This is a genomic window from Arthrobacter paludis, assembly GCF_056782315.1.
In genome coordinates this window covers 57672-114880 of sequence record NZ_JBXAEW010000013.1, presented here as the reverse complement: position 1 = coordinate 114880, position 57209 = coordinate 57672, and the positions used below count along the sequence as shown (strand labels likewise).

51 protein-coding genes and 1 tRNA gene (2 of these 52 cut by a window edge) are annotated in these 57209 nt (G+C 73.0%); 45 read left to right on the top strand and 7 right to left on the bottom strand.

Going from position 1 to position 57209, the window contains the following annotated elements; all coding sequences use genetic code 11:
- The 5 genes from tig to AC1Q5D_RS12530 all read left to right on the top strand — a co-directional run.
- Positions 1–460, top strand: the end of a protein-coding gene (tig, locus tag AC1Q5D_RS12550) for a trigger factor (RefSeq protein WP_481738796.1). Its footprint begins 896 nt before the window's first position; only the last 460 of its 1356 coding nucleotides appear in the window; its start codon lies off the left edge, out of view; it ends in the stop codon at positions 458–460.
- A 329-nt stretch (positions 461–789) separates the two neighbouring features.
- Complete coding sequence (locus AC1Q5D_RS12545; protein WP_481738817.1) at positions 790–1377, top strand: ATP-dependent Clp protease proteolytic subunit; 588 nt, start codon at positions 790–792, stop codon at positions 1375–1377.
- Between the two features lie 47 nt (positions 1378–1424).
- Positions 1425–2084, top strand: coding sequence for an ATP-dependent Clp protease proteolytic subunit (locus tag AC1Q5D_RS12540; protein WP_481738795.1), 660 nt, complete (start codon positions 1425–1427; stop codon positions 2082–2084).
- A 133-nt stretch (positions 2085–2217) separates the two neighbouring features.
- Positions 2218–3513, top strand: a complete 1296-nt coding sequence (gene clpX / locus AC1Q5D_RS12535; protein WP_481738794.1) for an ATP-dependent Clp protease ATP-binding subunit ClpX — start codon at positions 2218–2220, stop codon at positions 3511–3513.
- Positions 3514–3557: 44 nt separating this feature from the next.
- Positions 3558–4172 carry a mycothiol-dependent nitroreductase Rv2466c family protein gene (locus AC1Q5D_RS12530; RefSeq protein ID WP_481738793.1) on the top strand — a complete coding sequence of 205 codons (615 nt, stop codon included), beginning with the start codon at positions 3558–3560 and terminating at the stop codon, positions 4170–4172.
- A gap of 439 nt (positions 4173–4611) precedes the next feature.
- Here the strand turns inward: AC1Q5D_RS12530 and valS are convergent, their stop codons facing one another.
- Positions 4612–7242: a valine--tRNA ligase gene (gene valS / locus AC1Q5D_RS12525; RefSeq protein WP_481738792.1), complete on the bottom strand. Its 2631-nt coding sequence runs from the start codon at positions 7240–7242 to the stop codon at positions 4612–4614.
- Between the two features lie 92 nt (positions 7243–7334).
- On the opposite strand from valS, the gene AC1Q5D_RS12520 reads away from it, so the two are divergent.
- From AC1Q5D_RS12520 to ndk, 16 genes are all read left to right on the top strand, one after another.
- The gene (locus tag AC1Q5D_RS12520) at positions 7335–7691 is read left to right on the top strand and encodes a DUF488 domain-containing protein (protein ID WP_481738791.1); all 357 of its coding nucleotides are present in this window, start codon (positions 7335–7337) and stop codon (positions 7689–7691) included.
- A gap of 43 nt (positions 7692–7734) precedes the next feature.
- Positions 7735–8508 (top strand): SDR family oxidoreductase, encoded by a 774-nt coding sequence (locus AC1Q5D_RS12515; protein WP_481738790.1) that lies wholly within the window; start codon positions 7735–7737, stop codon positions 8506–8508.
- Positions 8508–9221 (top strand): sirohydrochlorin chelatase, encoded by a 714-nt coding sequence (locus AC1Q5D_RS12510; RefSeq protein ID WP_481738789.1) that lies wholly within the window; start codon positions 8508–8510, stop codon positions 9219–9221. The genes AC1Q5D_RS12515 and AC1Q5D_RS12510 overlap by 1 nt, the downstream gene beginning before the upstream one ends.
- 92 nt (positions 9222–9313) lie before the next feature.
- Entirely contained in the window at positions 9314–11032 is a 1719-nt protein-coding gene (locus AC1Q5D_RS12505) for a nitrite/sulfite reductase (protein WP_481738788.1), read from the top strand.
- Positions 11029–11760, top strand: coding sequence for a phosphoadenylyl-sulfate reductase (locus tag AC1Q5D_RS12500; protein ID WP_481738787.1), 732 nt, complete (start codon positions 11029–11031; stop codon positions 11758–11760). Before AC1Q5D_RS12505 ends, AC1Q5D_RS12500 begins: the two co-directional genes overlap by 4 nt.
- Positions 11761–11791: 31 nt before the next feature.
- On the top strand, positions 11792–12727 hold the full coding sequence (gene cysD, locus AC1Q5D_RS12495) for a sulfate adenylyltransferase subunit CysD (RefSeq protein ID WP_481738786.1): 936 nt from the start codon (positions 11792–11794) through the stop codon (positions 12725–12727).
- The gene (locus AC1Q5D_RS12490; protein WP_481738785.1) at positions 12727–14085 is read left to right on the top strand and encodes a sulfate adenylyltransferase subunit 1; all 1359 of its coding nucleotides are present in this window, start codon (positions 12727–12729) and stop codon (positions 14083–14085) included. Before cysD ends, AC1Q5D_RS12490 begins: the two co-directional genes overlap by 1 nt.
- Positions 14082–15263, top strand: coding sequence for an ABC transporter substrate-binding protein (locus AC1Q5D_RS12485; RefSeq protein WP_481738784.1), 1182 nt, complete (start codon positions 14082–14084; stop codon positions 15261–15263). The genes AC1Q5D_RS12490 and AC1Q5D_RS12485 overlap by 4 nt, the downstream gene beginning before the upstream one ends.
- On the top strand, positions 15260–16003 hold the full coding sequence (locus AC1Q5D_RS12480) for an ABC transporter ATP-binding protein (protein ID WP_481738783.1): 744 nt from the start codon (positions 15260–15262) through the stop codon (positions 16001–16003). The genes AC1Q5D_RS12485 and AC1Q5D_RS12480 overlap by 4 nt, the downstream gene beginning before the upstream one ends.
- Positions 15993–16937 carry an ABC transporter permease gene (locus AC1Q5D_RS12475; protein ID WP_481738782.1) on the top strand — a complete coding sequence of 315 codons (945 nt, stop codon included), beginning with the start codon at positions 15993–15995 and terminating at the stop codon, positions 16935–16937. Before AC1Q5D_RS12480 ends, AC1Q5D_RS12475 begins: the two co-directional genes overlap by 11 nt.
- Positions 16934–18193, top strand: coding sequence for a uroporphyrinogen-III C-methyltransferase (gene cobA / locus AC1Q5D_RS12470; protein WP_481738781.1), 1260 nt, complete (start codon positions 16934–16936; stop codon positions 18191–18193). The genes AC1Q5D_RS12475 and cobA overlap by 4 nt, the downstream gene beginning before the upstream one ends.
- Positions 18194–18213: 20 nt before the next feature.
- Positions 18214–19668, top strand: coding sequence for an FAD-dependent oxidoreductase (locus AC1Q5D_RS12465; protein ID WP_481738780.1), 1455 nt, complete (start codon positions 18214–18216; stop codon positions 19666–19668).
- Between the two features lie 317 nt (positions 19669–19985).
- Complete coding sequence (ileS, locus tag AC1Q5D_RS12460; protein ID WP_481738779.1) at positions 19986–23279, top strand: isoleucine--tRNA ligase; 3294 nt, start codon at positions 19986–19988, stop codon at positions 23277–23279.
- Positions 23276–24634, top strand: a complete 1359-nt coding sequence (locus AC1Q5D_RS12455; RefSeq protein ID WP_481738778.1) for a bifunctional folylpolyglutamate synthase/dihydrofolate synthase — start codon at positions 23276–23278, stop codon at positions 24632–24634. The genes ileS and AC1Q5D_RS12455 overlap by 4 nt, the downstream gene beginning before the upstream one ends.
- A 6-nt stretch (positions 24635–24640) precedes the next feature.
- Complete coding sequence (locus tag AC1Q5D_RS12450) at positions 24641–25120, top strand: DUF4233 domain-containing protein (RefSeq protein WP_481738777.1); 480 nt, start codon at positions 24641–24643, stop codon at positions 25118–25120.
- A gap of 38 nt (positions 25121–25158) precedes the next feature.
- Positions 25159–25578: a nucleoside-diphosphate kinase gene (gene ndk / locus AC1Q5D_RS12445; RefSeq protein WP_481738776.1), complete on the top strand. Its 420-nt coding sequence runs from the start codon at positions 25159–25161 to the stop codon at positions 25576–25578.
- Between the two features lie 105 nt (positions 25579–25683).
- On the opposite strand, the gene AC1Q5D_RS12440 is transcribed toward ndk, so the two are convergent.
- The gene (locus tag AC1Q5D_RS12440) at positions 25684–26313 is read right to left on the bottom strand and encodes a vitamin K epoxide reductase family protein (RefSeq protein WP_481738775.1); all 630 of its coding nucleotides are present in this window, start codon (positions 26311–26313) and stop codon (positions 25684–25686) included.
- Between the two features lie 402 nt (positions 26314–26715).
- Here AC1Q5D_RS12440 and AC1Q5D_RS12435 point away from each other — a divergent pair, with 402 nt between their 5' ends.
- The 17 genes from AC1Q5D_RS12435 to AC1Q5D_RS12355 all read left to right on the top strand — a co-directional run bounded on the left by AC1Q5D_RS12435 (position 26716) and on the right by AC1Q5D_RS12355 (position 45087).
- Positions 26716–30084, top strand: coding sequence for an Rne/Rng family ribonuclease (locus tag AC1Q5D_RS12435; RefSeq protein WP_481738774.1), 3369 nt, complete (start codon positions 26716–26718; stop codon positions 30082–30084).
- Positions 30085–30278: 194 nt separating this feature from the next.
- Positions 30279–30587, top strand: coding sequence for a 50S ribosomal protein L21 (rplU, locus tag AC1Q5D_RS12430; protein ID WP_481738773.1), 309 nt, complete (start codon positions 30279–30281; stop codon positions 30585–30587).
- A gap of 43 nt (positions 30588–30630) precedes the next feature.
- Positions 30631–30885, top strand: coding sequence for a 50S ribosomal protein L27 (gene rpmA / locus AC1Q5D_RS12425; protein WP_481738772.1), 255 nt, complete (start codon positions 30631–30633; stop codon positions 30883–30885).
- A 120-nt stretch (positions 30886–31005) separates the two neighbouring features.
- Positions 31006–32568: a GTPase ObgE gene (obgE, locus tag AC1Q5D_RS12420; RefSeq protein ID WP_481738771.1), complete on the top strand. Its 1563-nt coding sequence runs from the start codon at positions 31006–31008 to the stop codon at positions 32566–32568.
- A 2-nt stretch (positions 32569–32570) separates the two neighbouring features.
- Entirely contained in the window at positions 32571–33749 is a 1179-nt protein-coding gene (proB, locus tag AC1Q5D_RS12415) for a glutamate 5-kinase (protein ID WP_481738770.1), read from the top strand.
- 9 nt (positions 33750–33758) lie between these two features.
- On the top strand, positions 33759–35084 hold the full coding sequence (locus tag AC1Q5D_RS12410) for a glutamate-5-semialdehyde dehydrogenase (protein WP_481738769.1): 1326 nt from the start codon (positions 33759–33761) through the stop codon (positions 35082–35084).
- 95 nt (positions 35085–35179) lie between these two features.
- The gene (locus AC1Q5D_RS12405) at positions 35180–35398 is read left to right on the top strand and encodes a hypothetical protein (RefSeq protein WP_481738768.1); all 219 of its coding nucleotides are present in this window, start codon (positions 35180–35182) and stop codon (positions 35396–35398) included.
- A 1-nt stretch (position 35399) separates the two neighbouring features.
- Positions 35400–36023: a nicotinate-nucleotide adenylyltransferase gene (gene nadD / locus AC1Q5D_RS12400; protein ID WP_481738816.1), complete on the top strand. Its 624-nt coding sequence runs from the start codon at positions 35400–35402 to the stop codon at positions 36021–36023.
- 14 nt (positions 36024–36037) lie between these two features.
- Entirely contained in the window at positions 36038–37111 is a 1074-nt protein-coding gene (locus AC1Q5D_RS12395; protein WP_481738767.1) for a hypothetical protein, read from the top strand.
- A 35-nt stretch (positions 37112–37146) separates the two neighbouring features.
- Positions 37147–37548 carry a ribosome silencing factor gene (rsfS, locus tag AC1Q5D_RS12390; protein ID WP_481738766.1) on the top strand — a complete coding sequence of 134 codons (402 nt, stop codon included), beginning with the start codon at positions 37147–37149 and terminating at the stop codon, positions 37546–37548.
- A 92-nt stretch (positions 37549–37640) separates the two neighbouring features.
- Positions 37641–37713: transfer RNA gene (locus tag AC1Q5D_RS12385), tRNA-Ala, on the top strand.
- Between the two features lie 482 nt (positions 37714–38195).
- Complete coding sequence (gene nrdH, locus AC1Q5D_RS12380) at positions 38196–38438, top strand: glutaredoxin-like protein NrdH (RefSeq protein ID WP_481738765.1); 243 nt, start codon at positions 38196–38198, stop codon at positions 38436–38438.
- 38 nt (positions 38439–38476) lie between these two features.
- On the top strand, positions 38477–38956 hold the full coding sequence (gene nrdI, locus AC1Q5D_RS12375; protein WP_481738764.1) for a class Ib ribonucleoside-diphosphate reductase assembly flavoprotein NrdI: 480 nt from the start codon (positions 38477–38479) through the stop codon (positions 38954–38956).
- Positions 38953–41094 carry a class 1b ribonucleoside-diphosphate reductase subunit alpha gene (gene nrdE / locus AC1Q5D_RS12370; RefSeq protein WP_481738763.1) on the top strand — a complete coding sequence of 714 codons (2142 nt, stop codon included), beginning with the start codon at positions 38953–38955 and terminating at the stop codon, positions 41092–41094. The genes nrdI and nrdE overlap by 4 nt, the downstream gene beginning before the upstream one ends.
- A 93-nt stretch (positions 41095–41187) precedes the next feature.
- Positions 41188–42162, top strand: coding sequence for a class 1b ribonucleoside-diphosphate reductase subunit beta (nrdF, locus tag AC1Q5D_RS12365; RefSeq protein ID WP_481738762.1), 975 nt, complete (start codon positions 41188–41190; stop codon positions 42160–42162).
- A 225-nt stretch (positions 42163–42387) separates the two neighbouring features.
- On the top strand, positions 42388–42591 hold the full coding sequence (locus AC1Q5D_RS12360; protein ID WP_481738761.1) for a cold-shock protein: 204 nt from the start codon (positions 42388–42390) through the stop codon (positions 42589–42591).
- A gap of 282 nt (positions 42592–42873) precedes the next feature.
- The gene (locus AC1Q5D_RS12355; protein WP_481738760.1) at positions 42874–45087 is read left to right on the top strand and encodes an SH3 domain-containing protein; all 2214 of its coding nucleotides are present in this window, start codon (positions 42874–42876) and stop codon (positions 45085–45087) included.
- On the opposite strand, the gene AC1Q5D_RS12350 is transcribed toward AC1Q5D_RS12355, so the two are convergent.
- Complete coding sequence (locus AC1Q5D_RS12350; RefSeq protein ID WP_481738759.1) at positions 45065–45979, bottom strand: ribonuclease Z; 915 nt, start codon at positions 45977–45979, stop codon at positions 45065–45067. The genes AC1Q5D_RS12355 and AC1Q5D_RS12350 overlap by 23 nt on opposite strands.
- Positions 45980–46103: 124 nt before the next feature.
- Here AC1Q5D_RS12350 and AC1Q5D_RS12345 point away from each other — a divergent pair, with 124 nt between their 5' ends.
- A complete protein-coding gene (locus tag AC1Q5D_RS12345) occupies positions 46104–46934 on the top strand; it encodes a thioesterase family protein (RefSeq protein ID WP_481738758.1) in 831 nt (276 codons plus the stop codon).
- A 44-nt stretch (positions 46935–46978) separates the two neighbouring features.
- The gene (locus tag AC1Q5D_RS12340) at positions 46979–47716 is read left to right on the top strand and encodes a lipoyl protein ligase domain-containing protein (protein WP_481738757.1); all 738 of its coding nucleotides are present in this window, start codon (positions 46979–46981) and stop codon (positions 47714–47716) included.
- 139 nt (positions 47717–47855) lie between these two features.
- Here the strand turns inward: AC1Q5D_RS12340 and AC1Q5D_RS12335 are convergent, their stop codons facing one another.
- The 3 genes from AC1Q5D_RS12335 to AC1Q5D_RS12325 all read right to left on the bottom strand — a co-directional run bounded on the left by AC1Q5D_RS12335 (position 47856) and on the right by AC1Q5D_RS12325 (position 49948).
- Positions 47856–48485: an MBL fold metallo-hydrolase gene (locus tag AC1Q5D_RS12335; protein WP_481738756.1), complete on the bottom strand. Its 630-nt coding sequence runs from the start codon at positions 48483–48485 to the stop codon at positions 47856–47858.
- A 1-nt stretch (position 48486) separates the two neighbouring features.
- The gene (locus AC1Q5D_RS12330; protein WP_481738755.1) at positions 48487–49572 is read right to left on the bottom strand and encodes an S-(hydroxymethyl)mycothiol dehydrogenase; all 1086 of its coding nucleotides are present in this window, start codon (positions 49570–49572) and stop codon (positions 48487–48489) included.
- Between the two features lie 103 nt (positions 49573–49675).
- Entirely contained in the window at positions 49676–49948 is a 273-nt protein-coding gene (locus AC1Q5D_RS12325) for a glutaredoxin domain-containing protein (RefSeq protein ID WP_481738754.1), read from the bottom strand.
- Positions 49949–49983: 35 nt separating this feature from the next.
- Here AC1Q5D_RS12325 and AC1Q5D_RS12320 point away from each other — a divergent pair, with 35 nt between their 5' ends.
- On the top strand, positions 49984–50763 hold the full coding sequence (locus AC1Q5D_RS12320) for an SOS response-associated peptidase (RefSeq protein WP_481738753.1): 780 nt from the start codon (positions 49984–49986) through the stop codon (positions 50761–50763).
- Between the two features lie 25 nt (positions 50764–50788).
- On the opposite strand, the gene AC1Q5D_RS12315 is transcribed toward AC1Q5D_RS12320, so the two are convergent.
- Positions 50789–51220: a VOC family protein gene (locus tag AC1Q5D_RS12315; RefSeq protein WP_481738752.1), complete on the bottom strand. Its 432-nt coding sequence runs from the start codon at positions 51218–51220 to the stop codon at positions 50789–50791.
- 171 nt (positions 51221–51391) lie between these two features.
- On the opposite strand from AC1Q5D_RS12315, the gene AC1Q5D_RS12310 reads away from it, so the two are divergent.
- The 4 genes from AC1Q5D_RS12310 to thrS form a co-directional block, all read left to right on the top strand.
- Entirely contained in the window at positions 51392–51703 is a 312-nt protein-coding gene (locus AC1Q5D_RS12310) for a DUF6504 family protein (RefSeq protein WP_481738751.1), read from the top strand.
- The gene (locus AC1Q5D_RS12305; protein ID WP_481738750.1) at positions 51700–55272 is read left to right on the top strand and encodes a DNA polymerase III subunit alpha; all 3573 of its coding nucleotides are present in this window, start codon (positions 51700–51702) and stop codon (positions 55270–55272) included. The genes AC1Q5D_RS12310 and AC1Q5D_RS12305 overlap by 4 nt, the downstream gene beginning before the upstream one ends.
- The gene (locus AC1Q5D_RS12300) at positions 55269–55826 is read left to right on the top strand and encodes a methyltransferase family protein (protein ID WP_481738749.1); all 558 of its coding nucleotides are present in this window, start codon (positions 55269–55271) and stop codon (positions 55824–55826) included. The genes AC1Q5D_RS12305 and AC1Q5D_RS12300 overlap by 4 nt, the downstream gene beginning before the upstream one ends.
- A 110-nt stretch (positions 55827–55936) precedes the next feature.
- Positions 55937–57209: the 5' portion of a threonine--tRNA ligase gene (gene thrS, locus AC1Q5D_RS12295; protein WP_481738748.1), read on the top strand. It continues 731 nt past the right edge of the window; only the first 1273 of its 2004 coding nucleotides appear in the window; it begins with the start codon at positions 55937–55939; its stop codon lies beyond the right edge, outside the window.

Sequence of the window (57209 nt, the reverse complement as noted above, 5' to 3'; positions counted from 1 at the left end):
CGTGCCGGAGTCGGTCCTGACGGAGCAGGTCGAGCAGCACTTCAGCCAGAGCGCCGAGGAGGGCCACGACACCGACGAGCACCGCGCCGAGGTCAAGGAGAACACGGAGCGGGCGTTCCGCAACGAGGTCATCCTGGACAAGATCGCCGAGAAGGAGGAGATCGGCGTCGAGCAGTCGGAGCTGATCGACTACATCGTGCAGACGGCCGGCCAGTACGGCATGGACCCGAACCAGTTCGCCCAGATGCTCGACGGCGCCGGCCAGGTCCCGATGATCCTCGGCGAGGTGCGCCGCCGCAAGGCCCTCGCGAAGGTCCTCGAGCTGGCCACCGTGAAGGACACCAACGGCCAGGCCGTGGACCTGAGCTCCTTCGTGCGCCCGGCCGGCGAGCAGGAGTCGGCCTCGTCCGCCTCCAGCGCGTCCTCGGCCTCCAGCGCCTCCGCCGCCTCCGCGGAGTAGCAGCGCACCGACCGCACCCAGCGGGGCCGCCCTCGGCGGCCCCGCTGGGCGTTTAATCGGGCCCCTCGCGTGGCCGGGGGCCGTCCCGGTTCCGCCGCCCGGGGCAGCAGCGGGCGCAGCGTCCGGGCCGCGCCGGGCGCCGCCGTCGTACCGCGGCCGGGCCGCGCAGGACGCGGCATGCGCCGTCAGCGAACAGCGGCCGGTGCGGGGCGTGGCACCCGCGGCCACCCAGTAATGTCGTGGACAGCAAGAGCGCAGGCGCGCACGGAGTGCGCGCACGGCACCAGGGAGAGGTATCGAGCATGTCCAAGGAATCCCGCACCCCGACCATGGCCACCGTGGACGCGGCCAGCCGCGAGGACTACATCTACAACCGCCTGCTCAAGGAGCGGATCATCTGGCTGGGCACCGAGGTCAGCGACGAGAGCGCCAACGCCATCGCGTCGCAGATGCTCCTGCTCTCCGCCGAGGACCCCGATAAGGACATCTACCTGTACATCAACTCGCCGGGCGGATCCATCACGGCCGGGATGGCCATCTACGACACGATGAACTTCATCCCGAACGACGTCGTGACCGTGGCGACCGGCCTGGCCGCGTCGATGGGCCAGTTCCTGCTGTCCTCGGGCACGAAGGGCAAGCGCTATGCGACGCCCAACGCCCGCATCCTGATGCACCAGCCCTCTGGCGGCATCGGCGGCACGGCCTCGGACATCAAGATCCAGGCCGAGCTGATCCTGCACATGAAGAAGGTCATGTCCGAGCTCACGGCAGAGCAGACCGGACAGAGCCTCGAGACGATCCTGCGCGACAACGACCGCGACAAGTGGTTCACCGCCGAGGAGGGCCTGGAGTACGGCTTCTTCGACAAGATCGCCCAGAACTCCACCACCGTCTCCGGCGGCGGCGGCGTCTAAGCGGGCGCCGCGACAGCATCCACCACACTTCCCAGGAGAGTAGAGACATGAACCCCATTGGTTACGGTGCCGCCGGCGAGATGCCCTCCGCCCGCTACATCCTCCCGCAGTTCGAGGAGCGCACCCCCTACGGCTTCAAGCGCCAGGACCCCTACGCGAAGCTCTTCGAGGACCGCATCGTCTTCCTCGGCTCCCAGGTCGACGACGCCAGCGCCGACGACGTGATGGCGCAGCTGCTGGTCCTCGAGTCCATGGACCCCGAGCGGGACATCACGCTGTACATCAACTCGCCCGGCGGCTCGTTCACGGCGATGACGGCCATCTACGACACGATGCTGTTCGTCCGCCCCCAGATCCAGACGGTCTGCCTGGGCCAGGCGGCCAGCGCCGCCGCCGTCCTGCTCGCGGCGGGCACGCCCGGCAAGCGACTGGCCCTGCCCAACGCGCGCGTCCTCATCCACCAGCCCGCCATGGGCGGTGGCGAGCGCGGCACGGCCACCGACCTGCAGATCCAGGCCGAGGAGGTCATGCGCATGCGCGCCTGGATGGAGACCACGCTGGCCGAGCACTCCAACCGCACCGCCGAGCAGGTGGGCAACGACGTGGAGCGCGACCTGTACATGACCGCCGATCAGGCCCTCGAGTACGGCCTGATCGACGAGGTCCTGACGCCGCGTAAAATGAAGCAGCCGGCACTCGGCGGCTAGCGCGTCCGGGGCGGCCCGGCACGCGAGCGGGCCGCCCTGCGGCGAACCGTCGGCCACCTGGCCTACAGTGGAATGACTCAAGAAATCCGCGCCCCCGGGGCGCGGGCCGCCGACCACGTGAGGGGTCCCCGCCATGGCACGCATGGGTGAAAGCTCCGACCTGCTGAAGTGCTCCTTCTGCGGAAAGAGCCAGAAGCAGGTGCGCAAGCTCATCGCCGGCCCCGGAGTCTACATCTGCACCGAGTGCATCGAGCTCTGCAACGAGATCATCGAGGAGGAGCTGGCCGAGGTCGAGGAGGGCCACGACTTCGAGCTGCCGCGCCCCCGGGAGATCTTCGACTCCCTGCAGGAGTACGTGATCGGGCAGGAGGGCGCCAAGCGGTCCCTCGCGGTCGCCGTGTACAACCACTACAAGCGGATCCAGTCCGGCACCGGGCCGAAGCCGGCCGGCAACCTGGGCGGCGAGGCCGGGGTGCTCGAGGACGTCGAGGTCGCCAAGTCCAACATCCTGCTGATCGGCCCGACCGGCTGCGGCAAGACGTACCTGGCCCAGACGCTGGCCCGGCGCCTCAACGTCCCGTTCGCGGTCGCCGACGCGACGGCGCTGACGGAGGCAGGGTACGTCGGCGAGGACGTCGAGAACATCCTGCTCAAGCTCATCCAGGCCGCCGACTACGACGTCAAGAAGGCCGAGCAGGGCATCATCTACATCGACGAGATCGACAAGATCTCCCGCAAGAGCGAAAACCCCTCCATCACTCGGGACGTCTCGGGCGAGGGCGTGCAGCAGGCGCTCCTGAAGATCCTCGAGGGCACGGTCGCCTCCGTGCCGCCGCAGGGCGGGCGCAAGCACCCCCACCAGGAGTTCCTGCAAATCGACACGACGAACGTGCTGTTCATCGTTGCGGGGGCGTTCGCCGGACTCGAGGAGATCATCGGCTCCCGCGCCGGGCGCAAGGGCATCGGCTTCGGGGCGCCGCTGACGGCGCTCAAGAGCGAGAACGCCTCGTACGGCGACGTCCGGCCCGAGGACCTGCTCAAGTTCGGCCTCATCCCCGAGTTCATCGGCCGCCTTCCCGTCATCACCACCGTCGAGAGCCTGGACCGCGAGGCTCTGGTCCAGATCCTCACGGAGCCGAAGAACGCGCTGGTCAAGCAGTACCAGAAGATGTTCAAGATCGACGGCGTCGACCTCGTGTTCGAGCGCGACGCGCTCGAGGCGATCGCCGACATGGCCTTGGAGCGAGGCACCGGAGCGCGCGGCCTGCGCGCCATCCTGGAGGAGACGCTGGGCGAGGTCATGTTCGACCTGCCCGACCGCGAGGACATCGCGGAGGCCGTCATCACCCGGGAGGTCGTGATGGAGGGCGCGAAGCCGACCCTCGTCCCGCACGAGACCGCCGAAAAGCGCCGCCACAAGTCCGCCTAGGACCGCATCCGCGGCCGGGCGCCCACCACAAGAGAGAGGCCCACGTGCCGGAAAACACCCGCGTCGACTTCTGGTTCGACCCCATCTGCCCCTTCGCCTGGGCCACGTCCCGGTGGATCCTCGAGGTCGAGAAGGTGCGCCCGATCGAGGTGCGCTGGCACGTGATGAGCCTCGCGGTCCTCAACGAGGGGCGGGACCTGCCGGAGGACTACCGGCGCAGCATGGACAACGCCTGGGGCCCCGTCCGCGTGCTGATCAAGGCGGCACGCGAGCACGGACAGGAGGTGCTCGCGCCGCTGTACACGGCCATGGGGGAGCAGTTCCACCACGAGGGCCTCGACGACCGGGAGCAGGTGGTCCGCACCGCGCTGGAGCGGACGGGCCTGCCGGCCGGGCTCGCCGACGCCTACGGCGCGGACGCCGAGGACGACGAGCTGCGCGCCAGCCACGAGGAGGGCATCTCGAAGGTGGGCCAGGACGTCGGGACCCCCGTGCTGGCCCTGGACGGGACCGCGTTCTTCGGCCCCGTCATCACGCGGGTGCCCACGGGCGAGGAAGCCGGGCGGGTGTTCGACGGCGCCGTCGCCCTGGCCTCCTACCCGTACTTCTTCGAACTGAAGCGCTCGCGCACCGAGTCGCCGACGTTCGACCAGCAGTAGCCGGTATCGCAGCGGCGTCAAGTGCCGCACACCACAAGGCCCCCGCCCCGATCCTGTGCATGTCACACCGAATCGCGGCGGGGGCCTTGTGCTCCAGGACGCCCAGGCGTAGAACTATGGGTACGCATCCCCCATAAGGATGCGGGAACGGAACCCCAACTCCACAGAGACGCAACGGGAACACGCTTCCCGGAACGGCCACCAGTAGCGGGATGGCAAGACCTGTAGGACACGGAGACCGTTCGGTGAGGTCATTCGAACCGCTACGACCAAACCAGATGAGTCGAAGCCCCTCCGACGCGGACAACGCCGAAGGGGCTTCCCCTCGTTAAGGACCGCGGCTCGTTGAGGACCGCGGCGCCGCGGGGCCGGGCCCGGCCGGACGCTCTGGGCCGGCGGACGGCCCGGGCCGGCGGACGGAGCCGCCGGCCCGAAGCGGCTACTTGGCCGGCTCGTCCACGGCGGCGAGTTCGACCGCCGTGACCGAGAGTTCGCCCTCGCCCTCGCCCTCGACCAGGGTCAGGTCCCGCGCATTGCCGGCGGCCAACAGGTCGCCGAGTCCGGCCCGGACCTGCTCCAGCTGCACGGCCGGAGCCGTCACCGTTCCGCCGAGCACCTCGGTGCGCTGCTTGACCTTGGCCTCCGACTTGGCCTTGCGGATGCCGCCGAGGGCCGCGCCGACGGTCGGCAGGACCCCGGGATCGGCGCCCTCGACAGCCCCGGCCAGGTGCGCCGCCGTCGGCCACGGGGCGCGGTGGACGGAGCCGGAGCGCCACCAGCCCCAGACCTCCTCCGTCGCGAACGGCAGGAACGGCGCGAACAGCCGCAGCACCGCGTCCAGGGTCGTCGCCAGCGTGGCCAGGACGGACGCCCGCTCGGCGTCGCCGCGGGCCCCGTAGGCGCGGTCCTTGACCAGTTCCACGTAGTCGTCGGTGAAGGACCAGAAGAACGACTCGGTCAGGTCCAGGGCCCGGGCGTAGTCGTAGGCCTCGAAGGCGCGCGTCGAGTCCTCCACGACCTGCGCCAGGCGGGCCAGCAGCGAGCGGTCCAGGCCGTTGGACACGACCGACGGGTCCCCCTCGAGGACGTCCGACGCCGTGGCGCCGAGGTTCAGGACGAACTTCGAGGCGTTGAGGATCTTGATCGCCAGGCGGCGGCCGATCTTCATCTGCGCCACCTCGTAGGCCGTGTCCGCGCCGAGCTTCGCGCTGGCCGCCCAGTACCGCACCGCGTCGGCGCCGAACTGCTCCAGCACGTCCGTGGGCACGACGACGTTGCCCTTCGACTTGGACATCTTCTTCCGGTCCGGGTCCAGGATCCAGCCGGAGATCGCGGCGTGCTTCCACGGGACGCACCCGTGCAGGGCGTCGCCGCGGACCACGGTGGAGAAGAGCCACGTGCGGATGATGTCGTGGCCCTGGGGCCGCAGGTCGAACGGGAAGACCTTCGCGAAGAAGTCCTCGTCGCGGCTCCAGCGGCCCACGATCTGGGGGGTGAGCGACGACGTGGCCCATGTGTCGAACACGTCCGGGTCGCCCATGAAGCCGCCCGGCTGGTTGCGCTGGGACTCGTCGTAGCCGGGCGCGGTGTCCGCCGCCGGGTCGACCGGCAGCATGTCGCCGGTGGGCAGGACGGGGCGGTCGTAGTCGGGCTCGCCGGCGTCGTCCAGCGGGTACCAGACCGGGATCGGCACGCCGAAGAAGCGCTGGCGGGAGACCAGCCAGTCCCCGTTGAGCCCCTCGACCCAGTTGGTGTAGCGCGAGCGCATGAACGCGGGGTGGAAGTCGATCTCCCCGCCGCGGGTGATCAGCCGCTGGCGGCGGTCGGCGTCGCGGCCCCCGTTGCGGATGTACCACTGGCGGGAGGTGACGACCTCGAGCGGCTTGTCGCCCTTCTCGAAGAAGTTCACCGGACGCGTGGTCTGCTTCGGCTCGCCGTCAAGGAGGCCGCCCTCGGTGAGCAGCTCGACGACGGCCTCCTTGGCGGAGAAGACCGTCTTGCCCGCGAGCCGCGAGTAGGCCTCCGCGCCGGACGGGTCCGTGATCCACTCCGGGGTCTCGGCCGACAGGCGGCCGTCACGGCCGACGATGGCGCGGGTGGGCAGGGAAAGCTCGCGCCACCACGTCACGTCGGTCAGGTCGCCGAAGGTGCACACCATGGCGATGCCCGAGCCCTTGTCCGGCTGGGCCAGCGGGTGGGCGTGGACGGTCACGTCGACGCCGAACAGCGGGGAGCGGACGGTCTTGCCGAACAGGTGGGCGTAGCGCTCGTCCTCCGGGTGGGCGACGAGGGCCGCGCACGCGGGCAGCAGCTCCGGGCGGGTGGTCTCGATGTGCACCTGCTCGCCGTCCGCCGCGGTGAACGCGTAGCGGTAGTAGGCGCCCGGCATCTCGCGGTCCTCGAGCTCGGCCTGGGCGACCGCGGTGCGGAACGTCACGTCCCACAGCGTCGGGGCCTCCGCCATATAGGCGTCGCCCGCGTCGAGGTGCTTCAGGAACGCGCGCTGGGACACGCTGCGCGAGGTGTCGTCGATCGTGCGGTAGGTCAGGTCCCAGTCGACGGACAGCCCCAGCGTCGTGAACAGGTGCTCGAAGACCTTCTCGTCCTCGACGGCGAGCCGTTCGCACAGTTCGATGAAGTTCCTGCGGGACACGGCGTCCCAGTCGCGCTGGTTCTTCGCGGGCTGCGCCGGCGGCTGGTACTCGGGATCGTACGGGACGGCGGGGTCGCAGCGGACGCCGAAGTAGTTCTGCACGCGCCGCTCGGTCGGCAGCCCGTTGTCGTCCCAGCCCATCGGGTAGAACACGTTCTTGCCGAGCATGCGCCGCTGGCGCGCCAGCACGTCCGTCTGCGTGTAGGAGAACATGTGGCCCACGTGCAGGGAGCCCGAGGCGGTCGGCGGCGGCGTGTCGATCGAGTAGACGTCGGCGCGGGTCGTGTCCGGGTTGAACCGGTAGGTTCCCTCCTCGCGCCATCGGGCGGAGAGCTTGGCCTCCAGGCCCTCGAGGGCGGGCTTGTCGGGGACGGTCGCGGAAGCGGGCGTGTCTGTGCCCTGCAAGTGGTCAGCCATGGGTTCCATTCTTCCACGCGGCCCGCCCCGCGCCCGAAACGGGCCTCCCGCCGGGCTTGCCCGCGCCGGGGCCGCGGGACCTACCATGCGGGATGGGCGAGATCAGACTCCTGCGCGCCTACGACGCGCCCGACGGGGGATTCCGGATCCTGGTCGACCGGCTGTGGCCGCGCGGCCTGGCCAAGGCGGACGCCGAGATCGACGACTGGGCGCGGGACGCCGCGCCGAGCACGGAACTCCGCCGCTGGTTCGGGCACGAGGCCGGCAGGTTCGCGGAGTTCCGGGACCGCTACCTGCACGAGCTCGAGGACGGGCCGGCCGCGGACGGCGCCGTCCGGCTCGCCGGCCTGGCCGCGGAGCACCCGGACACGGTCCTCGTCTACGCGGCGCGCGACCGGGAACGGAACCACGCCGTCGTCCTGCGCGAGCACCTGCTCGGCCGCGCGTAACGTGCCGGGCGCCGGGGCGCGGCGCGCCGGTAGCGTGGTGGCCATGACCACCACCAACGCCCTGCCCGAGCCCGCCCGCGCCGCCGTCGTCACCGGGGCCTCGTCCGGGATCGGCGAGGCCACCGTCCGCCTCCTGCGCCAGCGCGGCTGGCGCGTGATCGCCGTCGCCCGCCGCGCCGAGCGCCTCGACGCGCTCGCGGCGGAGACGGGCGCCGTCCCGGTCGCCGCCGACATCGCGGAGGACGACGGCGTCGCCCGCGTGCTGGCGGCCGCCGAGCAGGCGGGCGGCGTCGACTCCCTCGTGAACATCGCCGGCGGGGCCCGCGGCACCGAGCGGCTCGCCGACGCCCGGGCGGAGGACTGGGACTGGATGTACCGCACCAACGTCCTGGGCACCATGAAGCTGACCCGGGCCTTCCTGCCGATGCTGCGCGCCGGCGGCCGCGGGACCGTGCTGAACCTCACGTCGACGGCCGCCCTGGCCAGCTACGAGGGCGGGGGCGGCTACAACGCGGCCAAGTCCGCCCAGCGCGCCATGACCGCGGCCCTGCGGCTGGAGGAGGCCGAGCACAACGTGCGCGTCGTGGAGGTCCTGCCCGGCCTGGTGCGGACCGAGGAGTTCTCGCTGCGCCGGCTCGGCGGGGACCGCGAGAAGGCGGAGGCGGTCTACGCCGGCGTGGCCGAGCCGCTGGAGGCCGGCGACGTCGCCGACGTGGTCGCGTACGCCCTGTCGGCGCCGCACCACGTCAACCTGGACGAGATCGTGGTGCGGCCGGTCAAGCAGGCCGCGAACCACAAGCTCATCCGGGACGCCTGATGCGCATCCCGCGCCACGTCGTGGCCTGCGCCCACGGCACGGACGACGCCGAGGGCCGCTCCCTCATCGACGGGCTGCGCGCGGACGTGGCCGCGGTCCTGGCCGCCCGCGGCGCCCGGACCACCGTCCACGAGGCCTACGTGGACGTCCAGCGGCCGGCCCTGGACGAGGTCCTGGCGGCGCTGCCGCCGGGGGAGCCGGCCGTCGTCGCCCCGCTCCTGCTGTCCACGGGCCACCACACGGAGACCGACATCGCCGCGGCCGTGGCCGGCCGGCCCGCGACCGCCGCGGCCGCCCCCATCGGGCCCGACCCGCGCCTCGCCGGCGTCCTCGCCGAGCGGCTGGGCGCCGCCGGGCTGCGGACCGGGGACCGCGTGGTCCTGGCCGCCGCCGGGACCCGCCACCCGCGCGGGGTGGACGAGGTCCGGGCCATGGCGGACCTCCTCGCCCGGCGGACCGGCCATCCCGTCCAGCCCGGCTTCGGCGCCGCGGCCAGCCCCCGCGTCGCGGAGGCCGTGGCGGCCGCCCGCGCCCAGCCCGGCGCGGCCCGCGTCCTCGTCGCCCCGTACCTGCTGGCCCCCGGGTTCTTCCATGCCCGCCTCGCGGCCGCCGGGGCCGACGCCGTGGCGGCGCCCCTGCTGCCGTCCCGACACATTGCGGAATGTGTCGCCGATCGACTCGCCGAGGCCGCGGAGATGACGCCGGGGGACTGATTGCGTCGCCGCATTGAGGGGTGTTGAGCCCGGTTCCGCGGCGATGAAGCGCCGCATTGGACCGCCCCCCGGCCGTCCATACGCTGGCTCGCATGACACCAGCAACGGACACGACGACGGACCGCCGGCCGGCCCGGACGCGGCCTGCGGGCAAGCCCCACGGCCAGTGGAAGGTGGACGGCCGCGAGCCCCTGAACGCCAACGAGGAACTCAAGCGCGCGGACAACGGGCTCAACGTCCGCGAGCGGATCGAGCGCGTCTACGCCCGGGAGGGATTCGACTCCATCCCGGCCGACGATCTGCACGGGCGCTTCCGGTGGTGGGGCCTCTACACCCAGCGCAAGCCGGGGATCGACGGCGGCCGGACGGCCACGCTGGAGCCGCACGAGCTCGAGGACCGCTACTTCATGCTGCGCGTCCGCATCGACGGCGGCGCCCTGACCACCGCGCAACTGCGCGCCATCGCCGCGGTCTCGACCGAATTCGCCCGCGACACGGCCGACATCACGGACCGCCAGAACATCCAGCTCCACTGGGTCGACGTCCGGGACGTCCCCGAGATCTGGCGGCGGCTCGAGGCCGTCGGCCTGCACACGACCGAGGCGTGCGGCGACGTGCCGCGCGTCATCCTGGGCTCGCCCGTCGCCGGCATCGCCGCCGACGAGGTCATCGATCCCACCCCGGTGATCCGCGAGATCGCCGACCGCTTCATCGGCGACCCGGAGCTGGCCAACCTCCCGCGGAAGTTCAAGACCGCCATCACCGGACACCCCGCCCAGGACGTCGTGCACGAGATCAACGACGTGTCCCTCGTCGGGGTGGTCCACCCCGAGCTGGGGCCGGGCTACGACCTCTGGGTCGGCGGCGGCCTCTCCACCACGGCGCGGCTGGCCGAGCGGCTCGGCGCGTTCGTGCCCGAGGAGCACGCCGCCGACGTCTGGCACGGCGTCGTCCGCGTCTTCCGCGACTACGGGTACCGGCGGCTGCGGAACAAGGCCCGCCTGAAGTTCCTCCTCAACGACTGGGGCGCCGAGCGCTTCCGCGAGGTGCTCGAGCAGGAGTACCTCGGCTTCGCCCTGCCGGACGGCCCGCCCCCGCCACGGGCCACGGCGCCCGGCGACCACGTCGGCGTCCACGCCCAGAAGGACGGCCGGTTCTACCTCGGGGCCACGCCCGTCGTGGGCCGCGTCTCCGGGACCCTGCTGGCCCGGTTGGCCGACCTCCTGGAGGCCCACGGCTCCCACCGGCTGCGCACCACCCCGCACCAGAAGCTGCTCGTCCTGGACGTCGAGCCGGAGCGCGTCGAGGCGGTCTCCGCCGGTCTCGAGGAGCTGGGCCTGAGCACCAACCCGTCCGTCTTCCGGCGCTCGACCATCGCCTGCACCGGGCTCGAGTACTGCAAGCTGGCCATCGTCGACACGAAGGACACGGCCACGGCCGCCGTCGCCGCGCTCGAGGAGCGGCTGGCCGACATCGCCGACAGGCTCCCGGCACAGCTGGGCCTGCACGTCAACGGCTGCCCCAACTCGTGCGCGCGGATCCAGACCGCGGACATCGGGCTCAAGGGGCAGCTGCTGCCCGACGGCGACGGCGGGCAGAGCCCGGGCTTCCAGGTCCACCTCGGCGGTGGACTGGCCTCCAGCGAGCGCGGCGAGGCCGGCCTCGGACGGACCGTCCGCGGGCTCAAGGTCACCGCCGACGGGCTCGTCGACTACGTCGAGCGGATCGTGCGCCGCTACGACGCCGGCCACGCGCCGGGGGAGACCTTCGCCGAGTGGAGCCACCGGGCCGATGCCGAGGACCTCACGTGAGCGCGCCCGCCCGCCCCGGCACGCCGGACGACCGCACCGCCGACCGCCTGCGCGCGCTCGCCGAGTCCGGCGCGGACGAGCTCGGGTGGGACGCGCCCGCCGCCGACGTCGTCGCCTGGGGCGCCCGGAACTTCCCGGTGCGCACCGCCGCCGTCGCCTGCTCCATGGCCGACGCGGTCCTGCCGCACCTCGTCGCCGCGCAACTGCCCGGGGTCGACGTGCTGTTCCTGGACACCGGCTACCACTTCCCGGAGACCCGCGCGACCCGCGACGAGGTCGCCCGTGCGCTGGAGGTGCGCGTCGTGGACGTGTTGCCCCGCCGCAGCGTCGCGGAGCAGGACGCCGACCACGGCCCCGACCTGTTCGCCCGCGACCCGGGGCTCTGCTGCCGGCTGCGCAAGGTCGAGCCCCTCGGCGAGGCGCTCGCCGGCTACCAGGCGTGGTTCACGGGAGTGCGCCGGGACGAGGCCCCCACCCGCGCCGGGACCCCGCTGGTCGCGTGGGACGAGGCGCACGGGCTCGTCAAGGTGAACCCCCTGGCCGCGTGGGGGTTCACCGACCTCACCGACTATGCGGCCCGCCACGGCGTGCCCGTGAACCTGCTGTTGCACCACGGCTACCCGTCGATCGGCTGCGCCCCATGCACCCGGCCCGTGGCCGAGGGCGAGGACCCGCGCGCCGGCCGCTGGGCGGGGCTGGCCAAGACCGAATGCGGCATCCACACCTAGGCCCGCGCGCCCCGAGGACAAGAGGACACCCATGACCCAGACCACCACCCCCCGCGCACCAGCGCCCGGCCACCGGCTTCCCGGCGTGCTGGACGCGCTGGAGGCCGAATCCATCCACATCATCCGCGAGGTCGTCGCCGAGTTCGAGCGGCCCGCCATGCTGTTCTCCGGCGGCAAGGACTCCGTCGTCATGCTCCACCTCGCGGCCAAGGCCTTCTGGCCCGCGCGGGTCCCGTTCCCGGTCCTGCACGTCGACACCGGGCACAACTTCCCCGAGGTGCTGGCCTTCCGCGACCGCACGGTCGACCGCCTGGGCCTGCGCCTGGTCGTGGCGGACGTCCAGGGCTACATCGACCGCGGCGAACTCGCGGAGCGCGCCGACGGGACGCGCAATCCGCTGCAGACGACGCCCCTGCTGGACGCCATCGCGGCCCACCGGTTCGACGCGGTCTTCGGCGGCGGGCGCCGCGACGAGGACAAGGCCCGGGCGAAGGAGCGCATTCTGAGCCTGCGCGACGGGTTCGGGCAGTGGGACCCGCGCAACCAGCGGCCGGAGCTGTGGAACCTGTACAACGGGCGGCACCGGCCCGGCGAGCACGTGCGCGCGTTCCCGATCAGCAACTGGACCGAGCTGGACATCTGGCGCTACATCGCCAGGGAGCGGATCGACCTGCCGCCGATCTACTACGCGCACCGCCGACCCGTCTTCCGGCGCGACGGCATGTGGCGCGCCGTCGGGGAGTCCTCCCGGCCGCAGGAGGGCGAGACCGTCGAGGAGCGCACCGTGCGCTACCGGACGGTGGGCGACATGTCCTGCACCGGGGCGGTCCTATCCGGGGCCGCGACGCCCGAGGACGTCGTCCGCGAGGTCGCCGTCTCCACCCTCACCGAGCGCGGCGCCACCCGCGCCGACGACCGCATCTCCGAGGCGGCCATGGAAGACCGCAAGAAGGACGGGTACTTCTGATGAACACGACCCCCACGACCACCGCCGCCCCGGACGCCGCACTGCCCCCTGCCGGGACGCTCTTCCGCTTCGCCACGGCCGGTTCCGTCGACGACGGCAAGTCCACGCTCGTCGGCCGCCTCCTCCACGACGCCAAGGCCATCCTGGCCGACCAGCTCGAGTCCGTGGCCCGGACCTCGGCGGACCGCGGGTTCGGCGGCGGGGCCGGCGGGCTGGACCTGGCCCTGCTCACCGACGGGCTGCGCGCCGAACGCGAGCAGGGCATCACCATCGACGTGGCCCACCGGTACTTCGCCACGCCCCGGCGCACCTTCGTGCTGGCGGACTGCCCGGGCCACGTCCAGTACACGCGCAACACCGTGACGGGGGCCTCGACCGCCGACGCCGTCGTCGTGCTCGTCGACGCCCGCAAGGGCGTCCTGGAGCAGACGCGCCGCCACCTCGGCGTGGTGGCGCTGCTGCGCGTGCCGCACGTCGTCGTCGCCGTCAACAAGATCGACCTCGTCGGCTATTCGGAGGAGGCGTTCACGCGCATCGAGGACGAGGTGCTGCGCGTCGCCGCCGGCCTCGGCCTGGCGGACACCGTCGCGGTGCCCGTCTCCGCGCTCGCCGGGGACAACGTCGTGGAGCGCTCGGCGCACACCGACTGGTACGCCGGCCCGACCCTGCTCGAGCTGCTCGAGACCCTGCCCGGCGCCGACGCCGCCGACGGGCCGGGGGCCGGCCTGCGGTTCCCGGTGCAGGTGGTCCTGCGCCCCCAGGGCGCGCTCGCGCCCGGCCTGGACCCGGAGGCGTTCCGCGACTACCGGGCCTACGCGGGGCAGCTCGTCGAGGGCACCGTGCGCGTGGGCGACCGGGTCGAGGTGCTGGCCCCGGGGCAGGCGCCGCGCACGACGACGGTGGCGGGCATCGACGCGGCCGGTCTGGCGCCGGGGGAGGCGGCGGCTCCGGCCTCGGTCGCGCTGCGCCTCTCCGACGACCTGGACATCGCGCGCGGCGACCTCATCGTGGCGGCCGGGACGGGTCCCGCGCCGTCCACCGGACTCGCGGCCGACGTGTGCTGGTTGTCGGCGCGGCCGCTGCGCCCCGCGGCGCGGGTCCTGGTCAAGCACGGCACGGCCACCGTGCGCGCGCTCGTCGAGTCCGTCGACGGGGCCCTGGACCTGGACACGCTGGCCCTGGCCCCCGCGGCGGAGCTGGCCCTCAACGACATCGGCCGCGTCGTCCTGCGCCTGGCGGCGCCGCTACCGCTGGAACCGTACGCGGAGCACCGGCGGACGGGGGCCTTCCTGGTGATCGACCCGCAGGACGGGCAGACGCTCGCCGCCGGGATGGCCAGGGACGGCGGGACCCCGTGACCCGCCACCGTCCGGTCCCCGCGACCGTCCGCGTCAGCGCGGACGACGCGGCCCGGCCCCGCCGCCGCGGGGCCCTCCTGGCCCTCGCCGCCGCCGGGACCGCCGCGCTGCTCGGCGGGGCGGGCGCGTTCGCGGGGCCCACCCGCAGCTCGGCCACGGGGGCGCCGGGTGCGGCCCCGGCCGGACCCGCCACGCGCCTGCGGTTGGGCTACCTCGGCAACCTCACGCACGCCCCGGCGCTCGTGGCCGTGCGGCGGGGCCTCCTCGACGACGCCCTGGCGTCCGGCGGGGGGACCCGCCTGTCCACGCAGGTGCTCAACGCGGGACCCGCCGCGATCGAGGCACTGAACGCCGGGGCGATCGACGCCGCCTACCTCGGCCCCAACCCCGCGATCAACTCGTTCGTCCGGAGCGGAGGGGCCTCCCTGGTCATCGTGGCGGGCGCGGCCTCCGGCGGCGTGCAGCTCGTGGTCCGGCCCGGCATCGGCCGGCCCGGCCAGCTGGCCGGGGCCGTGCTGGCGACTCCCCAGCTCGGCGGCACCCAGGACGTTGCCCTGCGGACCTACCTCGCCGCCCACGGCCTCGAGGCCCGGCGCGGGGGCCGCGGCGACGTGGCCGTCGCCCCGACGGACAACGCCCAGGCGCTCAAGCTCTTCCAGGCCGGCGCCATCGACGGCGCCTGGGTCCCCGAGCCGTGGGCGTCCCGGATGGTGCTCGAGGCCGGCGGGCGCGTGCTCGTCGACGAACGGGACCTCTGGGACGGCACGCCGGGCGGGGTGCCCGGACGGTTCCCCACCACGGTCCTGGCCGTGGGGCGCGGCTACGCGGCCCGGCACCCGGACACGGTCGCGGCCCTGCTCCAGGGGCACGTTGCGGCCGTGGACTGGCTGCGCCGTGCGCCAGCGGGGCGGGCGGAGGCGGTCCTCAACGCGGCCCTGCACCAGGCCGCCGGCGCGGAACTGCCCGGGCCCGTGATCGGCCGGTCGCTGCGCGGACTGGAGTTCACTGCGGACCCCCTCGCGGCGGCGTTCCCGCGGCTCCTCCGCGACGCTACCGCGGCCGGACTGACCCGCCCGGCGGACCTGCGCGGCCTGTTCGACCTGCGGGCCCTGAACCGGATCCTGGGCGGCACCCCCAGGTTTGTCCCGGCGGCCACCGCCGGGCTGGGGCCGGCATGAGCCCGGGAAGGGACGCGGGCGTGTTGCTGGAGGGGGTGGGCAAGCGCTTCGGAGGGGGCCCGCCCGTGCTCGACGGCGTCACCGCGGCGATCGCGCCGGGCGAGTTCGTGGCCCTGCTCGGGGCGTCGGGTTGCGGCAAGTCCACCCTGCTGAACATCATCGCCCGCCTCGAGCGCCCCACCTCGGGCGCCCTGGAGGTCCCCGCCGACGGGGCGGCCTTCATGTTCCAGGAGGCGGCCCTCTACCCGTGGCTCACGGCCCGCGCCAACGTCGAGCTGGCGTTGCGGCTGCGGGGCGCCGGCCGCCTCGAACGGCGCGCCCGGGCCACCGAACTGCTCGAGCTCGTCCGGCTCGGCGGGGCGGGGGAGAAGCGCCCCCACGAGCTCTCCGGCGGCATGCGCCAGCGGGTCGCGCTGGCCCGGGCCCTGGCCCAGGACCGCCCCCTGCTGCTGATGGACGAGCCGTTCGCCGCGCTCGACGCCATCACCCGCGACCTGCTGCACGAGGAGCTGGAACGCATCTGGCGCGAGACCGGCCGCACGGTCGTCTTCGTCACCCACAACGTCCAGGAGGCCGTCCGGCTCGGCCAGCGCGTGCTCCTGCTCTCCTCGAGGCCGGGCCGCGTCGTCCACGAGTGGGCCGTGCCCGACCTGGCCCGCACCGACCCGGCCGCCGCCGCAGGCCTGGCCGCCGACATCACCACCCGACTCAGGCAGGAGATCCGCCGCCATGGCACCTAACGCCACCGGAACCGAGGCACCGCCCCGGCCGACCCCGTCCGGCGCCTCCGCGCCGCGGCCCGCCGGGGCCCGCCCCGCCCCGCCGGACGACCTCCGCGCCCTCGGCGCCGGGCTGGACGCCCTCCAGGCAGGCCCCGCCCCGCGGTCCCGCGACTGGGACCGCGTCCTGCTGCCGGCCGCGGCCGTCGGGCTCCTGCTGTCGGCGTGGCACGCGGCCGCCGCGCTCGGCCCCGCGCGCCCGGACCTGTTCCCGGGCCCGCTGGACGTCCTGGCCGCCTCCGGCGCGCTGTGGCAGCAGGGGCTGCTCCAGGAGTCCGTGGCCACGTCGCTGCAGCGCGGGATCGCCGGCTTCGCGGTCGCGGCCGCGCTCGGGACGCCGCTGGGGCTGCTGCTCGGCCGGGTGCGCACGCTGCGCCGGGCCCTCGGCCCGCTCGTCTCGGGGCTGCAGGTCCTGCCCTCGGTCGCCTGGGTGCCCGCGGCCATCCTCTGGTTCGGCCTCACCGACGCGACCGCGTACTTCGTCGTCCTCCTGGGCGCCACGCCGTCGATCGCCAACGGGCTCGTGGCCGGCATCGACCAGATCCCGCCCCACCAGCTGCGGATGGGCCGGGTCCTGGGCGCCTCCCGCGTGCAGACGGCCCTGCGGATCGTGCTGCCCGCCGCCCTGCCCGGCTATGTGGCCGGGCTCCGGCAGGGCTGGGCGTTCTCGTGGCGGTCCCTGATGGCCGCGGAGATCATCGCCGTCGGCGGCACCATGGGCTTCGGCCTCGGGTCCCTCCTCGACCAGGGCCGCAGCCTCTCGGACCTCGCCGTGGTGGTCTCCGCCGTGCTGGTCATCCTCGCCGTCGGCATCCTCGTCGAGCTGGCGGCGTTCGGTCCCGCCGAGCGCGGGCTGCTGCGGCGCCGCGGACTGGCCGGAGGGGATGCGCCGTGAACGCCGGAACCGCCTTCCCCGTGTCCCTCCGGCTGCTGGGCAAGCCGGTGCTCGTCGTCGGCGGCGGCGCGGTCTCCGGGCGCAGGGCCCGGGCCCTGCTCGACGCCGGGGCGGACGTCACGCTGGTGGCCCCCGAGGCCGGCCCGGAGGTCCGCAGGCTCGCCGCGGAGGGCCTGGTCCGCTGGGTCCGCCGCGGCTACCGGACGGCGGACCTCGAGGGGGCGTGGCTCGTGCACACGGCCACCGGCGACCCCGCCGTCGACTCCCGCGTGGCCGCGGAGGCGGCGGACCGGCGGCTCTGGTGCGTCGACGCCGCCGACGCAGCCGCGTCGAGCGCCTGGGTGCCGGCGACCGGACACGCCGACGACGTCGCCGTCGCCGTCAACGCCGGCGGAGACCCCCGGCGCGCCGCGGCGCTGCGCGACGCGATCGTGGAGGAGCTGCTCACCGGGCGGCTGCCGCTGCGGCGCCACCGGCGGCGGCCGGCGGCCGCCGGACGCGTCGCCCTCGTCGGCGGGGGGCCCGGGGCCGAGGGCCTCATCACCACCCGGGGGCGCCAGCTGCTGGCGGAGGCCGACGTCGTGGTCGCCGACCGGCTCGGCCCCCGCGGCCTGCTGGAGGGGCTCGACGCCGGCGTGCGCGTCGTCGAGGTCGGCAAGGCCCCGGGCCGGCACCTCGCCGACCAGGCCGAGATCAACCGGATCCTGGTCCGGGAGGCCCAGGCCGGGAACCTCGTGGTCCGGCTCAAGGGCGGAGACCCGTTCGTCCTCGGCCGCGGCGGCGAGGAGGCGCTGCATTGCCGTGCCCACGGCGTGGACGTGGAGGTGGTTCCGGGAGTGACCAGCGCGGTCTCCGTGCCGGCCGCGGCGGGCATCCCTGTCACCCACCGCGGCCTGGCCGCCGGCTTCACCGTGGCCACGGGCCACGAGGAGCTTGCGGCCCTGCCCGCCCGGCCGGACCACACGCTGGTCCTGCTGATGGGCGTGCGTCGCCTCGCTGAAACCACGGCCCTGCTGCGCGGGCGCGGGCTCGACCCCGCGACCCCGGCCGCCGTCATCGAGCGCGGCTGGACCCCCACCCAGCGCGTCACCATCGGCACGCTGGCCTCGATCGCAGCCCAGGCGCAGCGCGTCGGCGTCGCCAACCCGGCCGTCATCGTCGTCGGCGACGTCGTCCGCCTCAGCCCGTACGCGGCCGCGACCCCGGAGGCCGCCGCCGCGGAACACCCGGCGGCGGCCGCCGCCACCCCGTCATGAACCAACCGAAGGAGCACCCCATGAGCACCACCCCAGCACCGGGCCACCGGTTCGCCGAGCGCCCCCTGCGCGTCGCCGTCGTCGGCGCGGGCCCGGCGGGCGTCTACGCGGCCGACATCCTGACGAAGGCCGAGCGCGACTTCGGGGTCTCGATCGACCTCTTCGACCGCTACCCGGCCCCGTACGGGCTGATCCGCTACGGGGTCGCCCCGGACCACCCCCGGATCAAGGGCATCGTCAACGCCCTGCACAAGGTCCTGGACCGCGGCGACATCCGCTTCTTCGGCAACGTGGACTACGGCACGGACCTGTCACTGGCCGACCTGCGCCACCACTACGACGCGGTGGTTTTCGCGACCGGCGCGCTGCGGGACGCCGACCTGAACATCCCGGGCGTCGAGCTGGAGGGCTCCTTCGGGGCCGCGGACTTCGTGTCCTGGTACGACGGGCACCCGGACGTGCCGCGCGAGTGGCCGCTGGAGGCCAAGGACGTCGCGGTCATCGGCAACGGCAACGTGGCCCTGGACGTGGCCCGGGTGCTGTCCAAGCACGCCGACGACCTGCTCTCCACGGAGATCCCGGAGAACGTGTACGCGGGGCTGAAGGCCTCGCCGGTGACGGACGTGCACGTCTTCGGCCGCCGCGGGCCGGCCCAGGTGAAGTTCACGCCCCTGGAGCTGCGCGAGCTCAGCCACAGCCGGGACGTGGACATCGTCCTGTACCCGGAGGACTTCGAGTTCGACGAGGCCTCCGACGCGGCGATCAAGTCCAACAACCAGGTCAAGACCATGGTCGGGACCCTGACCAATTGGCTCGTGGAGCAGGAGGAGCGCCCGGAGGGGACTGGTGCCTCCCGGCGCCTGCACCTGCACTTCCTGCACTCCCCGGTCGAGGTCCTGGGCGAGGACGGGAAGGTGGCGGGCATGCGCTTCGAGCGCCAGGAGCTCGACGGCACCGGCACCGTGCGCGGCACCGGCGAGATGGTGGACTACCCGGTCCAGGCCGTCTACCGGGCGATCGGCTACTTCGGCTCCGCGGTCGACGGCGTCGGGTACGACGGGCGCACCGGGACCATCCCGAACGACGGCGGCCGCGTCCTCGGACCGGACGGTGAACCGGTGCCGGGGCTGTACGCGACCGGGTGGATCAAGCGCGGCCCCGTGGGCCTGATCGGCCACACCAAGGGCGACGCCCTCGAGACCATCTCGCACCTGCTCGACGACCTCGGGCAGGTGCCGACCGCGGCCGACCCGGACCCCGCGTCCGTGCCCGGGCTCCTCGAATCCCGCGGCACCGCGTACACCACGTGGCAGGGCTGGCTGGCCCTGGACGCGCACGAGCGGGCCCTCGGCGAGGCCGCCGGGACCGTGCAGACCCCCGCGGGCGGGACCACGCGCGAGCGCGTGAAGGTCGTTTCCCGGGACGAGATGGTCGCCGTCTCCCGGGACGCCGAGCCGGTCTCCTCCGGCGCGTAGCCGGCCGGGTCCCGGCGCCGGCCCGTCCCGGTGCGCCGGCGCCGGGCACGCCCGGGCACCCGGATCAGCTAGACTGGGAAACACCAGCGAGGACCCGGCCATCACCGGCGAGCTTCCGGAAGAAAGGCCCCTGCGGGGCCCGGTAGAACCGGACGGGTAAGCCCGTCACAGCAGTCACAAGCGGCCGCGCCCCGCCGAGGGCGCGCGCAAGCGGGGTGGTACCGCGGACCCCGGCGTCCCACGCGCCGGTCTGTCCGTCCCCGCATCGAGGACCACAGGCCCGCACGGGCCGCGAACCGATGCCAGGACTGCCGCCGATGACGATGTACCCCAAGGCCTCCACCGATCCGGACGGGACGACCCCCGCCAGCCCGCGCTTCCCGGAGATCGAGGAGCGCATCCTCAAGTACTGGGACGCCGACGGGACGTTCCAGGCCTCGATCGACGCCCGCGACGCGGGGGAGAGCGAGTTCGTCTTCTACGACGGGCCCCCCTTCGCCAACGGCCTGCCCCACTACGGGCACCTGCTCACGGGCTACGTCAAGGACCTCGTCGCCCGCTACCAGACCCAGCGTGGCCACCGCGTCGAGCGCCGGTTCGGTTGGGACACGCACGGGCTCCCCGCCGAGCTCGAGGCGATGAAGCAGCTCGGCATGTCGGACAAGCAGCAGATCGAGGCCATGGGCATCGACCGCTTCAACGACGCCTGCCGCGAGTCCGTGCTCCGCTACACGCGCGAGTGGGAGGAGTACGTCAACCGACAGGCCCGCTGGGTGGACTTCGAGAACGACTACAAGACGCTGAACGTCGAGTACATGGAGTCCGTGATCTGGGCGTTCAAGCAGCTGCACGAGAAGGGCCTGACCTACCAGGGCTTCCGCGTGCTGCCGTACTGCTGGCGCGACGAGACCCCGCTGTCCAACCACGAGCTGCGCATGGACGACGACGTCTACAAGGACGTGCAGGACCAGACCGTGACGGTCACGTTCCCGCTCCTCGCCGGCGATTCCGACGTCTCCCGGGCCCTCGCGGGAGTCCAGGCGCTCGCGTGGACGACCACGCCCTGGACGCTGCCGACCAACGCCGCCCTGGCGGTCGGCCCCGACGTCGAGTACGCCGTCGTCCCTGCGGGCCCGAACGGCATCAAGGCCTCGGGGGCCGCCGGCCGCTTCCTGCTGGCCCAGGACCTCCTCGGCTCCTACGCCAAGGACCTGGGCTACGACGACGCGGCCGCGGCGGCCGGCGCGGTCGAGGCGACCTACCGCGGCACCGAACTGGCCGGCATCGCCTACGAGCCGCTCTGGGACACGTTCGCGGACCCGGAGAAGTACGGCAACCAGAACGCGTGGCGGATCCTCGTGGCCGACTACGTGACGACCACCGACGGCACGGGCGTCGTCCACCAGGCGCCGGCCTACGGCGAGGACGACCAGGCCGTCTGCGAGGCGCACGGGATCCCCGTGGTCCTCTCCGTCGACGAGGGCGCCCGGTTCCTGGACGTCTTCCGCGGCGGTCCCCTGGACGCGATCGCGGGCGTGCAGGTCTTCGACGCGAACAAGACCATCACGAACGTCCTGAAGGAGGCCGGACGGCTCGTCAAGCAGGCCAGCTACGTCCACTCCTACCCGCACTGCTGGCGCTGCCGCACGCCCCTGATCTACCGGGCGATCTCCTCCTGGTACGTCGAGGTCACCAAGGTCAAGGACCGGATGCTGGAGCTGAACCAGGAGATCAACTGGATCCCCGGCAACGTCAAGGACGGCCAGTTCGGCAAGTGGCTGGCCAACGCGCGGGACTGGTCCATCAGCCGCAACCGCTACTGGGGCTCGCCGATCCCCGTGTGGGAGTCCGACGACCCGAACCACCCCCGCCGGGAGGTCTACGGCTCGCTCGCGGAGCTGGAGGAGGCCTTCGGGACCCTGCCGCGCAACCACGACGGCGAGGTCGACCTGCACCGTCCGTTCATCGACGGCCTCGTGCGCCCCAACCCGGACGACCCGACCGGCCGGTCGATGATGCGCCGCGTCGAGGACGTCCTCGACGTCTGGTTCGACTCCGGGTCCATGCCCTACGCGCAGGTGCACTACCCGATGGAGAACAAGGACTGGTTCGACTCCCACAACCCGGCGGACTTCATCGTCGAGTACATCGGGCAGACCCGCGGCTGGTTCTACACCATGCACGTCCTGGCCACGGCCCTGTTCGACCGCCCCGCGTTCACGAACGTGATCAGCCACGGGATCGTCCTCGGCTCGGACGGGCAGAAGATGTCCAAGTCGCTGCGCAACTACCCGGACGTCAACGAGGTCCTGGACCGCGACGGATCCGACGCCATGCGTTGGTTCCTCATGTCCAGCCCGATCCTGCGCGGCGGAAACCTGGTGGTCACGGAGCAGGGGATCCGCGAGGGCGTCCGCCAGGTCCTGTTGCCGCTGTGGAACGTCTGGCACTTCTTCAGCCTGTACACCAACGCCGCCCGCGGCGGCGACGGCTACGAGGCCTCGGTGCGCCACGAGGCCTCCGACCCGCTGGACCGCTACATCCTCGCCGCCACGGGCGACCTCGTCCGCGAGGCCACGGCGGCGTTCGACGCGTACGACGTCTCGGGCGCCTGCGAGGCCGTCCGCCGGTACATGGACACGCTGACCAACTGGTACGTGCGCCGGTCCCGGCAGCGCTTCTTCGACGAGGACACCGAGGCCTTCGACGTGCTCTACACGTGCCTCGAGACCGTCGCCCGCGTGGCCGCCCCGCTGCTGCCGCTCGCCACCGAGGAGATCTGGCGCGGGCTGACCGGCGGGCGCTCCGTGCACCTGACGGACTGGCCCGACGCCGACGCGTTCCCGAAGGACGCCGCCCTGGTCGACCGCATGGAGCTGACCCGCACCGTGTGCTCCGTGGGCTCCTCGCTGCGCAAGGCCGCCAAGCTGCGCGTGCGCCTGCCCCTGGGCGGGCTGACCGTCGTGGCCGGCGGCGCGCGCGGCCTGGAGGGCACGTTCGGGGCCATGATCGCCGACGAGCTCAACCTGCGCGCGGTCACGCTGCTCGACGCCGCCGAGGCGGACGCATCCGAGTTCGGGATCAGCCAGCGGCTCGCGGTCAACGCCCGCGCGGCCGGCCCGCGCCTGGGCAAGGGGGTGCAGCAGGCCATCAAGGGCGCCAAGTCGGGGGACTGGTCCATCGGCGCCGACGGCACCGTCACGGCCGGCGGGCTCGCACTGCAGGAGCACGAGTACACCCTGGAGACCGTGGTCGCCGACTCCGCCGACGGCGCCCCGACGGCGGCGGCCGTCCTGCCGGGCGGCGGGTTCGTCGTCCTCGACACGGACGTCACGCCCGAGCTGGAGGCCGAGGGCACGGCGCGCGATATCGTGCGCATGGTGCAGCAGGCCCGCAAGGACGCCGATCTCGCCGTCGGCGACCGCATCCGCACGGTCGTCCGGGCGGATGCCGCCACCGTGGCGGCCCTGCGCGCCAACGCCGGGCTCCTCAAACGCGAGACCCTGAGCCTCGGGCTGGTCCTGGACGAACACTCCGGGCCGGTCGAGGTCGAGGTGGAGACGGTCGCCGCCGCGGAGACGGCCGGCCTGGGACAGGAGCCGCACGCATGAGCGCTCTCGACGGCTTCTCGGTCGCCAGCGTCTACGCGGAACTGCTGGCCCGCGCCCCCGAGAACAAGATCGAACCGAGAATGGGGCCCATGGTCCGGGCCATGGAGATGCTGGGCGAGCCCCAGCGCGCCGTCCCGGTCATCCACATCACCGGCACCAACGGCAAGACGTCGACGGCGCGCATGATCGAGTCGCTCCTGCTGGCGCACGGGCTGCGCACCGGCCGCTACACCAGCCCGCACCTGGCCAAGGTCACGGAGCGGATCAGCATCGACGGCGAGCCCGTCGCGGACGAGACGTTCGTGCGGATCTGGGACGAGATCCGCCCGTACGTGTCCATGGTGGATGCCGAGCTGGAGCAGCGCGGCGAGAACCGGCTCACCTACTTCGAGGCACTGACCGTCCTCGCGTTCGCCGTCTTCGCGGACGAGCCCGTCGACGTCGCCGTCATCGAGGTCGGCCTGGGCGGGATCACGGACGCGACGAACGTCGCCGACGGCACCGTCTCTGTCGTCACGCCGATCTCGCTGGACCACACCGACCTCCTCGGGGACACGGTGCGGGACATCGCCCTGGAGAAGGCGGGCATCATCAAGCCCCAGGGGTTCCTCGTCAGTTCCGCCCAGCCCGCCGACGCCGCCCAGGTCCTGCTGGAGGCGGCCCGCGAGCGGGACGCGGCCTTCCGGTTCGAGGGGGTCGAATACGGGCTCGAGGGGCGCACGCTGGCCGTCGGCGGACAGATGCTCGCCCTCCGTGGCCTCGCCGGGCGCTACGAGGACGTCCTGCTGCCCCTGCACGGGGCCCACCAGGCGCAGAACGCCTCCGTCGCGCTCGCCGCCGTCGAGGCGTTCATCGGCGGCGGGGAGAAGCCGCTGGAGATCGACCTCGTCCGCGAGGGCTTCGCCAACACCACGAGCCCCGGACGGCTGGAGGTCGTCCGGACGGCGCCGACCGTCGTCGTCGACGCCGCGCACAATCCCGACGGCGTCCGCGCCAGCGCGTCCGCGCTCAAGGAGACGTTCGGGTTCAGCCGCCTGGTGCTGGTGGTCGGGATCCTCTCCGAGAAGGACGCGCCGGCGATGCTGGCCGAGCTCGTCGAGCAGTACGGGGACCTGTGCGAGGACGTCTGCCTGACACAGTCCACGTCCCCGCGCGCCATCCCCGCGGCCGAGCTCGCCGGGCTCGCCGTCGACGCCGGCTTCCGCGAGGGCGACCTGTACGTGACGGAGAAGCCGGACGACGCGCTCGAGTGGGCGGTCGGCCGGGCCGAGGCAACCGAGGACTTCGGGGGAGGGATCCTCGTCACGGGCTCGATCACGCTCGTCGCCGAGGCCCGCACCCTGTTGGGGAAGTAGGCAGCGATGGCACGCATGACCAAGGCACAGCGCGAATGGCGCCCCGGGATGCGGAAGAAGCCCCGGTCCGTGCGGGTGATGTTCGGCTCGACCGTGCTGACGCTCGAGGCGTTCGTGGTCCTGTTCGCGACCATGGGCATCGCCGGCCTGTACGGCGACCGGATTCCCGTGCCCGCCACGGTCGCCGGCGGGCTCGTCCTCGCGGCACTGTGCATCGCCACGTGCGCCCTGCTCAAGCGGCCGCTCGGGCTGCGCATCGGCTGGGGCATCCAGCTAGTCCTCATCCTGCTCGGGTTCGTCGAACCGCTGATGTTCCTGGTCGGGGTGCTGTTCGCGGCCGCGTGGGCGTACGCGGTCGTCAAGGGCCGCTCGCTGGACCTGGAGAACGCCCGGCGCGAGCGCGAGCAGCTCGAGTGGGAGCGCACCCACCCCCGCACGGACGGCGGCGGTGACGGCGGGCAGGCCCCGCCCGCGGGCGCCGTTTAGGATCGAAGCGACAACCCCGAACCGTAAGGAGCACACCCGTGTCCACCGAACGCACCCTGGTCCTCGTCAAGCCGGACGGCGTGCAGCGCGGCCTGACCGGCCAGATCCTGGCCCGCGTTGAGGCCAAGGGCTACCGCCTGGCCCGGCTGCAGCACGTCCAGGCTACCCGCGCCCAGCTGGAGCGCCACTACGAGGAGCACGTGGGCAAGCCGTTCTACGAGCCGCTCGTGGAGTTCATGCTCTCGGGCCCGGTCGTGGCCGCCGTCTTCGAGGGCGAGCGGGCCATCGAGGGCTTCCGCTCCCTCGCCGGCGCGACCGACCCCACCTCCGCGGCGCCCGGCACGATCCGCGGCGATTTCGGCCGCGACTGGGGGCTGAAGGTCCAGCAGAACCTCGTCCACGGCTCGGACTCCCCGGAATCCGCCGAGCGCGAGATCGGCATCTGGTTCGGCGCGTAGCCGTTTCCGCACGGCTGGCCGCACCGAAGGCCCGGCACCGGGGCTCCATGCCCCGGTGCCGGGCCTTCGCCGTCGTCCCGCCCGACGCGCGGGACCGGGACGCGGCTACCCGCCGAGGAACACGCCGATGAAGCGCAGGAAGACGGAGCCGGCGCACAGCACCAGCAGGAGCACGGCGACCACCCACGCCCACTCCGCGGCCAGACGGCGCAGGGCCGGCGGGGCCGGGATGACGCCGCGGACGATGTTGCGCGCGGTCGTGTAGACGAACAGGGGGATGACCATCGCCCAGACGACCATGCAGTACAGGCAAAGCGCGAAGATGTCGTAGACCGCCTGGGACCACAGCCACACGACGAAGCCGAACGCGAACGTGATCCCGGCCTGGAAGCCCCACCAGTACCAGCGGGGGAAGCGCGCGCCGGCGGCGAGGGATACGCCGATGGCGAAGACGACGGCGAAGCCCACGATGCCGATCAGCGGGTTGGGGAAGCCGAACACCCCCGCCTGCCAGGAGCGCATGACGGTCCCGCACGAGACCCAGGGGCTCAGGTCGCAGCTGGTGGTGTGTCCGGGATCCAGGTACAGCGCGATGCGCTCCAGGACGAGGACCCACGAGGCGGCGAACGACACCACGCCGGCCACCAGTGCGAGCCAGCCGAAGGCCCGGTCCGCCGCCCAGCGGGGTCCGCCCGCCCCGTCGGTCCCGGGATTGGCCAGGTGGTGGTGCTGCACGATCCCTCCTTCAGGGCCCGCGGCCCGGTCGCGTGGCTCGATTCTAGGCCCGTTCCGTGGCGGAGCGCCGGGCGTGTGAGAGAATGGACGCGGCCGAGCGGGGAACCACAGTCCCCGGTCGGCCCAGCGACAGGCTTCCCAGCCCGCTGGCGAAGGATCAGGACAGGTGGCGCCGTCGTAGGGCGCACCGCTGAAAACCGCCGGCGGCCGCCGCAACGGAAAGCGGCACGCGGGGACAGGCGCCGCTGGTTCCCCGGGACGGCTCGCACCCGCAAGACGGTGCTCCCCGGGGGATAGTGAACGGCTTCCGGGACGCGGAAGGCCCCGTGCCACGCGTTCCGTACAAGAATGTCCGGCGGGTCCTGCTGTGGGGGAACTCCCCGGGCAGGAATATGGCGCCAGATGGAACAGCACCACGACACGCAGGAACCCGCGGCGGACTCGGCGGAATCCGCCGCACCCCGGACGGACACCACGGCCCCGGCCGCCGCGGAGGCACAGGCCGCCCCGGCCGCCGACGCGGGCGACGCGGTCGCCCAGGCGGACACCGGGACGGGCCCGGATCCCGAGCGCCCCGCCCGCAAGCGCGCGACGCGCACCCGCAAGCCGAAGGCCGAGCCCGAGGCCGCCGTCGCCCCGGAGGCGGCGGAGGCCGCCGCGGCCCCCGCGCCCGAGCAGGCACAGGCGGGAGCGGACGGGGAGCCGGCCAAGCCCGTCCGGAAGCGCGCGACCCGCGCCCGCAAGCCCAAGGCCGAGCCCGAGGCTTCCACCGCCGTGGAGGCCGGCGCCGCCGGCGGGGCGCCCGCGCCGGCGGCGGGGGAGGCCGCCCCGGCCGAGGAGCCGGCCAAGCCCGTCCGGAAGCGCGCGACCCGCACCCGCAAGGCCGCGCCGGCCGCCGCCCAGGACGATGCCGCGGCTGAGGCGGGCACCGCGGGCCAGGACGCTGCGCCTTCCGCGGAGGCCACGCAGGCTGCGGCCGGTGCGCCGGAGCCGGCCGAGGCGACGACCCGGCGGCCACGCGGAACCGCCGCCGCCGAGCAGGGCACCGCGCAGGACGCGCCGGCCGCCCCCTCCGGCGCTGCCGCAGCGGAGGCCGAGGCCCCCGCTCCCGGTGCCGACCCCGACGCAGGGGACCCGGCGGCCGCGGACCCCTTCGCCGTGCCGCACGCGCCGGGAGGGCTGCTGTTCCACGCGCCCGACCTGGCCGCCGTCGTCGCCACCCGGTCCGCCGGGTCGGAGGACGAGGGCGACGCCGAGCCGGGGCAGGGCCGCGGCCGGTCGAGCCGCCGCTCCCGGTCGCGCTCGGGCTCCGCCGAGCCGGCCGCGGAGGCCGGAGACCAGGACGAGTCGGAGACCCCGGGCGAGGGCGGGGAGGTCAGCTCCCGCCGTCGCCGCCGCCGTCGGCGCGGGGAGGCCGACCTCGAGCTCAGCGGGGGACACGACGACGACCCGCCCAACACGGTGACGCGCGTGCGCGGCCCGCGGCAGGCTTCCGAGGCGCCGGCCTCCAACAAGGTCGCCAGCGTCAAGGGCTCGACGCGCCTGGAGGCCAAGCGCCAGCGGCGGCGCGAGTCCCGCGAGACCGGCCGCCGGCGGCACGTCATCACCGAGGCCGAGTTCCTCGCCCGGCGCGAATCCGTCGACCGCCAGATGGTGGTGCGGCAGCGCGACGACAGGATCCAGATCGGCGTGCTCGAGGACGGCGTCCTCGCCGAGCACTTCGTCTCCAAGACCCAGCAGGACTCCCTGATCGGCAACGTGTACGTCGGGCGCGTCCAGAACGTGCTGCCCTCCATGGAGGCGGCGTTCATCGATATCGGGCGCGGCCGCAACGCCGTCCTCTACGCCGGCGAGGTCAACTGGGACGTGGCCGGCCTGGACGGCCAGCCGCGCCGCATCGAGCACGCGCTCAAGTCCGGCGACTCGGTCCTGGTCCAGGTGACCAAGGACCCCGTCGGACACAAGGGCGCGCGCCTGACCAGCCAGATCTCGCTGCCCGGCCGCTACCTCGTGTACGTCCCCGGCGGATCCATGACCGGGATCTCCCGGAAGCTGCCCGACGTCGAGCGCAGCCGGCTGAAGAAGATCCTCAAGGACCACCTCCCGGAGAACGCCGGCGTCATCGTGCGCACGGCGGCGGAGGGGGCCAGCGAGCAGGAGCTGATGAACGACATCAACCGCCTGCGCGCCCAGTGGGAGACCATCGAGTCGAAGTCCAAGTCGACCAAGACGACCCCGCCCGAGCTGCTCTACGCGGAGCCGGACCTGACCATCAAGGTCGTGCGGGACGTCTTCAACGAGGACTTCTCCAAGCTGGTCGTCTCGGGCGAGCAGGCCTGGGACACCATCGAGGCCTACGTGACGTACGTGGCGCCGGACCTGCTCTCGCGCCTCGAGCAGTGGGAGGGCGAGGACGACATCTTCGCCGGCCACCGGATCGACGAGCAGATCCACAAGGCCCTGGACCGGAAGGTGTTCCTGCCCTCGGGCGGCTCGCTGGTGATCGACCGGACCGAGGCCATGACGGTCATCGACGTCAACACCGGCAAGTTCACCGGCAGCGGCGGCAACCTCGAGGAGACCGTCACCAAGAACAACCTGGAGGCCGCGGAGGAGATCGTGCGGCAGCTGCGGCTGCGGGACATCGGCGGGATCATCGTCATCGACTTCATCGACATGGTCCTGGAGTCGAACCGCGACCTGGTCCTGCGGCGGCTCGTCGAGTGCCTGGGGCGCGACCGCACCAAGCACCAGGTCGCCGAGGTGACCTCCCTCGGGCTGGTCCAGATGACGCGCAAGCGCATGGGCACCGGCCTGCTCGAGGTCTTCAGCGAGTCCTGCGAGCACTGCAGCGGGCGCGGCGTCATCACCCACGACGAGCCCGTCGAGCACCGGCGCGCCTTCACCTCGCAGGGCGAGCCGCAGGCCCCGAAGGGGGAGAAGACCAGCCGGGCCGAGCGGCGGCGCCGCAACCGCGCGGAGAAGGAGCCGCAGAAGCCGGCCGAGCAGCCGCGCCAGGACCCCGAGCAGGAGGCCAAGGCCAACGCGGCCCGGGCCGCGTTCGCGAACATCGCTGCCGCTGCCCATGCCGCCCACGAGCACGAGGACGCCCACTCCGAGCACGCCGGCCAGGGCGCAGGGGCGCCCGAGGCGACGGCCGCCGGGCGCACGGCGCCCGACGGCGGCGGGCGGGAGTCCCAGCCCGCGGCGGCCGGCGCGGCGGACGGCCAGGCCCAGGCCGTATCGCCCGAGCTCGACATCGCGGGGGAGCGGGTGCGGCTGCCCCGCTCCCGCCGCCGCCGGTCCTCGAGCAGCCCCGCCACCAGCCCCGAGCTGACCCTGGACAGCCTGAGCGCGGCCTTCGACGCCCAGGCCCCGGCGGAGGCCCCCCGCGGTTCCGAGCCGCAGCCGGCGGCGGGCGGGACGCCGCCCGCGGCTCCGGCGGCCACGGCCCGGCAGGAGGCGCGCCGGGAACCGGCGCCGGCCGCCGCCGTCGTCCCCGCGTCGCCCGCCGCAGGGTCCGCGGACGCCGGAACGGGGGAAACGCGCCGTGCGCGCCGCGCACGCGGCAACCGCGCCGCGAGCAGCCCCCAGGGCACCGCCGACGCCCCGATCGAACGCCGCGAGGCGCCGTCGGGGCAGCGCTCCGGCGAGGGCGCGACGCTCCGCGCCTCGCTCGCCGAGGCCGAGCCGGCCGCCGGCGCCGGGACCGCGGCCGACGGCGGGGCGCCCACCGTCCTCGGCGTCGGCGTGCCGGCGTCGGAACTCTAGGGCCGACCCCCTTGACGACGCGCCGGGGCAGCGGGTATTTGCCCCGGCGCAACGTCGTAGCGTAATCTAGATCTTCGGTGCGAACGCCAGCTATCCGTTTTTCGCTCGGCGTCACTGCACAGCGCAATCGCCGCCGCACGGCGCGTGGGCGGGCGCAGCACATGTTCCAAACGTCGAGAGAAGTGAGTTCCCAAGTGGTGTACGCGATTGTCCGCGCAGGCGGCCGCCAGGAAAAGGTTTCCGTCGGAGACCTCGTGACCCTTGACCGCGTTCCCGTGGCGACCGGCGGCACCATCGAGCTTCCGGCGCTGCTGCTGGTCGACGGCGAGAAGGTCACCTCGGACGCCTCCGACCTGTCCAAGGTCAAGGTCACGGCCGAGGTCGTCGAGAACCTCCGCGGTCCCAAGATCGTCATTCAGAAGTACAAGAACAAGACCGGCTACAAGAAGCGCCAGGGCTTCCGCTCCGCGCTGACCAAGGTCAAGGTCACCTCCATCGCCTAGGGCGACGGAAGCGACAAACCCGAATCGAAGGTAGGCACATACCATGGCACATAAGAAGGGCGCGAGCTCCACTCGCAACGGCCGCGACTCCAACGCGCAGTACCTGGGCGTGAAGCGCTTCGGCGGCCAGGTCGTCTCGGCCGGCGAGATCATCGTTCGCCAGCGCGGCACCCACTTCCACCCGGGCGCCAACGTCGGCCGCGGCAAGGACGACACCCTGTTCGCCCTGAGCGCCGGCGCTGTCGAGTTCGGCACGCGCCGCGGCCGCCGCGTCGTGAACATCGTGGCCGCCGACTAGCACGGCATCACCAGTGACATCCGCCGGGAGGGTGGGCCATACGGCCCACCCTCCCGGTGTTTCGGCACCGGCCGCCCGGCCCGTCCCGTCCCCACCCCCAGCACCAACAGGAGGCCGATAGTGGCAGCATTCGTGGACCGCGTGGTCCTCCACCTCGCGGGTGGCAACGGGGGGCACGGGTGCGTCTCCATCCACCGTGAGAAGTTCAAGCCACTCGGCGGGCCGGACGGCGGCAACGGCGGCGACGGCGGCGACGTCGTGCTCCGGGTGGACGAACAGACCACCACCCTGCTGTCGTACCACCACTCGCCGCACCGGCATGCCGGCAACGGCCAGCCCGGCATGGGCGGCCTGCGCCACGGCCGCAACGGCGAGCCCCTGGTGCTCCCGGTCCCCGAGGGGACCGTGGTCAAGGACCGCGACGGGAACATCCTCGCCGACCTGGTCGGCGCGGGGACCGAGTACGTGGCCGCCGCGGGCGGACAGGGCGGCCTCGGCAACGCGGCCCTCTCGTCGCAGAAGCGCAAGGCCCCGGGCTTCGCCCTGCTGGGGATCCCCGGCCGGGAGCGCGACGTCGTCCTCGAGCTGAAGACCGTGGCGGACATCGCCCTCGTCGGCTACCCGTCCGCGGGCAAGTCGTCGCTGATCGCCGCGCTGTCCGCGGCGCGACCCAAGATCGCCGACTACCCGTTCACGACCCTGGTGCCGAACCTGGGCGTCGTGCAGGCGGGGGAGACGCGCTTCACCGTCGCGGACGTGCCCGGCCTCATCCCGGGGGCGAGCGAGGGCCGCGGTCTCGGGCTGGAGTTCCTGCGGCACGTCGAGCGCTGCGCCGCCCTGGTCCACGTCCTGGACTGCGCCTCCCTGGAGTCGGACCGCGACCCCATCTCGGACCTCGAGACCATCGAGGCCGAGCTGGCCGCCTACGCCACGGACGCGTCGTTCGCCGGCGCGGACGGCACCGTCCTGCCCCTGAACGAGCGCCCCCGTCTGGTCGCCCTGAACAAGACCGACATGCCCGACGGCGCCGAGATGGCCGAGTTCGTCCGCGGCGAGCTCGAGTCCCGGGGCTACCGCGTCTTCGAGGTCTCGGCACTGGCCCGCACCGGGCTGCGCGAATTGTCCTTCGCCATGGCCGAGCTCGTCGCGGAGGCGCGCGCCCGCCGCGAGGCCCACCCCGTGCGCGCCAAGGTCGAGGTCCTGCGGCCGCGCGCCGTCAACGAGCGCGGCTTCACGATCAAGCGCGAGGAGCGCGGGCTCGAGCCGCTGTTCCGGGTCCGCGGCGAGAAGCCCGAGCGCTGGGTGCAGCAGACCGACTTCGCCAACGACGAGGCCGTCGGGTACCTCGCCGACCGGCTCATGAAGCTCGGCGTGGAGGACGCGCTCTTCAAGGCCGGGGCGAAGCCGCGGGACGCCGTCGTCATCGGCGCGGACGACGACGGCGTCGTCTTCGACTGGGAGCCGACGCTCGCCGCCGGCGCGGAGCTGCTCGCCGGCCCGCGCGGGACGGACCTGCGCCTCGACGACGCCGAGCGGCCGACGCGCGCCCAGAAGAAGCAGGAGCACCAGGAGCGCAAGGACGCCAAGGCGGCGGCCCGCGCCGAGCTCGAGGCCGAGCGCAAGGCCGGCATCTGGACCGAGTCCGTGAACTACCGGCACCGGAAGCCGGGGGGCGGCGAGTAGGGATGCGGCAGAACCGGCGGCCGTCGGCCGTCTCCGAACGCACCGACCTGCCCCGGGCCACCCGGGTGGTCGTCAAGGTTGGATCGTCGTCGCTGACCACGGTCGGCGGGGGGATCTCCGTGCCCGCCCTGGCGGAGCTCGTCGACCGGCTCTCGGCCGTCCGGAACGCGGGCACCGAACTGGTGCTCGTCTCCTCCGGAGCGATCGCCGCGGGGCTCGCCCCGCTGGGGCTGGCCCGCAGGCCCCGCGACCTGGCCACGCAGCAGGCCGCCGCCGGCGTCGGGCAGGGCCTGCTCATGGCGCGGTACACCCAGGCCTTCGCGGCCCACGGCATCACGGTCGCGCAGGTGCTGCTGACCGCCGACGACCTGATCCGGCGCCAGCAGTACGCCAACGCATTCCGGGCGCTGAACCGGCTCCTGGCCCTCGGGGTCGTGCCGGTCGTGAACGAGAACGACACCGTGGCCACCCACGAGATCCGCTTCGGGGACAACGACCGGCTCGCCGCCCTGGTGGCTCACCTGGTCAAGGCGGACGCCCTCGTGCTCCTGTCCGACGTCGACGCGCTCTACGACGGGCCGCCGACCCGGGGCGCCCAGCGCATCCCCCGCGTCGACGGGCCCGCCGACCTGGAGGGCGTCGACATCGGCTCCACAGGGAAGGCCGGCGTGGGCACCGGCGGCATGGCCACCAAGGTCCAGGCCGCCGGCATGGCCGCGGAACAGGGCATCCCCGCGCTCGTGACGTCCACCGCCAATGCCGGCGCGGCGTTGGCCGGGGAGAACGTCGGCACCTGGTTCGCGGCCCGGGGCGTCCGCCGCTCGGCCCGCCACCTGTGGCTCGCCCACCTCGCGAGCACGCAGGGGCGCCTCGTCCTGGACGACGGCGCGGTCGCCGCCGTGGCTTCCGGGTCCCGGTCACTGCTGCCCGCGGGCATCACCTCGGTCGAAGGGGACTTCGAGGCCGGCGACGCCGTCGAACTCTCCTCCCTGGACGGGGCGACCGTCGCGCGCGGGCTCGTGAACTACTCGGCCGCCGAGCTGCCGGAGATGCTCGGCCGCTCCACGCGCGAGCTCGCCCGCTCGCTAGGCTCCCACTACGAGCGCGAGGTGGTCCACGTCGACGACCTCGTCGTCGTCGGCCAGGACGCCCGCGCCGGAAGGCGCGGCTCCGCCGACTAGAATGGACGCATGACGCAGTACACCGATGCCGCCCCCCAGCCCCCCGCGACCGACGCCGCCACGGCGCCGCACGTCCCGCAGGAGGCCGTGGACGGCGTGTCGGCCATGGCCGGGCGGGCCCGGGAGGCCGCCCGCGTCCTCGCCGGGGCGACGCGCGACGCGAAGGACCGCGCGCTCGCCGCCATCGCGGGCGCCCTGGACGCCGATCGGGCCAAGATCCTGTCCGCCAACGGCCGCGACCTCGAGCGGGGCCGCGCCGGCGGCACCTCGGAGGCCCTCCTGGACCGCCTCGCCCTGGACGACGCGCGGATCGACGGGCTGATCACGGCCCTGCACGAGCTGGGCGGGCTGCCGGACCCCGTCGGTGGCGTCGAGCGCGGGCAGACCCTGCCCAACGGACTGCGCCTGCGCCAGGTCCACGTGCCCCTGGGCGTGGTCGGCGCCATCTACGAGGCCCGCCCCAACGTCACGGTCGACATCGCCGGCCTCTCCATCAAGAGCGGCAACGCCGTCCTGCTCCGCGGCGGGTCCGCGGCCGAGCACACCAACGCCGAGCTCGTGGCCACCATCCGCGCGGCCCTGGCCGAGGCGGGCCTGCCCGCCGACGCCGTCCAGAGCGTCGACGCGTACGGCCGCGACGGGGCCAACGCCCTCATGGCGGCCCGCGGCCAGGTCGACGTGCTGATTCCGCGCGGCGGCCGGTCCCTCATCCAGTCCGTCGTCACGAACGCGCGCGTGCCCGTCATCGAGACCGGCGAGGGCAACGTGCACATCTACGTCGACGAGTCGGCTGACCCGCAGGCCGCCGTCGACATCCTCCTCAACGCCAAGACGCAGCGCCCCTCGGTCTGCAACACGGTCGAGACGGTGCTGCTCCACCCCAAGGCCCAGGCGGCGCCCGCCGTCCTGGCCGCGCTCGCGCAGTCGGGCGTCACGCTGCACGCCGACGCCCGCGCCGCCGAGATTGCCGGGGAGACGCCGACCGTGCCGGCCACCGCGGAGGACTGGGAGACCGAGTATCTGTCCCTGGACATCGCCGTCGCCGTGGTCGACGGCCTCGACGCGGCGATCGAGCACATCCGCCGCTACTCCAGCGGGCACACGGAGGCGATCCTGACCAACAGCCTCGCCAACGCCGAGCGGTTCACCGCGGAGGTCGACTCCGCCGCCGTCATCGTCAACGCGTCCACCCGCTTCACGGACGGGGGACAGCTGGGGCTTGGGGCCGAAGTCGGGATCTCGACGCAGAAGATGCACGCCCGCGGCCCGATGGGCCTGCGCGAGCTGACGACCACCAAGTGGATCGTGCAGGGCGACGGGCACGTGCGTTCGTAGCCCGCGCACCGCGCTGGGTACGATAGGTACGACTACCGAGACCGCGCCGCCCGGGGAGCCCCTGGACCGCCGGCGCACCGAGACCAAGGAGAACCATGACGAACGCGTTTGCACTGGTGCTGGCCAGCGCCGCCGAGGCAGAGGCCGAGGGCGCCGGGACTGCGGCCCTTCTGGTGGGCGGCGGCATCATGGCGGCGTTCCTGGTGATGCTGTTCATCACCGTGTCCTTCACGAACGTCGGCCGCCGCCACGAGGCGCACGCCGAGGTCGCCGACCAGCACCGCCAGCACCCCAACAAGCACGGCCATCACTAGCCTGCCTGTCGCGGAACGGTCCGAGCGGCCGTTCCGCCTGGGGGTCATGGGCGGCACCTTCGACCCGATCCACCACGGCCACCTGGTCGCGGCCAGCGAGGTCGCGTCCAAGTTCGACCTGGACGAGGTCGTGTTCGTGCCCACCGGCCGGCCGTGGCAGAAGACCCACCGCCGGGTGTCGCACACCGAGGACCGGTACCTGATGACGGTCGTCGCCACGGCGGCGAATCCACGGTTCACCGTCAGCCGGGTCGACATCGACCGGCCCGGGCCGACGTACACGATCGACACCCTGCGGGACCTGCGCCGGCTGCGGCCGAACGCGGAGCTGTTCTTCATTACGGGCGCCGACGCCCTGGAGCAGATCATGTCCTGGAAGGACATCGACGAGTTGTGGTCCCTGGCCCACTTCGTTGGGGTCACGCGCCCGGGCCACGAGCTGCCGGACCTGGGACGGCAGGACGTGAGCCTGTTGGAGGTGCCCGCGATGGCGATATCCTCCACGGACTGCCGCGACCGCGTCCGCGCCCATGAGCCGGTTTGGTACCTCGTGCCGGACGGCGTCGTGCAGTACATCGCCAAGTACAAGTTGTATCGGGACGACGGCGGCCCTGAGGGGCCGTAGCCGGGAAGGACACGATGACCGAGGAGCAGAGGCGGCCGCTGACGCGCCGCGAACTGCGTGCCCAGCGCGAGGCCGAGCAGTCGCATGCCGGCGAGGGCCCGCCGGCACCCGGTGTCGATCCCACCGGCGCCAGCCTGGACGCCGCGGATGGCCCGTCCGCAGCCGGTGCCGGTCCGGATGACGCCGGAGAGGGCCGGCCCGTGCCCGGTGTCGATCCCGCCAACGCCAGCCCGGGCGCCGGCGAGGGCCCGTCGGCAGCCGGTGCCGATCCCGCCGGCACCCGACCGGACGCCGGGGACGGAACCGCCCGTCCCGAGCGTTCCTCGCTGCAGCGGGCCCGGGACCGCCAGGCGCTGCGGCTTCAGCGCGAGCTCGGGGAGGCGGCGGGGCCGCCGTCGCCCGCGGCCGAGGAGGCGCCACTGACCCGGAGACAGCTGCGCCAGCGGGCGGTGGCGGCGAAGGAGGGGCAACAGCCCTCCGGCCCGACCGCCGGCGGCACGGCCGCCGACGCGGCCGAGAGCCCCTCGGAGGCCATTTCCGTCGAGGAGGCGCTCGCGCAGCGCCAGGCCGCCGCGGGCGAGGCCGACCCGGACGCCCTGCTCGCCGACGACACGGGGCTGATCAACCTCGAGACGCTGGCCAGGCAGCGCGAGCACGCCGCCCGGGCTGCGGTCATCAACCGCCGGATTGCCGAGCGCAAGCGCCTCGAGCAAGCCAACACCCAGCGCGCCCAGCAGCTGCGGTCGGACCCGTTCACCGGGGCCATGCACCGCATCAGCGAGCAGCAGGCCGAGCGGGACCTGGCCAACACCGGGGTCAAGGGCCCGCCCACGACCGGCTTCACCGTCGAGTTGCCGCCGCGGAAAACCCTGGCCGCGCCTGCCGCGGGCGGGCGCATCCGGGGCCAGGACGAGGAGAACGGGGCGGACCCGGTCAGCGCCCGGGCCGCCCAGGGCCTCGACCCGCTGGACTACCTCACGGCGGGGGCGCGGCGGGCACGGCTCGTGACCGCCGCCGTCGTCGCCGCCCTCGCCCTCGGCGGGATCGCCTTCATCGGCGGACTCGTCATGATCCTCACCGCGCCCTAGCCGCGGACCGACTTCCCACCAAGCAAGGAGCACCAGTGGCCGCCATCGAGCAATCCCTGGACATCATCCGCACCGCCGCGACGGCCGCCGCCGACAAGCTGGCCGAGAACATCGTGGCGATCGACGTCAGCGAGCGGCTCGGCATCACCGACGCGTTCCTGATCGCGTCCGCGTCGAGCGAGCGCCAGGTCAACGCCATCGTCGACGGCATCGAGGAGGCCGTGTCCAAGAAGCACGGCTCGACGCCGGTCCGCCGCGAGGGCCGGGGCGAGGGCCGCTGGGTGCTGCTGGACTACGTCGACGTCGTCGTCCACGTCCAGCACGCCGAGGACCGCGTCTTCTACGCCTTGGACCGCCTGTGGAGCGACTGCCCGCAGATCGACCTGCCCGGCATCGAGGGCGCGTCCGGCGCCGAGGACCAGGCCGCCACGGGGTAGGTGGCGGCCCGGGGGGCCGATTTGCGCGCCCGCTCGGGCGGCCCGTATGATGGACGAGTTGTCCACGGGGAACCGGGGGCGGCACCCTTTTCGGGGGTATGGCGCAGTTGGTAGCGCGTCTGCATGGCATGCAGAAGGTCAGGGGTTCGAATCCCCTTACCTCCACGACAACGGAAGAACACTGGACAGGCCCCGCGCGATGGCGCGGGGCCTGTCCGCGTGTGGGGGGGAGGGGCGGCGCGGAGCGCGCACCGGCCACGCGGCGGCGGCCTGCGCGGCGGGCGGAGCGCACCGGGGCGACACGCCGAGCCGGGCGCGACACGCACCCATTTCGATCTGTGCATCCGCCCTCCACAGCTTGTGGACCGGGAGCCGTGAAGCGCGCGATTCCGGGGCAGAAAGTGGCCCTTTTCTCCACAGGGCATGTGGACTCGGGGCCCGGGGAATGACATACTTGTAAGACAACATCTTGGGGTTCCCGTCGGGGGCCCACACAACATGTAGTATCGATTCCGTTGGAGGCCCCCAGGGCCCCGGCCGGGGAAGACCGGCCGGCGGACCGGCTGCGGCGAAGGCGCCGGAGCGGCCGGCCTCCGACCGGAAGACCACAAACCACACCCACCAGACTGCATGAGGGGAGCACTGACATGACCGTCACTGTGTACACGAAGCCCGCCTGCGTTCAGTGCAACGCCACCTACCGCGCACTGGACAAGAAGGGCATCGCCTACCAGAGCGTCGACATCTCCCAGGACCCCGAGGCCCTCGAGCGCGTGCGCGCCCTGGGCTACATGCAGGCCCCGGTCGTCATCACCGACGCCGACCACTGGTCGGGCTTCCGCCCGGACAAGATCGCCGGGCTGGAGGCCGCGGCCTCGTCCGTCGCCTAGGGGACCGGCCCACCCACGAACCCCACGGAGGCGATCAGATGCCCTCCACCCACGCGGTGGCGCCGCGCAACGGCTTCGGCACGGAGCCTGAACGCACAACGCGCAGCCGGCTCGTCTACTTTTCGTCCGCGTCGGGCTACACGCACCGCTTCGTCGAGAAGCTGGGCGTGGACGCCGCCCGCGTCCCCCTCTACCCGCGCGAACCGGCCCTCGTGGCCACGAGGCCGTTCGTCCTCCTGTTGCCCACCTACGGCGGGGAGGACGGGCGGCATTCCATCCCCCCGCAGGTCATGCGGTTCCTCAACGACGCGCGCAACCGGGCGCTGCTGCGCGGCGTGATCGGCGCGGGGAACACCAACTTCGGCACCGCCTACTGCCTGGCGGCCCGGAAGATCGCGGCCAAGTGCGACGTGCCGCTGCTGTATCGATTTGAACTCATGGGCACGCAGGAAGACGTGTCCAACGTGAAGCGAGGATTGGAAGAGTTTTGGACACAACAGTCTCAGAGCCGGCCGTGAAGCAGGACGGCAAGGAGCTCCCCGCCGCCTGGCAGGGCCTGGGCTACCACGAGCTCAACGCGATGCTGAACCTGTACGGGCCCGACGGCAAGATCCAGTTCGACGCCGACCGTGCCGCGGCCCGCCAGTACTTCCTGCAGCACGTCAACAACAACACCGTGTTCTTCCACGACCTCGACGAGAAGCTCGAGTACCTGGTCAAGAACGACTACTACGAGCGGGAGACGCTCGACCAGTACACGATGAACTTCATCCGCGACCTGTTCAAGCAGGCCTACGCGCAGAAGTTCCGCTTCGAGACGTTCCTCGGCGCGTTCAAGTTCTACACCTCCTACACGCTCAAGACCTTCGACGGGAAGCGGTTCCTGGAGCGCTACGAGGACCGCGTCTGCATGGTTGCCCTGCACCTCGCCCGGGGCGACGAGGAGCTCGCCAGCCGGCTCGTGGACGAGATCATCGGCGGCCGCTTCCAGCCGGCCACGCCGACGTTCCTCAACGCCGGCAAGAAGCAGCGCGGCGAGCTCGTCTCCTGCTTCCTGCTGCGCATCGAGGACAACATGGAGTCGATCGCCCGCGGCATCAACTCCGCGCTGCAGCTGTCCAAGCGCGGCGGCGGCGTCGCCCTGTCGCTGACGAACATCCGCGAGCACGGCGCGCCGATCAAGCAGATCGAGAACCAGTCCTCCGGCGTCATCCCGGTGATGAAGCTCCTCGAGGACTCCTTCTCCTACGCCAACCAGCTCGGGGCGCGCCAGGGCGCGGGCGCCGTGTACCTGCACGCGCACCACCCGGACATCTACCGCTTCCTCGACACCAAGCGCGAGAACGCGGACGAGAAGGTCCGGATCAAGACCCTCTCGCTGGGCGTGGTGGTCCCGGACATCACGTTCGACCTCGCCAAGCGCAACGAGGACATGTACCTGTTCTCGCCCTACGACGTCGAGCGCGTCTACGGCATGCCGTTCTCCGACGTCTCCGTCACCGAGAAGTACTACGAGATGGTCGACGACGCCCGGATCAAGAAGACCAAGATCAACGCGCGCGAATTCTTCCAGACGCTGGCGGAGATCCAGTTCGAGTCCGGCTACCCCTACATCGTGTTCGAGGACACGGTGAACCGGGCCAACCCCATCGCCGGCAAGATCATCATGAGCAACCTCTGCTCGGAGATCCTGCAGGTCTCGTCCCCGTCGACCTACCACGAGGACCTGACCTACGACGTCGTCGGCAAGGACATCTCCTGCAACCTCGGGTCGATGAACATCGCCAAGACCATGGACTCGCCGGACTTCGGCCAGAGCATCGAGACCGCGGTCCGCGCGCTCTCCGCCGTCGCCGACATGTCCTACATTGCGTCCGTCCCCTCCGTCGCCGAGGGCAACCGGTCCTCCCGGGCCATCGGCCTGGGCCAGATGAACCTGCATGGCTACCTGGCCCGGGAGCGCGTCCACTACGGCTCCGAGGAGGGCCTGGACTTCACGAACATCTACTTCTACACGGTGCTGTACCACGCCCTGCGGGTCTCCAACCGGATGGCGATCGAGACCGGCAGCCCGTTCGGCGGCTTCGAGGACTCGCAGTACGCGTCGGGGGAGTTCTTCGACAAGTACACCGAGCAGGAGTGGGCCCCGGCCACCGAGCGGGTGCGGGAGCTCTTCGGGGAGACGCACATCCCGACGCAGGACGACTGGCGGGCGCTGAAGGCCTCGGTCATGGAGCACGGCATCTACAACCAGAACCTCCAGGCCGTGCCGCCGACCGGCTCGATCTCCTACATCAACAACTCGACCTCCTCGATCCACCCCGTGGCGTCGAAGATCGAGATCCGCAAGGAGGGCAAGCTCGGGCGCGTCTACTACCCGGCTCCCTACCTGACGAACGAGAACCTGGAGTACTACCAGGACGCCTACGAGATCGGCTACGAGAAGATCATCGACACGTACGCCGCCGCGACGCAGCACGTGGACCAGGGCCTGTCCCTGACGCTGTTCTTCAAGGACACCGCCACCACCCGCGACATCAACAAGGCGCAGATCTACGCGTGGAAGAAGGGGATCAAGACGATCTACTACATCCGCCTCCGCCAGCTCGCGCTCGAGGGCACCGAGGTGGAGGGCTGCGTCAGCTGCATGCTGTAGCCGCCGCGGACTAGCAGGCCAGGTGCGACAGCGGGCGGCCCACGCCCGCCGTCGTACGCTTAAGACACAAACCCAGGGAAGTCAGGGGAGGACATGACCGAGAAGGTCGCGCTGCACGGGCACGTGCAGGCCATTAACTGGAACCGGATCCAGGACGAGAAGGACGTCGAGGTGTGGAACCGCCTCGTCAACAACTTCTGGCTGCCGGAGAAGGTGCCGCTGTCCAACGACGTCCAGTCGTGGGCCACGCTCACGCCGGAGGAGCAGACGCTCACCATGCGCGTGTTCACGGGGCTGACCCTCCTCGACACGCTCCAGGGCACCGTCGGCGCCGTGTCGCTGATCCCGGACGCGCTGACCCAGCACGAGGAGGCCGTCTACACGAACATCGCGTTCATGGAGTCGGTCCACGCCAAGTCCTACTCCTCGATCTTCTCGACCCTGTGCTCCACGAAGGAGATCGACGACGCGTTCCGCTGGTCGCTGGAGAACGAGAGCCTGCAGAAGAAGGCGACCATCGTCGAGGGCTACTACCACGGCGACGACCCCCTGAAGAAGAAGGTCGCCTCCACCCTGCTGGAGTCGTTCCTGTTCTACTCGGGCTTCTACCTGCCGATGTACTGGTCGTCGCGGGCCAAGCTGACCAACACCGCCGACCTGATCCGCCTGATCATCCGCGACGAGGCCGTGCACGGCTACTACATCGGCTACAAGTACCAGAAGGGGCTCGAGCGCGTCGACGAGGCCCGCTGCCAGGAGCTGAAGGACTACACCTTCGAGCTGCTGTTCGAGTTGTACGAGAACGAGGTCCAGTACACCCACGACCTGTACGACGGCGTGGGCCTGAGCGAGGACGTCAAGAAGTTCCTGCACTACAACGCGAACAAGGCCCTGATGAACCTGGGCTACGAGGCGATGTTCCCGACGTCGGTCACCGACGTGAACCCGGCCATCCTCTCCGCGCTGAGCCCCAACGCCGACGAGAACCACGACTTCTTCTCCGGCTCCGGCTCCTCCTACGTCATCGGCAAGGCCGTGAACACCGAAGACGAGGACTGGGACTTCTAGCGGCCGGCGGCACCGCCGGCCGGATCGGCGGTCCGCTGGGGCGTCATCGCCCGCCCGATCCGTGCCGTATGCTGTTAACAGAAGTAGTACTAGCAGTAAGTCCGTCGAATTTGCGGACCGGGCGGCCCCGCGGGGCCGAACGGGGCGTCGAGAAGCGGTTCGCAACATGCCGCTTCGCCCCCGCGGGGATCCCCGCGGGTACGCTCCCACAGAAAAGAGGCCACCATGGCCACCGGTACCGTTAAGTGGTTCAACGCTGAGAAGGGCTTCGGCTTCATCGCTCCGGACGACAACTCCGCCGACATCTTCGTGCACTTCTCCGCCATCGAGGGCTCCGGCTTCAAGGAGCTGCAGGAAAACCAGAAGGTCTCCTTCGAGGCGACCCAGGGCCCCAAGGGCATGCAGGCTTCCGCGGTCCGCGCAGTCTGATCCGGCCAGCTCCGAAGCGGCCGCTCTCCCACTAGGGAGGGCGGCCGCTTTGTTGTTGAGGGGCGAGCTCAACCCAAGGAACGGGCAAGATCCGCAGACCTTCCTCAAGATCGGCGCAAGCGCCCGTGTCGTCGACCGGTCCGCCCCTAGGATTGTTCTAGGCCAATCGGCCAGGTCCGGCTCCGGCCGGGGCCCCGCTGCGGCGGGACTGCCGCCCCGACCACGCCCGGATGATCCCGGGCGACCCGGACCGCGCCCACGAACCGAAAGCCTCCCACGCCCATGCCCTCTCGCAGTGTGCAGCGCCTCCACCACCTGGCCGTCGCTACCCTGACCGCCTCGGTCCTCGCCGCCGGCCCCGCCGCCGCGGCCCCCGCGGCACCGGCTGCCGCGGCTGGCTCCGTGCTCGTGCCCGCAGCGCTGTCCTCCACGGGGGTGACCACCGCGAACCTCAACCTCCGCACCGGCGGCTCCGCAAGCCACCGGGTCATCACGGTCCTTCCGAAGGGCACCTCGGTGACGATCCTCGGGTCCTGGCGGACCTGGCACAAGGTGTCGACGGCCAAGTACACCGGCTGGGTCTCCAGCGCGTACGTCAAGCGCACGACGGCGACGGCCCCGACGACGGCCCCGGCGCCGGAGAAGACGCACCGGACGACGGCGAACCTGAACGTGCGCAAGGGCGGCTCGGCCAGCCACGCCGTGATCACGGTCCTGCCGAAGGGCACCGCGGTGGCCGTGCTGGGGTCGTGGAGCACGTGGGAGAAGATCACCACGGGCACCGTGACCGGGTGGGTCTCCCGGGCCTACGTCCAGCCGGCGTCGGCGGCCCCGGCTCCGGAACCGGAACCCGCCCCGGCGCCGGAGAAGACGCACCGGACGACGGCGAACCTGAACGTGCGCAAGGGCGGCTCGGCCAGCCACGCCGTGATCACGGTCCTGCCGAAGGGCACCGCGGTGGCCGTGCTGGGGTCGTGGAGCACGTGGGAGAAGATCACCACGGGCACCGTGACAGGGTGGGTCTCCCGGGCCTATGTCCAGCCGGCGTCGGCGGCGCCGGCCCCGGCTCCGGAACCCGCGCCCGCCCCGGAACCCGCCCCGGCGCCCGAAAAGGCCCCCACGACCGGCTACGAGACCACCGCGAACCTGAACCTGCGCGCGGGCGGCTCCACGTCCCACCGCGTCCTGGCCGTGCTGCCCGAGGGGACCCCCGTGGCGATCCACGGGGCCTGGAGCACCTGGTACAAGGTGACGGCCAACGGCCTGACCGGCTGGGTCTCCCGCGAGTACGTGCAGCCGTCCGGGTCCGCCGACGTCGCGCCCACCGGCACCGTCGGCGGAACCACGGTCCCCTCGTCCTTCACCATCCGCGGGGCCGGCTGGGGCCACGGTGTCGGGATGAGCCAGTACGGGGCCCAGGGCATGGCCGTAGCCGGGGCCAGCGCCGAGGAGATCCTCGAGCACTACTACGATCCCGCCTACGCGTCCACCAGCTCCGACTACGCGTCCAGCAACATCAAGGTCCAGCTGCTCTCGACGTCCGCAACCTCCGTGACCCCGTCCAACGGGCGCCTGCGCATCCTGAGCGGCTCGACTGTCCTGGCGACGACCTCCGGCGCCGTCCAGCTCAAGGTCTCCGGGACCCGGGTCGTCGCGACCGTCGGAACCAAGTCGCACACGGTCACCGGGCCGCTGACGGTCCAGTGGGAGAACACCCGGTTCTGGACCACCGGATCGGCGGCGACCACCGTCTCCGTCCCGAAGGCCGACGGCGGCTACGCCACCGGCGTCTACCGCCACGGCAAGCTGACCGTCTCCGTCCTGAACAGCCGGCTCAATGTGGTCAACGAGCTGCGCATGAACGACGAGTACCTCTACGGCCTGGCGGAGATGCCCTCCAGCTGGCGTCCGGCCGCACTGCAGGCGCAGGCCATCGCCGGGCGCACCTACGCGATGCGGAACATGGGTTCGGTCCGCTCCTCGTGCGGCTGCAACGTCTACGACGAGGTCGCCTCCCAGAAGTTCACGGGCTGGGCGAAGGAGAACGGCTACGGCGGCGACCGCTGGAAGCAGGCCGTGGACGCCACGCAGTCCAAGCGCAGCGGGACGCCGGTCTCGGCGACCGTCGTCAAGTACGCGGGGCGGCTCATCGACGCCGTCTACTTCTCCTCGTCCGGCGGCAAGACCCGGTCCGCGCAGAGCGTCTGGGGCTCGCACCACGACTACCTGCAGTCCCGCGGCGACGCCTACTCGGTCTCCTCCGCCTCCGGGAACCCGAACCGCGCGTGGAGCTACACGGCGTCGCAGACCAAGGTCGCCGCCGCGTTCGGGATGCGGGACATCGTCTCCGTCTCGGTCTCCCGCAACGCGGACCTGACCATCCGCTCCGCCACGGCGCGCAGCAGCACGGGCGCGACCAAGACCATCACCGGTTCGGCCTTCCGCAGCGCCCTGCCGACGAAGGCGGCCTGGGTCACGTCGGTCTCGGCGAACTGACCCGCGCGGCGCGGCGCCGGGGCGGCATGCCGATCCGGTCCAGGTCGCGGGCGGGGACGACGGCGGCCGCCCCGGCCCGCGCCCGCGCCTGTCCGGCCAGGGGCGTGACGTCGGCGTAGCGGGACGAGAAGTGCGTGAGCACGAGCGTCTCCGCCCCCGCCTGCCGGGCCAGGGCCCCCGCCTGGCCGGCGGTGAGGTGGCGGTAGCGCTCCGCGAGTTCGGCGTCGCCGTCGTCGAACGTGGACTCCGCCACGAGCAGGTCGGCCCCCTCGGCCAGGCGCTGCGCGCCGTCGCAGGGGGCGGTGTCCATGACGAAGGCGAACCGCTGGCCGGGGCGGGGAACGCTGACGTCCTCCAGCCGCAGCGTCCCCAGGCGCCCCTCGCGCTGCAGGCGGCCGACGTCGGGGCCCGAGACCCCGGCCCCCGCGAGCCGGTCAGGCAGGAGCGTCCGCCCGTCCGGCTCCGCGAGCCGGTAGCCGTACGTCTCGATGCGGTGCGCCAGGGGTTCCACCTCCAGGTCCGCGGCAATCGGGCCCGCGGCCCCGTGCGGATGCAGCCGCAGGTCGAGTCCCGGCGTCGCAACGGACACGAGCGCGCGGACGACCGCGTCGCCGGACGCGGGGTAGTGCAGGTGGACCGGGTGTTCGACGCCGTCGAGCGCCATGCGGGACAACACGCCGGGCAGGCCGTAGCAGTGGTCGCCGTGCACGTGCGTGAGGCAGATGCGGGTGATCCGGCTGGCGCCGACGCCGGCGTGGGTGAGCTGGCGCTGCGTGCCCTCCCCGGGGTCGAAGAGCAGGCCCTGGCCGTCCCAGAGGAGCAGGTAGCCGTTGTGGTTGCGGTCCCGGGTCGGGACCTGGGAGGCCGTGCCAAGGACCACGAGTTCGCGCATGGTTCCGAGTGTGCCACCCGGGTCGGTGACGCGGGGAGGCCCCGGGAGCGGACCGGTGGGCCGTGGCGGGCGCCACTCCGGATAGGCTGGGGCCGACGCACGGACCCCCGCGAAAGGACGCCTGATGACGGAGACCGCCACGGCCGCCGGACTGCCCGAACTGGCCACCGGAGACTTCTACTACGAGTCCCTGGGCCAGGGGCGCTACCGCTCCACGGTGCACGCCCAGGGCGCCTGGAACCCCCACGAGCAGCACATGGCCCCGGCCACCGGGGTGCTGGTGCACGAGCTGGAGGCGTTCGAGCCCCGCGAGGACGCGCGGATGGCCCGGATGAGCCTGGACATCCTGGGCATCATCCACGGCGGAGAGTTCGAGGTGCGGACGCGGATGCTGCGCCCGGGCCGGACGATCGAGCTGATCGAGGCCGAGATGGTGGCCCGGGGGCGGACGTGCATCGTGGCCCGGGCGTGGCGCCTGAAGACCCTCGACAGCGCCCCGGTGGCCGCGCTCGAGGACGAGGCGGTGGCCCACCCGGAGCAGCTGCCGGCCTGGGACGGGATGTCCCCGTGGCCCGGTGGCTACATCGAGTCCCTGGACTTCCGCGTGGCCCCGGGGCACCGCCCCGGCCGCGGCATCGTGTGGATGCGGAACCCCTACGCGATGGTGTCCGCGACGGCGGCGACGGCGCCGATCGTGCGCCTGCTCGGGATGGTGGACACGGCCAACGGCGTGGCGCCGCGGGTGGCGCCCGGCCCGGCCTCGTGGATGTTCCCCAACGTGGACCTGCAGATCCACATGCACCGCGCCCCCGTGGGGGAGTGGCTCGGCCTGCAGGCCCAGCAGACCTACGGGGCCGACGGCATCGGCCTGACCTCCTCGGTCCTGCACGACGTGGAGGGGCCGTTCGGCCGCAGCGAGCAGATCCTGACGGTCCGCCCCATGCCCGGTCAGTAGGGCCGCGGCGGCGGCGACCGGGCGGCCCACCTAGAATCGGGACCATGACCGTGTGGAACCCGGGGGCCGACGCGCCCCTGCACCTCTGGCGCTGCGAGCCCTCCGGGGACCCCGAGGCCGACCTCCACGCGGGGCTCGAACTGCTCGCCCAGGTGCGCGACGGCGAACGCCCCGCGACCGTGCGCGTGTACCGCCCGGACCCGACGCTGGCGTTCGGCCAGCGCGACGTCAGGCTGCCGGGCTACGCGGCCGCCGTCGCCGCCGCCCGCGCCGCGGGGTTCGCGCCGGTCGTGCGCAAGGCCGGCGGCCGCGCCGCCGCCTACCACCGCGGGACGCTGATCGTGGACCACGCGGAGCGCGCGGACGAGGCCATGATGGGACACCAGCTGCGCTTCAAGGCGCTGGGCGCCCTGTATGCCGACGCGCTGCGCACGCTGGGGGCCGACGCCGCCGTCGGCGAGATCCCGGGGGAGTACTGCGCGGGCGAGTACAGCGTGCACGGCATCCCGGGGCCGCGGTCCTCGGCGGCCTCGCCGGTCAAACTGGTCGGCACGGCGCAGCGGGTCGTCTCCGGGGCCTGGCTCTTCGCGAGCGTCTTCGTCGTCGAGGACTCGGGTCCCGTGCGGGCGGTCCTCGAGGACGTGTACGCCGCCCTCGGCCTGCCGTTCGCGCCCGCGACCGCCGGGTCCGTCGCGGACCTCGTGCCGGGCACCACGGTGGCCGACGCCGAGTCCGCGCTGCTGGACGCCTACGCCGCGCACACCCTGGTCCTGGGCCGCTAGGAGCCCGCCCGCCCCCTCGGGAGAGGCCCGCGGCGGGGGAGCCGTCCCGGGCCGGCCTGGGCCGGGCCCCGGCCCAGACACGACGGCGGCGCCGGCCCCCAGGGGAACCGGCGCCGCCGTCGTCGTCCGCTCGAACGGCCTAGTGGCCGCGGTCGATCCACTCCTGCAGGTTCGGCGCCTCGTCGCCGATCCGGGTGGGGTCCCCGTGGCCGGTGTTCACCACGGTCTCCGCGGGAAGGGGCAGGAGCCGGTCCCGGATCGAGTCGATGATCGTCCCGAAGTCGCTGTACGAGCGCCCGGTCGCGCCGGGACCGCCGTTGAACAGCGTGTCCCCCGAGAACAGGACACCCAGGTCCGGCGCGTGGAAGCACGTCGAGCCGGGGGAGTGGCCCGGGGTGTGCAGGGCCGTCAGCGACGTCCCGGCGACCTCGAACTCGTCCCCGTCCGCGATGGCCGCGTCCGGCTGCGTCCCCGGGAACACGTCCTCCCAGAGCATCTGGTCGGCCGGGTTCAGGTACACGGGCGCCTGCACCCGGTCCGCGAAGTCCCGCGCGTGCCGGATGTGGTCGTCGTGGCCGTGCGTGAGCAGCACGGCCTTGACCGTGCGCCCGGACACCGCCCGGGCGATGGCCTCCGGGTCGTGGGCGGGGTCGATCACGAAGACCTCGGAGTCGTCGCCGACGATCCAGACGTTGTTGTCCACGTCCCAGGTGCCGCCGTCCAGGCTGAACGTCCCGGAGGTCACCAGGTTCTCGATGCGGGCCGCCACGCTAGAGCTCCACCACGGAACGCAGGACCTTGCCGCCGTGCATCTTCTCGAACGCGGCCTCGACGTCCTTGATGCCGATACGCTCGGTGACGAAGGCGTCCAGGTCCAGGCGGCCGAGCTTGTACTGCTCGACGAGCATCGGGAAGTCGCGGCTGGGCAGGCAGTCGCCGTACCAGGAGGACTTCAGGGACCCGCCGCGGCCGAAGACGTCCAGCAGCGGCAGCTCCAGGGACATCTCCGGGGTCGGCACGCCGACGAGCACGACCCGGCCGGCGAGGTCGCGGGCGTAGAAGGCCTGCTTGTAGGTCTCCGGGCGGCCCACGGCGTCGATGACGACGTCGGCGCCGAAGCCGCCGGTCAGCTCGCGGATGGCCTCGACCGCGTCGGAGGCCTTGGAGTTCACGCCGTGGGTGGCGCCCTGCTGCTTGGCCAGCTCGATCTTGGCGTCGTCGATGTCGACGGCGATGATCGTGGTGGCCCCGGCGAGCTTGGCGCCCACGATCGCGGCGATGCCGACGCCGCCGCAGCCGATGACGGCCACGGACTCGCCGCGCTTGACCTCGCCGGTGTTCATGGCGGCGCCGATGCCGGCCATGATGCCGCAGCCGAGCAGGCCCACGGCGGCGGGGTCGACGTCCTCGTCGATCTTGGTGCACTGCCCGGCCGCGACGAGGGTCTTCTCGGCGAAGGCGCCGATGCCCAGGGCCGGGGAGAGCTCGGTGCCGTCCTCGAGGGTCATCTTCTGGGTGGCGTTGTGGGTGTCGAAGCAGTACTGCGGCTGGCCCTTGGCGCAGGCGCGGCACTGGCCGCACACGGCGCGCCAGTTCAGGATGACGCGGTCGCCCACGGCGACCTCCGTGACGTTCTCGCCGACGGCGGAGACGACGCCGGTGGCCTCGTGGCCGAGCAGGTAGGGGTACTCGTCCCCGATGCCACCCTGCTTGTAGTGCAGGTCCGTGTGGCAGACCCCGCACGTGAGGATGTCGACCACGGCCTCGCCCGGCCCCGGGTCGGGGATGACGATGGTGGTGGTCTCGACCGGGGCGTCCTTGGCCCGCACGACAACGCCCTGGACCTTCTGCGGCATGGCGCTCCTTCCCTCCGGCCGCCCACGCGGCCGCGCTTGGTGCTTGGAAAACAAGGGGGTGCCGGCCTGTGGCGGCCGGCACCCCTCATCCAACCACACGGGTCTAGGAAAGTCGCTCCCTCACTTCGGCGATGCGGGGGTTGGTCGCGGCCGTCCCGTCGGGGAAGACGAGGGTCGGCACGGTCTGGTTGCCGCCGTTGAAGGACTCGACGATCTCGGCGGTGCCGGGCACCTCCTCGATGTTGACCTCGCGGTAGGCGATGCCGTCGGCGTCCATGGCCCGCTTGAGGTTCCGGCAGTAGCCGCACCAGGACGTGGTGAACATGGTGACCGCCCCGGCCTGGGGGACGTATTCGTTGAGGTTCGCTGCGCTCATGCCCAAGCCAACCGGCCGTGTGGGACGCTTATTCCATGTGCGGTCGCTATGTCATGGCCAGGGCGGTCGGGGACCTCGTCGCGGAGGCCGGGGCCGAGGACCCGGGGGACCTGGCGCTGCCCCCGTCGTGGAACATCGCCCCCACCTCGGACGTCGCCGTCGTGCTGGAGCGGCTCGTCTACGGCGAGCCGGCCCGCCAGGTCCACGTCGCCCGCTGGGGGCTGGTGCCGGGGTGGGCCAAGGACCCCGCCGTCGGCGTGCGGGCCTTCAACGCGCGCAGCGAGACCGCCGCGGAGAAGCCGACGTTCCGCCGCGCGGCCCAGGCCCGGCGCTGCGCCGTCCCCGCCGAGGGCTACTTCGAGTGGCAGCGGGAGGGGGCCGGCCGCGGCGCGCGGAAGACCCCGCACTACGTGCACCCCGCCGACGGGTCCCTGGTCTTCTTCGCCGGGCTCTACGAGTGGTGGAAGGACCCGTCCCGGGAGTCCGGCGACCCGGGGCGGTGGCTGCTCTCGACCTCGATCCTGACCATGCCCTCCCCGCCGGAGGGCACGGGCGATGCGGTGCTGGAGCGGCTGGCCACCCTGCACGACCGCGTCCCCCTGCCGCTGTCGCGGGACGGGATGGACGCCTGGCTCGACCCCGGGGCGCGCGAGCCGCTGCCGCTGATCGAGCGGGCCGTCGCGGAGGCGCCGGACGTCGCCCGGCGCTGGGACGTGCGGGAGGTCGGGGCCGCCGTCGGGAACGTGCGCAACGACGGGCCCGAGCTCATCGAGCCCGCCGTGCCGGAGCCGGCGGAGCCAGGCGGGCTCTTCTAGGGCCCGGGCGCGGCCGGGCCGCGCACTACCCGAGCGCGACGGCGCCGTCGTCCCCGATGGAGAACGCCGGGTTGTGGACGAAGTCCCAGCGGTAGCCGTCCGGGTCCGCGACGCACGCGCTGGTTCCGCCCCACGGGCGCCGGCCGGGTTCCTCGACCGCCGCCGCGCCGGCCGCCAGCGCCCGCGCGTAGAGCCCGGCGACCGCCCCGGGGGAGTCCGTGTTGTGCCCCAGGGACACGGGTGGGGCCTGCGCCCCGAAGCCGACGTCGCCGTACTCGCCCGGCATGCTGGCCACGTTCCACAGGGCGAGCATCAGCCCGTGCCCGGCGCGGACGAACGCGATCTCCCCGGGCAGGTGCTGCAGCGGCTCGAAGCCCAACCCGTCCACGTAGAAGGCGCGGGAGGCCTCGACGTCGCGCACGCCCAGGGTCACTGCGGTGATGGCGGGATAGTCCATGGCGGCAGGGTAGCGCCCAATCCGTCGGTGCGCCTCCCTAGCCTTGGAATCGAACAAAAGTTCGAATAAAATGGAGTTGGCGCCACCGAGCTTCCCCCTGCGGCGCCGGCTTCCCGTACCCAAGGGCGCCCCCGGACCCTCACACCCGGCCGGCGCGATGGAGGTTTCGGTATGGGCCTGTTCACCCAGTCCATCGAGGTCGACTGCACGCCCACCGGCCAGCCCCTGCGGCTGCGCTGGCAGGGGCGCGAATACCGCGTGGCCGCCGAGCCGGTGCGCTGGTTCGAGCGCCGCCGCTGGTGGGCCGAGGAGCCGCGCGCCCAGCGGGGCAGCGGCCCGGGTCTGGTGGACCACGAGATCTGGCGCCTCCAGGTCCGGCTGGCCGGGCGCGGCCCGCTGCTCACGTTCGATGTCTCCCGGCACACCGGCACGGGACGCTGGCGGATCGTGCGCATCCACGACGCTCTGCGGGAGAGCGCGTGACCTTCACCCACCTCCACGTCGCCACCGCGTTCAGCGCCCACTACGGCGCCTCGTGGCCGGAGGACCTCGCCGCCCGGGCGGCGGCCGACGGCGCCGACGCCCTCGCGTGCACCGACCGCGATGGGCTCTACGGCACCGTCAAGCACCTCAAGGCGTGCCGCGAGCACGGGCTGGACCCCCTCGTCGGCGTCGACCTCGCCGTGCTCGGGGCCGCGCCGCGCGCCGCGCGCGGGCGGCGCCCCCGGCAGCCGCCGGTCGCCGGCCGCGTCGTCGTGCTGGCCACCGGGCACGACGGCGGCGCCGGCTACCACGCCCTGTGCCGGCTCGTCTCGGCCGCCCACGCCGGAACCGGCGGCCCGTCCGCCCGCCCGGTCGGCGTCACCGCCTCCGAGCTGGCCGCCCACGCGGCCGGGGAGGACGGGACCGCCCGGCTGATCGTGCTGCTGGGCCCGTACTCCGACGTCGGGCGCGCCGCGCAGGAGCGCGGCTACTCCCGGGCCCGGCAGCTGCTGGCCGCCTGGCGCTCGGCCCTGCCGGACGGCGCGCTCGCCGTCGAGGCCGTCACCCACCTGAGCCACCCCGGCGGGCGGCTCAGCACCGCCCACGCCGTGCGCCTGGCGCGCGCCGCGCGGGACTGCGGGGTGCCGGTGGTGCTCTCCAACGCGGTCCGCTATGCGGAGCCCGACGGCGCCGCGACCGCCGACGTGCTCGACGCCGCCCGCGCCCTGACGTCCCTCGAGGCCCTTGACGACCTGCAGCCGAACGGGCAGGGCTGGCTGAAGGGCCCCGCGGAGATGGCAGGCCTGGCCCGGGAACTCTGCCGCGAGGCCGGATGGGGCGGCGCGGAGGCCGCCCGGCTGCTGGCGGACACCGCCGCCGTCGCCGACCGCTGCCGGCTGGACCCGGTCGCCGACGCCGGTTGGGGCCGGCCCGTCGTCCCCGAGGCCGAGGTCATCGGCATCGCCGGGGCCCCCGACCGCGAACTGCTCGCCCGTTGCGAGGCCGGGGCCACGCGCCTGCTCGGCGCCGGCGCCGACGCCCCCGAGGTCCGCCGCCGCCTGGGCGCCGAGCTGTCCACCATCGCCGGCCTGGGCTTCGCCCCCTACTTCCTCACCGTCGCCGAGGTCTCCACCATGATCGCCGGGCTCGGCGTCCGCAGCGCCGCCCGCGGCTCCGGCGCCTCCAGCCTGGTCAACTACCTGCTGGGCATCAGCCACGTGAACCCGCTGGCCCACGACCTGCTCTTCGAGCGGTTCCTCTCCCTGGACCGCTCCACGCTGCCCGACATCGACATCGACGTCGAGTCCGCCGAGCGCCACCGGATCTACCACCGGATCTTCGAGCGGTTCGGCCCCGAGCGGGTCACGCTCATGAGCATGCAGAACGGCTACCGCGCCCGCGGCGCCGTCCGCGACGCCGGCCTGGCCCTGGGCTTCGACGAGGCCGAGATCGACGCGATCGCCAAGCAGCTGTGGCGCTTCTCCGCCGGGGGGTTCAGGCAGGCGCTCGCCGAGAAGCCGGAGCTGAGGCCCTTCGCCGAACGCGTGGGCCGGGAGCGCCAGCTGGACCTGCTGGTGGACATCACCGAGCGGCTCGACCGGCTGCCCCGCCACATCTCCATGCACCCGTGCGGGGTGATCCTCGGGGACGCGTCCCTGCTGGACCGCACGCCGGTCCAGCCCAGCGGGCTGGGGCTGCCCATGAGCCAGTTCGACAAGCACGACATGGACCCGATGGGCATGTTGAAGCTGGACGTGCTGGGCGTGCGCATGCAGTCGGCGATGGCCCACGCGCTCGACGAGGTGGTGCGCATCCACGGCGGCGCCGAGGAGGTGGCCGCCGCCGGCGGCCACCCGCCCGGCCCGGAGGGCGGCCCGCCCGCGTACGTCGCGCCCGACGGGCGGATCGACCTGGAGCGCGTGCCCCTTGACGACGAGGCGACGTTCGAGCTGATCCGCAGCACCCACACCCTGGGCTGCTTCCAGATCGAGTCCCCCGGGCAGCGCGAGCTGCTGGGCAAGCTGCAGCCGCGCGAGTTCAACGACCTGATCATCGACATCTCTCTGTTCCGGCCCGGACCCATGCAGTCGGACATGGTCCGGCCCTACCTGGAGAACCGGCACGGCTTCGCCCCCGAGCGCTACCCGCACCCGGACCTGAAGCCCGCGCTCGCCGAGACGCACGGGGTCACGGTCTTCCACGAGCAGGTGCTGCGCACGTTCCACACCATGACGGGATGCTCGCTGGCGAAGGCCGACGTCTTCCGGAGGCTGCTCGGCAACCCGGACCGGGAGCCGGAGGTCGAGGCGTTCTTCCGTTCCCGCGCGCGGGAACGGGGGTACGCGCTCGACGTCGTGGACACGGTGTGGAGGACGTTGCAGGCCTTCGGCAGCTTCGGGTTCTGCAAGGCCCACGGGGCCGCGTTCGCGGTGCCCACGTACCAGTCCGCCTGGCTGAAGGCCCACCATCCGGAGGCCTTCCTGGCCGGGCTGTGGGAGCACGACCCCGGCATGTACCCCAAGCGGCTGCTCGTCGCCGAGGCGAGGCGGCTGGGGATCCCGATCCTGCCGGTGGACATCAACCGCAGCGCGGCCGCCTACCACGTGGAGCGCACGGGGGAGGGCCGGCTCGGGATCCGACTCGCCCTGTCCGGCATCCACGGGGTGTCCGGGAGGGAGGTCCGGCGGGCCGTTGCCGGCCAGCCCTACGCCTCGCTGGCGGACGTGCGGGACCGGGCGGGCCTGACCCGGGCCTCGCTCGAGCGGTTGGCCGCGCTCGGGGCGTTCGACGCGTTCCAGGCCCGGGCCGGCCGCGGCAACCGCGCCGACCTGGTCCGGCACCTGCTCGCCCAGCGCTCCGCGGCGCGCCCGGCGCCGCGGCACCGGCCCCTGCCGGGCCAGCTGCCCCTGCCGCTGCCGGACCTCGAGGCCGCCGCCCTGCCGGACGGATCGCCCGCACCGACCGCGGAGGAGACGGTCCGCACCGAACTGGACCTGCTCGCCGTCGACGCGAGCGGCCACCTCATGGACAGCCACGGGCCGCTGCTGCGCCGGCTCGGGACCACCAGCGCCGGGGAGCTGCTGGGGCTGCGCAACGGCGCGGAGGTGCTCGTCGCGGGGATCCGTGTGGCCACGCAGACCCCGCCGATGCGCGGCGGGCGGAGGGTCGTGTTCATCTCGCTCGACGACGGGACCGGCTGCGTGGACTGCACGTTCTTCCAGGAGGCCCAGGAGAACTCCGGTCCGCTCCTGTTCGGGACCCGGCTGCTGCTCGTGCACGGCAAGACCCGCCGCACCGGCCCCCGCGGCATCAGCCTGCAGGCCCTGCGCGCCTGGGACCTCGCGGACACCGCCGCCCTCCCCGGCCCGGGCTACCTGACGTCCCCGGACCGGGCCCGGGACACCGGCCGCCGCCCCGCCCCGGCCCCGCCGGATGCGTCCGGCGACCCGGGCGGCCTCGCCCGCCTCATGGAGGCCGAGGGCCTCGACAACCGCGTTCCCGCCGGGGCCCGGCGGCGCGCCCCCGCGCCCTTGGCCCGCCCGCGGCACCGGGGCACCATGGGGGCATGAACCGCACACAGCACCGCGCGGACCCCCGGAAGCCGGACCCCGCCGAGGCCGCCCAGCGGCGCCGGGCCATCGCCGGCACCGCCGCCTTCGCCGTCGGGCCACTGACGGTCGGCGGCGCCGTCCCGTGGCTGCTGACCCGGTGGCGGCCCCGCACGCCGGTCCCCGGCGGGCCCGCGGCCCGCGCGCTCGGGACGGTGCTGGCCGCGGCCGGCGCGGCCGCCGTCGCCGACGCGTTCCGGCGCTTCGCCGTCGAGGGCCTCGGCACCCCGGCCCCCGTCGCCCCGCCCCGGCGCCTGGTCGTCAGCGGCCCGTACCGCTACGTGCGCAACCCGATGTACATGGCCGTCATCTCCGCCGTCGCCGGCCAGGCGCTGCTCCTCGGCCGGCCCCGCCTCTACGCGTACGCCGCCGGCCTGTCCTGCATGACGTTCTCCTTCGTGCGCCTCTACGAGGAGCCGCACCTCGCGCGCACCTTCGGGACCGACTACGAGGACTACCGGCGGACCGTGCCCGGATGGCTGCCCCGGCCGCCCCGGACCCGCGCCGCCCGGTAGGCGCGGCGATTGGTTGGCCCGCCCGGCCAGCCGCTAGGCTTGACCGCGGCTGGCTGTGGTCCCCGTACGCCACAAGTCATGAAGCCGGACAACGAAGCGAGGAAAGCAGCGTGCCAGAGCAGATCACCCTGAGTGTCAACGGAGAGCAGCGGGAGGTGGCCCCGGGCACGACCGGCACGGAGCTGTTCGCCGATGACAAGGCCATCGTCGTCATGAGGGTGGACGGGGTGCTCCGCGACCTGGACCGGCCGCTCGAGGCCGGCACCGCGGTCGAGGGCGTCGCCATCGATTCCCCCGACGGGCTGGACGTGCTGCGCCACTCCACCGCGCACGTCATGGCGCAGGCGGTGCAGCAGCTGCGCCCGGGCGCGAAGCTGGGCATCGGCCCGTACATCACCGACGGCTTCTACTTCGACTTCGACGTCGACGAGCCCTTCACGCCCGAGGACCTGAAGACCCTCGAGAAGATGATGCTCAAGATCGTCAACCAGAACCAGCGCTTCTCCCGCCGCGTGGTCACCGAGGACGAGGCCCGGGCCGCCATGGCCGACGAGCCGTACAAGCTGATCCTGCTGGACAAGTCCGCGGAGGCCGACGAGGCCGGCGAGGGCGTCAACGTCGAGGTCGGCGCCGGCGAGATCACCATCTACGACAACCTCGACCGCAAGTCCGGCGACGCGGTCTGGTGCGACCTGTGCCGCGGCCCGCACCTGCCGAACACCAAACTGATCTCCAACGCTTTCGCGCTGACCCGCTCCGCCGCCGCCTACTGGCTCGGCAGCGAGAAGAACAAGCAGCTCCAGCGCATCTACGGCACCGCCTGGCCCACCAAGGAGGCCCTGAAGGCCTACCAGGAGCGCCTCGCGGAGGCCGAGCGGCGCGACCACCGCAAGCTCGGCGCCGAGCTGGACCTGTTCTCCTTCCCGGACGAGCTCGGCTCGGGGCTGCCCGTCTTCCACCCCAAGGGCGGGATCATCCGCCGCACGATGGAGGACTACTCGCGCCGCCGCCACGAGGAGGCCGGCTACGAGTTCGTCTACACCCCGCACATCACCAAGGGCCGGCTCTACGAGGTCTCCGGACACCTGGACTGGTACCGCGAGGGCATGTTCCCGGCGATGCACATCGACGAGGAGCGGGCCGAGGACGGGACCGTGCGCAAGCCGGGCCAGGACTACTACCTCAAGCCCATGAACTGCCCGATGCACAACCTGATCTTCGCCTCGCGCGGACGGTCCTACCGCGAGCTGCCGCTGCGGATGTTCGAGTTCGGGTCCGTGTACCGGTACGAGAAGTCCGGCGTCGTGCACGGGCTCACACGCGTGCGCGGCATGACGCAGGACGACGCGCACATCTACTGCACGCGCGAGCAGATGAAGGACG

Bases quoted from the DNA above. Each gene is read 5' to 3' on its own strand.
- AC1Q5D_RS12545 (WP_481738817.1), top strand. From the start codon at position 790: ATGGCCACCGTGGACGCGGCCAGCCGCGAGGACTACATCTACAACCGC.
- AC1Q5D_RS12540 (WP_481738795.1), top strand. From the start codon at position 1,425: ATGAACCCCATTGGTTACGGTGCCGCCGGCGAGATGCCCTCCGCCCGC.
- clpX (WP_481738794.1), top strand. From the start codon at position 2,218: ATGGCACGCATGGGTGAAAGCTCCGACCTGCTGAAGTGCTCCTTCTGC.
- valS (WP_481738792.1), bottom strand. From the start codon at position 7,242: ATGGCTGACCACTTGCAGGGCACAGACACGCCCGCTTCCGCGACCGTC.
- AC1Q5D_RS12520 (WP_481738791.1), top strand. From the start codon at position 7,335: ATGGGCGAGATCAGACTCCTGCGCGCCTACGACGCGCCCGACGGGGGA.
- AC1Q5D_RS12515 (WP_481738790.1), top strand. From the start codon at position 7,735: ATGACCACCACCAACGCCCTGCCCGAGCCCGCCCGCGCCGCCGTCGTC.
- AC1Q5D_RS12510 (WP_481738789.1), top strand. From the start codon at position 8,508: ATGCGCATCCCGCGCCACGTCGTGGCCTGCGCCCACGGCACGGACGAC.
- AC1Q5D_RS12505 (WP_481738788.1), top strand. From the start codon at position 9,314: ATGACACCAGCAACGGACACGACGACGGACCGCCGGCCGGCCCGGACG.
- cysD (WP_481738786.1), top strand. From the start codon at position 11,792: ATGACCCAGACCACCACCCCCCGCGCACCAGCGCCCGGCCACCGGCTT.
- AC1Q5D_RS12490 (WP_481738785.1), top strand. From the start codon at position 12,727: ATGAACACGACCCCCACGACCACCGCCGCCCCGGACGCCGCACTGCCC.
- AC1Q5D_RS12480 (WP_481738783.1), top strand. From the start codon at position 15,260: ATGAGCCCGGGAAGGGACGCGGGCGTGTTGCTGGAGGGGGTGGGCAAG.
- AC1Q5D_RS12475 (WP_481738782.1), top strand. From the start codon at position 15,993: ATGGCACCTAACGCCACCGGAACCGAGGCACCGCCCCGGCCGACCCCG.
- AC1Q5D_RS12465 (WP_481738780.1), top strand. From the start codon at position 18,214: ATGAGCACCACCCCAGCACCGGGCCACCGGTTCGCCGAGCGCCCCCTG.
- ileS (WP_481738779.1), top strand. From the start codon at position 19,986: ATGACGATGTACCCCAAGGCCTCCACCGATCCGGACGGGACGACCCCC.
- AC1Q5D_RS12455 (WP_481738778.1), top strand. From the start codon at position 23,276: ATGAGCGCTCTCGACGGCTTCTCGGTCGCCAGCGTCTACGCGGAACTG.
- AC1Q5D_RS12450 (WP_481738777.1), top strand. From the start codon at position 24,641: ATGGCACGCATGACCAAGGCACAGCGCGAATGGCGCCCCGGGATGCGG.
- AC1Q5D_RS12435 (WP_481738774.1), top strand. From the start codon at position 26,716: ATGGAACAGCACCACGACACGCAGGAACCCGCGGCGGACTCGGCGGAA.
- rpmA (WP_481738772.1), top strand. From the start codon at position 30,631: ATGGCACATAAGAAGGGCGCGAGCTCCACTCGCAACGGCCGCGACTCC.
- proB (WP_481738770.1), top strand. From the start codon at position 32,571: ATGCGGCAGAACCGGCGGCCGTCGGCCGTCTCCGAACGCACCGACCTG.
- AC1Q5D_RS12410 (WP_481738769.1), top strand. From the start codon at position 33,759: ATGACGCAGTACACCGATGCCGCCCCCCAGCCCCCCGCGACCGACGCC.
- AC1Q5D_RS12405 (WP_481738768.1), top strand. From the start codon at position 35,180: ATGACGAACGCGTTTGCACTGGTGCTGGCCAGCGCCGCCGAGGCAGAG.
- AC1Q5D_RS12395 (WP_481738767.1), top strand. From the start codon at position 36,038: ATGACCGAGGAGCAGAGGCGGCCGCTGACGCGCCGCGAACTGCGTGCC.
- nrdH (WP_481738765.1), top strand. From the start codon at position 38,196: ATGACCGTCACTGTGTACACGAAGCCCGCCTGCGTTCAGTGCAACGCC.
- nrdI (WP_481738764.1), top strand. From the start codon at position 38,477: ATGCCCTCCACCCACGCGGTGGCGCCGCGCAACGGCTTCGGCACGGAG.
- nrdF (WP_481738762.1), top strand. From the start codon at position 41,188: ATGACCGAGAAGGTCGCGCTGCACGGGCACGTGCAGGCCATTAACTGG.
- AC1Q5D_RS12360 (WP_481738761.1), top strand. From the start codon at position 42,388: ATGGCCACCGGTACCGTTAAGTGGTTCAACGCTGAGAAGGGCTTCGGC.
- AC1Q5D_RS12355 (WP_481738760.1), top strand. From the start codon at position 42,874: ATGCCCTCTCGCAGTGTGCAGCGCCTCCACCACCTGGCCGTCGCTACC.
- AC1Q5D_RS12350 (WP_481738759.1), bottom strand. From the start codon at position 45,979: ATGCGCGAACTCGTGGTCCTTGGCACGGCCTCCCAGGTCCCGACCCGG.
- AC1Q5D_RS12345 (WP_481738758.1), top strand. From the start codon at position 46,104: ATGACGGAGACCGCCACGGCCGCCGGACTGCCCGAACTGGCCACCGGA.
- AC1Q5D_RS12340 (WP_481738757.1), top strand. From the start codon at position 46,979: ATGACCGTGTGGAACCCGGGGGCCGACGCGCCCCTGCACCTCTGGCGC.
- AC1Q5D_RS12330 (WP_481738755.1), bottom strand. From the start codon at position 49,572: ATGCCGCAGAAGGTCCAGGGCGTTGTCGTGCGGGCCAAGGACGCCCCG.
- AC1Q5D_RS12325 (WP_481738754.1), bottom strand. From the start codon at position 49,948: ATGAGCGCAGCGAACCTCAACGAATACGTCCCCCAGGCCGGGGCGGTC.
- AC1Q5D_RS12320 (WP_481738753.1), top strand. From the start codon at position 49,984: ATGTGCGGTCGCTATGTCATGGCCAGGGCGGTCGGGGACCTCGTCGCG.
- AC1Q5D_RS12315 (WP_481738752.1), bottom strand. From the start codon at position 51,220: ATGGACTATCCCGCCATCACCGCAGTGACCCTGGGCGTGCGCGACGTC.
- AC1Q5D_RS12310 (WP_481738751.1), top strand. From the start codon at position 51,392: ATGGGCCTGTTCACCCAGTCCATCGAGGTCGACTGCACGCCCACCGGC.
- AC1Q5D_RS12300 (WP_481738749.1), top strand. From the start codon at position 55,269: ATGAACCGCACACAGCACCGCGCGGACCCCCGGAAGCCGGACCCCGCC.